This is a genomic window from Paraplanobispora takensis, from assembly GCF_016863195.1.
GTDB lineage: Bacteria > Actinomycetota > Actinomycetes > Streptosporangiales > Streptosporangiaceae > Planobispora > Planobispora takensis.
On sequence record NZ_BOOK01000017.1, the window covers coordinates 1 to 57,084 of the forward strand.

At 71.3% G+C, this 57,084-nt stretch carries 44 protein-coding genes and 3 tRNA genes; 25 read left to right on the forward strand and 22 right to left on the reverse strand.

All coding sequences use genetic code 11. The features are described 5' to 3' along the window. Positions 1 to 223 precede the first annotated feature (223 nt). From Pta02_RS12985 to Pta02_RS12995, 3 genes are all read right to left on the reverse strand, one after another. Positions 224 to 922 carry a hypothetical protein gene (locus Pta02_RS12985; protein WP_239130392.1) on the reverse strand — a complete coding sequence of 233 codons (699 nt, stop codon included), beginning with the start codon at positions 920 to 922 and terminating at the stop codon, positions 224 to 226. A gap of 96 nt (positions 923 to 1,018) precedes the next feature. After that, positions 1,019 to 1,657: a response regulator transcription factor gene (locus tag Pta02_RS12990; RefSeq protein ID WP_203875040.1), complete on the reverse strand. Its 639-nt coding sequence runs from the start codon at positions 1,655 to 1,657 to the stop codon at positions 1,019 to 1,021. A 31-nt stretch (positions 1,658 to 1,688) separates the two neighbouring features. Beyond that, complete coding sequence (locus Pta02_RS12995) at positions 1,689 to 2,723, reverse strand: sensor histidine kinase (protein ID WP_239130395.1); 1,035 nt, start codon at positions 2,721 to 2,723, stop codon at positions 1,689 to 1,691. Positions 2,724 to 3,202: 479 nt separating this feature from the next. On the opposite strand from Pta02_RS12995, the gene Pta02_RS13000 reads away from it, so the two are divergent. After that, entirely contained in the window at positions 3,203 to 3,847 is a 645-nt protein-coding gene (locus Pta02_RS13000; RefSeq protein WP_239130398.1) for an MOSC domain-containing protein, read from the forward strand. 22 nt (positions 3,848 to 3,869) lie between these two features. Here Pta02_RS13000 and Pta02_RS13005 read toward each other — a convergent pair whose 3' ends face one another. From Pta02_RS13005 to Pta02_RS13020, 4 genes are all read right to left on the reverse strand, one after another. Continuing rightward, positions 3,870 to 5,972, reverse strand: coding sequence for a sensor histidine kinase (locus Pta02_RS13005; RefSeq protein WP_203875043.1), 2,103 nt, complete (start codon positions 5,970 to 5,972; stop codon positions 3,870 to 3,872). Between the two features lie 85 nt (positions 5,973 to 6,057). Beyond that, the gene (locus Pta02_RS13010; RefSeq protein WP_203875044.1) at positions 6,058 to 7,557 is read right to left on the reverse strand and encodes a tripartite tricarboxylate transporter permease; all 1,500 of its coding nucleotides are present in this window, start codon (positions 7,555 to 7,557) and stop codon (positions 6,058 to 6,060) included. Beyond that, positions 7,558 to 8,160, reverse strand: a complete 603-nt coding sequence (locus Pta02_RS13015) for a tripartite tricarboxylate transporter TctB family protein (RefSeq protein WP_203875045.1) — start codon at positions 8,158 to 8,160, stop codon at positions 7,558 to 7,560. It lies immediately after the preceding gene. Continuing rightward, entirely contained in the window at positions 8,160 to 9,131 is a 972-nt protein-coding gene (locus Pta02_RS13020) for a tripartite tricarboxylate transporter substrate binding protein (RefSeq protein ID WP_203875046.1), read from the reverse strand. Before Pta02_RS13020 ends, Pta02_RS13015 begins: the two co-directional genes overlap by 1 nt. 184 nt (positions 9,132 to 9,315) lie before the next feature. On the opposite strand from Pta02_RS13020, the gene Pta02_RS13025 reads away from it, so the two are divergent. The 3 genes from Pta02_RS13025 (at position 9,316) to Pta02_RS13035 (ending at position 13,959) form a co-directional block, all read left to right on the forward strand. Further along, positions 9,316 to 10,938 (forward strand): ATP-binding protein, encoded by a 1,623-nt coding sequence (locus Pta02_RS13025; protein WP_203875047.1) that lies wholly within the window; start codon positions 9,316 to 9,318, stop codon positions 10,936 to 10,938. Continuing rightward, positions 10,931 to 11,725 (forward strand): response regulator, encoded by a 795-nt coding sequence (locus Pta02_RS13030; protein ID WP_203875048.1) that lies wholly within the window; start codon positions 10,931 to 10,933, stop codon positions 11,723 to 11,725. The genes Pta02_RS13025 and Pta02_RS13030 overlap by 8 nt, the downstream gene beginning before the upstream one ends. 86 nt (positions 11,726 to 11,811) lie before the next feature. Continuing rightward, positions 11,812 to 13,959, forward strand: coding sequence for a VanW family protein (locus Pta02_RS13035; protein WP_203875049.1), 2,148 nt, complete (start codon positions 11,812 to 11,814; stop codon positions 13,957 to 13,959). Positions 13,960 to 14,463: 504 nt separating this feature from the next. Here the strand turns inward: Pta02_RS13035 and Pta02_RS13040 are convergent. After that, entirely contained in the window at positions 14,464 to 15,099 is a 636-nt protein-coding gene (locus tag Pta02_RS13040) for a LysE family translocator (RefSeq protein WP_203875050.1), read from the reverse strand. Between the two features lie 820 nt (positions 15,100 to 15,919). After that, the gene (locus Pta02_RS13045) at positions 15,920 to 17,173 is read right to left on the reverse strand and encodes a PQQ-dependent sugar dehydrogenase (RefSeq protein WP_239130401.1); all 1,254 of its coding nucleotides are present in this window, start codon (positions 17,171 to 17,173) and stop codon (positions 15,920 to 15,922) included. 93 nt (positions 17,174 to 17,266) lie between these two features. Here Pta02_RS13045 and Pta02_RS13050 point away from each other — a divergent pair, with 93 nt between their 5' ends. The 5 genes from Pta02_RS13050 (at position 17,267) to ilvC (ending at position 24,652) form a co-directional block, all read left to right on the forward strand. Then, positions 17,267 to 18,175: a 2-hydroxyacid dehydrogenase gene (locus Pta02_RS13050; protein WP_203875051.1), complete on the forward strand. Its 909-nt coding sequence runs from the start codon at positions 17,267 to 17,269 to the stop codon at positions 18,173 to 18,175. 327 nt (positions 18,176 to 18,502) lie between these two features. Next, entirely contained in the window at positions 18,503 to 21,118 is a 2,616-nt protein-coding gene (locus Pta02_RS13055) for a putative bifunctional diguanylate cyclase/phosphodiesterase (protein ID WP_239130404.1), read from the forward strand. Positions 21,119 to 21,301: 183 nt separating this feature from the next. Next, positions 21,302 to 23,089, forward strand: a complete 1,788-nt coding sequence (locus Pta02_RS13060; RefSeq protein WP_203875053.1) for an acetolactate synthase large subunit — start codon at positions 21,302 to 21,304, stop codon at positions 23,087 to 23,089. Between the two features lie 5 nt (positions 23,090 to 23,094). Then, positions 23,095 to 23,619 carry an acetolactate synthase small subunit gene (gene ilvN / locus Pta02_RS13065; RefSeq protein WP_203875054.1) on the forward strand — a complete coding sequence of 175 codons (525 nt, stop codon included), beginning with the start codon at positions 23,095 to 23,097 and terminating at the stop codon, positions 23,617 to 23,619. Positions 23,620 to 23,662: 43 nt separating this feature from the next. Next, entirely contained in the window at positions 23,663 to 24,652 is a 990-nt protein-coding gene (gene ilvC / locus Pta02_RS13070; RefSeq protein WP_204064680.1) for a ketol-acid reductoisomerase, read from the forward strand. A gap of 200 nt (positions 24,653 to 24,852) precedes the next feature. Here ilvC and Pta02_RS13075 read toward each other — a convergent pair whose 3' ends face one another. From Pta02_RS13075 to dacB, 3 genes are all read right to left on the reverse strand, one after another. Beyond that, positions 24,853 to 27,477 carry a CAP domain-containing protein gene (locus Pta02_RS13075; protein ID WP_203875055.1) on the reverse strand — a complete coding sequence of 875 codons (2,625 nt, stop codon included), beginning with the start codon at positions 27,475 to 27,477 and terminating at the stop codon, positions 24,853 to 24,855. Positions 27,478 to 28,009: 532 nt separating this feature from the next. Further along, complete coding sequence (locus Pta02_RS13080; protein ID WP_203875056.1) at positions 28,010 to 28,852, reverse strand: CAP domain-containing protein; 843 nt, start codon at positions 28,850 to 28,852, stop codon at positions 28,010 to 28,012. A gap of 131 nt (positions 28,853 to 28,983) precedes the next feature. Continuing rightward, positions 28,984 to 30,480, reverse strand: coding sequence for a D-alanyl-D-alanine carboxypeptidase/D-alanyl-D-alanine endopeptidase (gene dacB / locus Pta02_RS13085; RefSeq protein WP_239130425.1), 1,497 nt, complete (start codon positions 30,478 to 30,480; stop codon positions 28,984 to 28,986). A 170-nt stretch (positions 30,481 to 30,650) separates the two neighbouring features. Here dacB and Pta02_RS13090 point away from each other — a divergent pair, with 170 nt between their 5' ends. Continuing rightward, a complete protein-coding gene (locus tag Pta02_RS13090) occupies positions 30,651 to 32,012 on the forward strand; it encodes an MFS transporter (RefSeq protein ID WP_239130429.1) in 1,362 nt (453 codons plus the stop codon). A 22-nt stretch (positions 32,013 to 32,034) separates the two neighbouring features. Here the strand turns inward: Pta02_RS13090 and Pta02_RS13095 are convergent, their stop codons facing one another. Further along, positions 32,035 to 32,580: a DUF1707 and FHA domain-containing protein gene (locus tag Pta02_RS13095; RefSeq protein WP_203875059.1), complete on the reverse strand. Its 546-nt coding sequence runs from the start codon at positions 32,578 to 32,580 to the stop codon at positions 32,035 to 32,037. A 98-nt stretch (positions 32,581 to 32,678) separates the two neighbouring features. On the opposite strand from Pta02_RS13095, the gene Pta02_RS13100 reads away from it, so the two are divergent. From Pta02_RS13100 to Pta02_RS13110, 3 genes are read left to right on the forward strand one after another with little or no spacing between them, the layout of a single operon-like run. Beyond that, a complete protein-coding gene (locus Pta02_RS13100) occupies positions 32,679 to 33,206 on the forward strand; it encodes a PadR family transcriptional regulator (protein ID WP_203875060.1) in 528 nt (175 codons plus the stop codon). Beyond that, positions 33,203 to 33,769, forward strand: coding sequence for an ABC transporter ATP-binding protein (locus Pta02_RS13105; protein WP_203875061.1), 567 nt, complete (start codon positions 33,203 to 33,205; stop codon positions 33,767 to 33,769). The genes Pta02_RS13100 and Pta02_RS13105 overlap by 4 nt, the downstream gene beginning before the upstream one ends. Before the next feature lie 8 nt (positions 33,770 to 33,777). Continuing rightward, positions 33,778 to 34,773 carry an ABC transporter permease family protein gene (locus Pta02_RS13110; protein WP_203875062.1) on the forward strand — a complete coding sequence of 332 codons (996 nt, stop codon included), beginning with the start codon at positions 33,778 to 33,780 and terminating at the stop codon, positions 34,771 to 34,773. Positions 34,774 to 34,830: 57 nt separating this feature from the next. Here the strand turns inward: Pta02_RS13110 and Pta02_RS13115 are convergent, their stop codons facing one another. Together Pta02_RS13115 and Pta02_RS13120 are read right to left on the reverse strand one after the other, a co-directional pair. After that, entirely contained in the window at positions 34,831 to 35,583 is a 753-nt protein-coding gene (locus Pta02_RS13115; RefSeq protein WP_203875063.1) for a class I SAM-dependent DNA methyltransferase, read from the reverse strand. Between the two features lie 255 nt (positions 35,584 to 35,838). After that, positions 35,839 to 36,729 carry a hypothetical protein gene (locus tag Pta02_RS13120; RefSeq protein ID WP_203875064.1) on the reverse strand — a complete coding sequence of 297 codons (891 nt, stop codon included), beginning with the start codon at positions 36,727 to 36,729 and terminating at the stop codon, positions 35,839 to 35,841. A 327-nt stretch (positions 36,730 to 37,056) separates the two neighbouring features. On the opposite strand from Pta02_RS13120, the gene serA reads away from it, so the two are divergent. From serA to Pta02_RS13135, 3 genes are all read left to right on the forward strand, one after another. Next, entirely contained in the window at positions 37,057 to 38,646 is a 1,590-nt protein-coding gene (gene serA / locus Pta02_RS13125) for a phosphoglycerate dehydrogenase (protein ID WP_203875065.1), read from the forward strand. A gap of 513 nt (positions 38,647 to 39,159) precedes the next feature. After that, entirely contained in the window at positions 39,160 to 40,206 is a 1,047-nt protein-coding gene (locus Pta02_RS13130; RefSeq protein ID WP_203875066.1) for a 3-isopropylmalate dehydrogenase, read from the forward strand. Positions 40,207 to 40,391: 185 nt separating this feature from the next. Continuing rightward, a complete protein-coding gene (locus tag Pta02_RS13135; protein ID WP_203875067.1) occupies positions 40,392 to 41,486 on the forward strand; it encodes a branched-chain amino acid aminotransferase in 1,095 nt (364 codons plus the stop codon). A 207-nt stretch (positions 41,487 to 41,693) separates the two neighbouring features. On the opposite strand, the gene Pta02_RS13140 is transcribed toward Pta02_RS13135, so the two are convergent. Then, the gene (locus Pta02_RS13140) at positions 41,694 to 42,347 is read right to left on the reverse strand and encodes an O-methyltransferase (RefSeq protein ID WP_203875068.1); all 654 of its coding nucleotides are present in this window, start codon (positions 42,345 to 42,347) and stop codon (positions 41,694 to 41,696) included. A 278-nt stretch (positions 42,348 to 42,625) separates the two neighbouring features. Here Pta02_RS13140 and cimA point away from each other — a divergent pair, with 278 nt between their 5' ends. After that, positions 42,626 to 44,203, forward strand: coding sequence for a citramalate synthase (gene cimA / locus Pta02_RS13145; RefSeq protein ID WP_203875069.1), 1,578 nt, complete (start codon positions 42,626 to 42,628; stop codon positions 44,201 to 44,203). Positions 44,204 to 44,274: 71 nt separating this feature from the next. Here cimA and Pta02_RS13150 read toward each other — a convergent pair whose 3' ends face one another. From Pta02_RS13150 to Pta02_RS13160, 3 genes are all read right to left on the reverse strand, one after another. After that, a complete protein-coding gene (locus Pta02_RS13150) occupies positions 44,275 to 45,891 on the reverse strand; it encodes a heparinase II/III domain-containing protein (protein ID WP_239130431.1) in 1,617 nt (538 codons plus the stop codon). Between the two features lie 196 nt (positions 45,892 to 46,087). After that, positions 46,088 to 46,708 (reverse strand): cysteine hydrolase family protein, encoded by a 621-nt coding sequence (locus tag Pta02_RS13155; RefSeq protein WP_203875071.1) that lies wholly within the window; start codon positions 46,706 to 46,708, stop codon positions 46,088 to 46,090. 45 nt (positions 46,709 to 46,753) lie between these two features. After that, positions 46,754 to 47,761: a helix-turn-helix domain-containing protein gene (locus Pta02_RS13160; protein ID WP_203875072.1), complete on the reverse strand. Its 1,008-nt coding sequence runs from the start codon at positions 47,759 to 47,761 to the stop codon at positions 46,754 to 46,756. A 181-nt stretch (positions 47,762 to 47,942) separates the two neighbouring features. Between Pta02_RS13160 and Pta02_RS13165 the strand changes: the two genes are divergently transcribed. Then, the gene (locus Pta02_RS13165) at positions 47,943 to 48,539 is read left to right on the forward strand and encodes an HD domain-containing protein (protein WP_203875073.1); all 597 of its coding nucleotides are present in this window, start codon (positions 47,943 to 47,945) and stop codon (positions 48,537 to 48,539) included. Between the two features lie 140 nt (positions 48,540 to 48,679). On the opposite strand, the gene Pta02_RS13170 is transcribed toward Pta02_RS13165, so the two are convergent. Continuing rightward, entirely contained in the window at positions 48,680 to 49,066 is a 387-nt protein-coding gene (locus Pta02_RS13170; protein ID WP_203875074.1) for an antibiotic biosynthesis monooxygenase family protein, read from the reverse strand. A gap of 155 nt (positions 49,067 to 49,221) precedes the next feature. Between Pta02_RS13170 and Pta02_RS13175 the strand changes: the two genes are divergently transcribed. Together Pta02_RS13175 and gltX are read left to right on the forward strand one after the other, a co-directional pair. Then, entirely contained in the window at positions 49,222 to 49,998 is a 777-nt protein-coding gene (locus Pta02_RS13175) for a fumarylacetoacetate hydrolase family protein (RefSeq protein WP_203875075.1), read from the forward strand. A gap of 28 nt (positions 49,999 to 50,026) precedes the next feature. Then, a complete protein-coding gene (gltX, locus tag Pta02_RS13180; RefSeq protein WP_239130452.1) occupies positions 50,027 to 51,358 on the forward strand; it encodes a glutamate--tRNA ligase in 1,332 nt (443 codons plus the stop codon). On the opposite strand, the gene Pta02_RS13185 is transcribed toward gltX, so the two are convergent. Continuing rightward, positions 51,252 to 52,718 (reverse strand): MATE family efflux transporter, encoded by a 1,467-nt coding sequence (locus Pta02_RS13185; RefSeq protein ID WP_203875077.1) that lies wholly within the window; start codon positions 52,716 to 52,718, stop codon positions 51,252 to 51,254. The genes gltX and Pta02_RS13185 overlap by 107 nt on opposite strands. 54 nt (positions 52,719 to 52,772) lie before the next feature. On the opposite strand from Pta02_RS13185, the gene Pta02_RS13190 reads away from it, so the two are divergent. Beyond that, positions 52,773 to 53,309, forward strand: a complete 537-nt coding sequence (locus Pta02_RS13190) for a PadR family transcriptional regulator (RefSeq protein ID WP_203875078.1) — start codon at positions 52,773 to 52,775, stop codon at positions 53,307 to 53,309. Between the two features lie 171 nt (positions 53,310 to 53,480). Here Pta02_RS13190 and Pta02_RS13195 read toward each other — a convergent pair whose 3' ends face one another. Further along, the gene (locus tag Pta02_RS13195; protein WP_203875079.1) at positions 53,481 to 55,463 is read right to left on the reverse strand and encodes a M3 family metallopeptidase; all 1,983 of its coding nucleotides are present in this window, start codon (positions 55,461 to 55,463) and stop codon (positions 53,481 to 53,483) included. A gap of 194 nt (positions 55,464 to 55,657) precedes the next feature. On the opposite strand from Pta02_RS13195, the gene Pta02_RS13200 reads away from it, so the two are divergent. The 4 genes from Pta02_RS13200 (at position 55,658) to Pta02_RS13215 (ending at position 57,084) form a co-directional block, all read left to right on the forward strand. Next, a tRNA-Gln gene (locus Pta02_RS13200) sits at positions 55,658 to 55,729 on the forward strand. A gap of 60 nt (positions 55,730 to 55,789) precedes the next feature. Then, a tRNA-Glu gene (locus Pta02_RS13205) sits at positions 55,790 to 55,865 on the forward strand. 15 nt (positions 55,866 to 55,880) lie between these two features. Beyond that, positions 55,881 to 55,953, forward strand: a tRNA-Glu gene (locus Pta02_RS13210). A 168-nt stretch (positions 55,954 to 56,121) separates the two neighbouring features. Continuing rightward, positions 56,122 to 57,084: a TlpA disulfide reductase family protein gene (locus tag Pta02_RS13215; RefSeq protein WP_203875080.1), complete on the forward strand. Its 963-nt coding sequence runs from the start codon at positions 56,122 to 56,124 to the stop codon at positions 57,082 to 57,084.

Consider the following 57,084-nt stretch of genomic DNA (forward strand, 5'->3'; position numbering starts at 1 on the left):
CCGGTTGTTGTCAGTGATCGGCGCCCGGTTGTTGTCAGTGGTTCAGGGTGAGCGCGGCTGTCCCAGCCCTCTCACCCTCATGTCCCTCGCATCTCGTCAGTCCTGGCGCGGGAGCGGATGATCGCCCTCGGTCACCGGTAAACGCCGCAGGCGGGGCCGTGCTGAAGATCGACAATCTTTATACCCGCATCTCGCACCGCCGCGGCCGAGGACTTACCCGTCTCTAGCCGACGAGGCTGACCAGGGTGCCGGCGGCGGCGATGGTGGCGGCCAGGGGATAGGTCCACCACCTGGGCGCCGGCCCCTGCGAGAGCACCTTGATGCCGAGCGGGACGAGGGCGAGGCACAATCCGCCCGCAGCGACGATCGACATCACGCCGGTGCCCTTGAGCACTCCGAGAGGCATGGCCGCCATCAACGCCAACCCCAGCGACTGCACCGGTCCGAGCACGCCCGAGCGCCACGCACCGACCGCGAGGACGATCCAGCCCGTCATCGTGGCCAGGTTGATCGTCTGGAAGACGTGAAAGGAGCCGTACTGCTCGCTGATCGCCTGCTGTGCCGTACTCAAGCCTTGTACGTCCACCAGTTGGAAGGCCAGGTGGCTGACGCCGGCGTGGAAGGTGCGGGCGAACAGGCCTGCCAGGGTGAGGCCCAAGCCCCATTGGGCCAGGCGCGGGTGTGTGGCGCCGATCCTTCTGGCCACACCCAGGACAGCGGGGGACAGCAGCACGATCCCGGCGACGAAGCAACTGTAGGCGGCCGTCATCTGTGCGGGGCCGCCGGCGAAGGCGGCGAGTTGTTCGGGGAAGAACGCGTCGTGGCCGAGCTTCAGCAGGACACCGATCATCACCAGCGTCGGCCCCAGGACCAGCCCGATGCCTTCGATCCACTTGCCGGGGAAACTCTCGTTCGTCTTCATGACCATGATTCAATCGGCGCAGGTCGGCGCGCACATTGGCGGACGGTCGAGGGTTGGGGGTAGACCTGGCACTACCTTTCGGCCGGATGCGGGATGTCAGGCGTCCAAGTAGGTCAGGACGGCCAGGACGCGGCGGTGGCCGTCGCTGGTGGGAGGAAGGTCGAGCTTGGCGAAGATGCTCGCGATGTGCTTGGCCACGGCGGCGTCGGTGACGACGAGCTCCCTGGCGATGGAAGCGTTGGAGCGCCCCTCGGCGATCAGCCCGAGAACCTCCAGCTCGCGTGGAGTGAGGCGCTGGAGGGCGCTCCGGCGGCGGCGTAGCAGCTGCCGTACCACCTCAGGGCCGACGACGGTGCCACCGGCAGCCACCCGAGTGAGCGCGTCGACGAACTCCGCCACCTCACCGACACGGTCCTTGAGCAGGTAACCGACCCCAGCCCCGTCGCCGGACTCCAGGAGTTCGGCGGCGTAGGTCTGCTCGACGTACTGGCTGAGCACGAGCACGGGCAGCGGCGACTGCGCGCGCAGGGCGATGGCGGCCCGAAGGCCCTCGTCGGTGAAGCCCGGAGGCATGCGCACGTCGGTCACGACGACGTCGGGGCGATGCTCGCGAACCACGTCGGGGAGGGCTGCGGCGTCGCCGACGGAGGCGACGACCTCGTGGCCGAAACGGGAGATCAGTCCGGCGAGTCCCTCCCGTAGCAGCACGTCGTCCTCGGCGATCACCACCCGCATGGGCGTCCTTCCTCGATTCGGGCAAGCCCGGTCACGTGACCGGGATGTCGACACGGACGACCGTGGGGCCGCCCAAGGGGCTTGATACGGCAATTGTCCCGTCTACTACGGCGAGGCGGTCCGACAGGCCGATGAGGCCGGTGCCATGGGCGGGGTCCGCGCCGCCTTTGCCGTCGTCCTCGATCTCCAGGGTCAAGGTCTCGGCGTGGATCCGGGCGCGGATCGACGCACGGTGGGCACCGCTGTGCTTGGCGATGTTGGCCAGGGACTCCGAGACGGCGTAGTAGGCCGCCACCTCCACCGCTGTGGCGGGGCGTTGCTCGATGACCACGTCCACGTCCACCGGAATCGCCGACAGGCCGGCCGCCTCCCGGACGGCGGCGGGCAGGCCCCGGTCGATCAGGACCGGCGTGTGAACGCCGCGGATCAGCTCGCGGAGTTCGTTGAGCGCATGCTTGGCCTCCTCGTGCGCCAGGGCGAGCTGTTCCTTGGCCGGGGATTCGTCCGGGAGGTCGAGTTTGGCCAGGCCGAGCCGCATCGACAGGGCCACCAGACGCTGCTGGGCGCCGTCGTGGAGGTCTCGTTCGATGCGGCGGCGTTCGACCTCGAAGGCGTCCACCAGGCGGGCGCGGGAGCGCAGGACCTCATCCAGCTCCGCGTCCCTGCCGCCCAGCAGCCCGCGGAGCATCGCCCCCCGCGCGCCCGCCCAGGCCGTGAAGGTGTAGACGGCCGCCGGGACCAGCAGCAGGCTCCCCACCGCCACCACCACCGCGGGGCCGGGCGCGATCGCCTCCGGCGGTTGCACCACGGGCGTGAGCACCAGCAGCACCGGTCCGCCGACGGTGAGCCCGAACATGATCACGTCGATCCAGCTCAGCACCAGCAGCGACGCCAGCCCAGCCCCCGCCACCCGCCATTCGAGCGCGCTTCGACCCCGGCTGGGACGATCGGGTCTGCTGTGGGCTTCGGTGGACGCGGGATGGGTCGGGGTGGGGGCCGAGGTGTTGTGGGTGACAGTACGGCTTGCCGTGGTGTCCACCCAGGTCAGGCGCCAACGCTCGAACAACCCTACGAAAGGTACGGCAAGGCCGAAAACCGCCAGACCGGCCGCGACTCTCAACCCGACATGCTCCAAACTGCCGATCCCCACGGCCACCAGCACCACGATCCCGCACAAAAGCGCACTGGACGCCAGGTAGCCCAGAGCCCGCCACGGCCATCTGGAGCCGAGGAATTCCACCGGCCGCAGTGCGATGGCTTCCAGCGCGGTGCGAACCCGTTCTTTCCTCCTACGCACGGACGCCAGTCTGCCGGGTGCCGTTTCCGGGATCGGCCTCGGGTGGTTGGGGGGCCTCGCGCCGGGCGCGGTGGAGGCGCGGGAGTAGACGATCGCACACCGGCAGTCGGTCCTGCTCGTGGGGGTTTCCCGTCTTTTCAACTACCGGGAATGCATGTTCCCGCAAGTGACGATCACCCCGCCGGAGGCGGCGGGACGGGCGGGAAATGAGTCGCTCCGGTGTGGGGCGGGGCCGTACGGTCGTGCGTGTGAAGCTGCTCTCGGTCAACATCGGCAAGCCCCGCCCCAACCCCTGGAAGAACCTCGGCGCGACGGGCATCGACAAGCGCCCCGCCGAGGGCCCGGTCGCCGTCCGCGAGCCCGGGCCCAAGGGCACCGGCGCGGTCGGCCTGGCGGGTGACCGCGTCTACGACGTCAAGCACCACGGCGGAACCGACCAGGCCGTCTACGCCTACGCCCGGGAGGACCTCGACATCTGGGAGGGCGAGCTGGGCAGGCCGCTGCCGAACGGCTCCTTCGGGGAGAACCTCACGACCGCCGGCCTCGACGTCAACGCCGCCCTGATCGGCGAGCGCTGGCGCATCGGGCCCGACGTGGTCCTGGAGGTGTCGTGCCCCCGCATCCCGTGCGGGACCTTCCAGGGCTGGCTGGAGGAAGAGGGCTGGATCAAGCGCTTCACGCGGGCCGTACGGCCGGGCCCGTACCTGCGCGTGATCGAACCGGGCGACGTCCGCGCCGGTGACCCGGTCGAGATCGTCCACCGTCCCGGACATGAGGTGACCGTCGCCTTCGCCTTCCGCGCGATGACTCTCGAACCGGAGCTGCTGCCGCGACTGCTGGTCGCCGACGCGCTGCCGGAGGAGGACCTGGAGCGGATCCGCAGGCGCGCGTGACCGGTTGAGGAGGCGGGACCGGTCAGGGCGTCGCGTCCGCCTCCGCGGGCGGCGCCGCGCCGGCGGCGGGCAGGGTGAAGTGGAACCGTGAGCCGCCGCCGGGGTTGTCCCGCACCCCGATGGTTCCGCCGTGCCGTTCGACGATGCGCTTGCAGATGGCCAGGCCGAGTCCGCTGCCGCTGTAGGAGCCGCCCTCGTGCGCCCGGCGGAAATTCTCGAAGATCGCCTCGTGCTGTCCCGGCGGGATGCCGATGCCGCGGTCGGCGACCTCGACCCGGATCCACCCGGGGCGTTCGGGCGCGGAGGTGACGGTTATCTCCGGCCGCGCCCCCGGGGCGGTGTACTTGACCGCATTGCCGATCAGGTTGTCCACCAGCTGGCGCACCAGTGCCCGGTCGGCCAGGACCGCGGCCAGCTCGCCGATGCGGAAGACCGGTGCCCGGGCACCGCCGGGACCCGCCGGGACGTCGCCGCGGGTGGCGGCGATCTCCCGCACCAGCGTCCCGAGGTCGACCGGGACGGGGGTGATCGGCGCGTCCCGCGCGGTGGCGTGCGCCAGTAGGTCCTGGATCAGTTCCTGCATCCGGCCCGACGCCCGCTGGATGTGGGCGATGCTGTCGTCCACCCCGCTCGGCGCGTCGTCGCCGGGGGGAGGCTTCACTGCGTCGGCCAGGATCTGCAGCCAGCCGTCGATGGTGGTCAGCGGGTTGAGCAGGTCGTGGGCCACGACCCCGGCGAAGGCGGCCAGCTCGTCGCGGTGCCGCCGCTCGGCGGTGACGTCGTGGAAGACCACGGCCGCCGCGCCGCCGTTCACCGGCAGGCGGGTGGCGCTGACGCTGAGCATGAGCTCGCCGGCCAGACCGGGGACCCGCACGAGCACGTCCATGTCACGGATCTCCTGCCCGGCCAGGGCCAGTCGGTGCGGCATCCGTTCCACCCCGATGGGCGTCCCGTCGGGGTGGAACAGCCGGTGCTCGGCGATGTCGCCGGTGACGCCGTCGACGCCGAGCAGACGCCGGGCGGCCGGGTTGCTCATGAGGAAGCGCCCGCCGGCGTCGAGGACGATCAGTCCGTCGTACATCGAGTCGACGATCGCGGCCAGCATCCCGGCCTGCGCGGCGGCCTCCTTCTCGGCGGCGATCCGCTGCTCGGTCAGCCTCTCGCGCTCGTCGCGGCCGAGCACCAGCGCCAGGCCGACCACCGCGACCATCCCGACGAAGACCTGCGCCACCAGCACCCGCGACGCGGGCGAGTCGATGATGGCGAACGGGCCGCTCCCGTACACGGTGAGGACGATGGCGACCATGCCGGTGACCAGGGTGTGCAGGGCCACGACGGTGGTGCTGAACCGTACGGCGGCCCAGACCGTCACCGCGATCAGCAGGAACGCCAGTGGCAGATCGCGGCTGACGCCGAACGCCACGAGGTAGGCCACCGCCGACGCCGCCAGCAGGGCGCAGAACTCGGCGATCCGCCAGCCGCCGGCCTGGTCCGAGGCTTCTCGCACCGCCCGCCACGCCGAGGTCCGCCGCGAGGCGGGGACCCGCCGGTCGGGCAGGCGCCCCAGGCACAGGCCCAGCGCGGGGATCACCGCCATGTTCACGGTGTTGCGCGCCCACCACGCCACGGCGCTCGGGGCCGACCACTGGCCGGTGAGCACTCCCAGAACGGTGGGGACGACCAGCGCGCCGACCGCCGCCGCGGCGGCCGCGGCGGCCAGCAGTCCCCACAGATGCCGCACCCGCTCGAAGGCTCCCCACGGGGGAGAATCCCACAGATCCGGGCAGGCCCGGGAGAGCACCCGCAGGAACACCAGGATCTGCGCCACGTTCACCGCGGTGAAGAAGAGGGCGGACGGCAAAGTGGAGTCGGTCAGCAGATTGACGACGACGAAGATCGTCACCATTGCCAGCATGTCCAGCCACCGGGACCGCTCGTGCCGTTGCACCAGCAGCCACAGCGCCCCCACCCCGGCCGCCGGCCACACCAGGCCGAACGTCTCCCCGCCGGCCAGTTCCATCCGCCCGGCGAGCGTGGCGGCCAGGTGCAGCGCGGCGAACATCGCGGTACGGCGCAGCGCCGTACCGCCGCCGGAGGCCGGCGGGCCGTCCGCGTGCTCGGGCACCGGTGATCCGCGTGAGACGGAGGCCATGGTGTCGACTGCCGGGTTCAACCTTGTCACAGCTGTTTCATCCCCCGCAGGCCGCGTGCTACCCGGCTGCCCGCCCAGGGCGTGTCAACGCTCTGACCAGCGGAATGAACAGCACCAAGAACGCCACCGCCAGGATGGCCGCCGCGATCGGGCTGCGCACCAGGACCGTGGCGTCGCCCGCGCCGATGGCCAGCGCCCGGCGCAGCTGGATCTCCGCCATCGGGCCCAGGATCATGCCGATCACCGCGGGCGCGATCGGCAGGCCGAAGCGGCGCATCGCGAAGCCGAGCAGGCCCAGGATGTACAGCACGACCAGGTCGATCCACGAGGCGTTCAGCGCGTAGACGCCCAGTGCGGCGAACAGCACGATCCCGGCGTAGAGATAGGGCCGGGGGACGTGCAGCACCTTCGCCCAGAGCGGGGCCAGCGGCAGGTTGAGCACCAGCAGCATGGCGTTGCCCAGGAACAGCGAGGCGATCATGCCCCAGACCAGGGCCGGGTTGTGGTCGAACAGCTGGGGGCCCGGCTGCAGGCCGTACTGCTGGAAGGCCGCCAGCAGGATCGCGGCCGTCGCCGAGGTGGGCAGGCCCAGGGTGAGCAGCGGGACGAGCGTGCCCGCGGCCGAGGCGTTGTTGGCCGCCTCGGGGCCCGCCACGCCCTCGATCGCGCCCCTGCCGTACTCCTCGCGGGCGGCTCCCCGGGCCAGGCGCTTCTCCACCGAGTAGGACAGGAACGTGGGGATCTCCGCCCCGCCGCCGGGCAGCGCGCCGAACGGGAAGCCCAGCGCGGTGCCGCGCAGCCACGGCCGCCAGGACCGCGACCAGTCGGAACGGCCCATGAAGGCCCGGCCCACCGGGATGATCTCGGGCTCGCCGTGCCGCAGCCGGGAGGCGACGTACAGCGCCTCGCCCAGCGCGAACAGCCCGACCGCGACGACCACCACCTCGATGCCGCCGAGCAGCTGGGGGATGCCCAGGGTCAGCCGGGCCTGCCCGGTCTGCTCGTCGATGCCGATCAGGCCGATGACCAGGCCGAAGCCCAGCGAGGCCAGGCCGCGCACCACCGAACGGGACAGCACCGACGAGACCGCGGTGAAGGCCAGCACGGCCAGCGCGAAGTAGTCCTCCGGGCCGAAGGAGATCGCGAAGTCCACGACCACGGGCGCCGCCACCACCAGCAGGCCGGTGGCGATCGTGCCCGCCACGAACGACCCGATCGCCGCGGTGGCCAGTGCCTGGGCGGCCCGGCCGCGCCGGGCCATCTTGTTGCCCTCCAGCGCCGTGATCATCGAGGAGCTCTCGCCCGGCGTGTTGAGCAGGATCGAGGTCGTGGACCCGCCGTACATGCCGCCGTAGTAGATCCCGGCGAACATGATGAACGCGCTGGCCGGCGGGACGTTGAAGGTGATCGGCAGCAGCAGGGCCACCGTCATCGCCGGGCCGATGCCGGGCAGCACGCCCACGAGCGTGCCGAGGGTGACCCCGGCCAGTGCGTAGAGCAGGTTGACCGGGGTGAGCGCGGTGGCGAACCCGTCGAGCAGCAGCTGCAGCGAATCCACCTAGATCACCCCCGACAGCAGCCCGGCCGGCAGCGTCACGCCCAGGCCCTTGACGAAGGCCAGGTAGGACGAGGTCGACAGGATGATCGCGACGGCGCCCGCGCGCAGCCGGTGCCCGGCCCCCAGTGCCACCGCCAGGCCGAAGAACAGCAGCGCGCCCGCGATGATCCAGCCGAGCAGGTCGACCAGTCCCGCGAAGGCGAGGAAGATCACGCTGACCAGCGCCACCGTCTTCCAGTCGGCCGGGGCGGAGGCGTCGACGTCCTCGGCCTCCTCCGGGTCGCCGTGACCGCCCCGCAGCACGTCGATCACGTAGAAGACGCCGATCAGCACCATCGCCGAACCGACGAGGAGCGGGAAGAAACGGGGACCGAGCCCGAGCGCGGAGCCGGCGGCGGTGACGTCTGCGGTGCCGACGATCACGAACACGCCCAGCCCCAGCACCGTCAGTGCCAGCACCAGCTCCGGCCGCCGCCACCCCCACCGGGCGGAGTCCGGCGCGGCCGGGCGCGGCGCCGTACCGGACGCATCCGGTACGGCGGACCCGCCCGCCGCGCCCTCCGGCTCCCGGGGGGATCGCGGTGCCTCGTGAGACGACGACATCAGGAGACGAGCCCCATCTCCGCGATGATGGCCTTGACCTTGGTCTGCTCGGCCGTCAGGAAGTCGGCGAACGGCTGGCCGGTCTGGAAGACGTCGGTCCAGCCGTTCTTGGCCACCGCGTCCTTCCACGCCTGCGAGTCGTGCATCTTGGTGACGGCGTCGGTCAGGTTCTTCTTCGCCTCGTCGTCCAGCCCGGCGGGGGCGACGAACCCGCGCCAGTTGGCCAGCTCCACGTCCAGGCCGCCCTCCTTCAGCGTGGGCGCGTCCACCGAGGCCAGCCTGGCGGGGGACGACACGCCCAGGGCGCGCAGCTTGCCGGACTTCACGTGCTCGGCGAACTCGCCGACGCCCGAGATGCCCATCGCGACCTTGTTGCCCAGCAGCGCGTTCAGCGCCTCACCGCCGCCGGAGTGCGCGACGTAGTTGACCTGCTTGGGGTCGATCCCGGCGGCCTTGGCCATCAGGCCCGCCACGATGTGGTCGGTGCCGCCGGCCGAGCCGCCCGCGATGGCGATCTTCGCCGGGTCGGCCTTCCACGCCGCCGTCAGGTCGGCCAGTGTCTTGTACGGCGACTCCGCCGGGACCACGACGATCTCGTACTCCTCGGTCAGCTTCGCGACGGGCGTGGTGTCGGCCAGGCTGACCTGCGACTTGTTCTGCTCGATCGCGCCCACCATGACCAGCCCCATGGTCATCAGCAGGTTGCCGTTGCCCTTCTCGCCCGCCAGCTGGGCCAGGCCGATGGTGCCGCCCGCGCCGGGAACGTTGTAGACCTCGACCTTGCGGGACGGGTCGACGGCCTTGAAGGCCTGCTCCGCCGTACGGGAGGTCTGGTCCCAGCCGCCGCCGGGGGAGGCCGGAGCCATGATCTTCAGCGCGCCGGCGGCGGTGCCGGACTCCGAGCCCGAGCCGCAGGCGGTGAGGGCGGCGAGTGACAGGACCGCCAGGGCGGCGAGTCTGCGGAGGTGCATGGGTAATCTCCCAACAGCGAGTGGAAAAGCGTGGTGAGGATGCTGGGTGCCACGGGCCGCGATGTCGATCCTTTGCGTGCTTGCCGTCGTATCGGTCGTATTGGTCACGCCCCCGGCCGGTCGCCGCGACTGCACCGTTACCTCCGTATGTTCTGATGGGCTCTCCGACCAGGGAGTTCCAGTCATGCGGCGCATCCTCAACGCCTCCCTCGGCACCCAGCTGTTCGTCCTGCAGCTGGTGGTCGTCTTCCTCTCGGCGGGCGGTACGGCGGGCGTCTGGGCCGAGCACACCCGCGACCGGCTCGACCTGCAGCACCAGCAGCGGGCCCTGGCCATCGCGGAGTCGGTGGCCGGGCTGCCCCAGGTGCGCGAGGCGTTCACGCATCCCCGGCCGGAGCTGGCCCTGCAGCCGATCGCGGCCGGCGTGCAGGCCGCCACCGGCGCCGACTACGTGGTGATCGCCAACCGGGACCAGATCCGCTACGCCCACCCCAACCGGGCGCTGATCGGCAAGCGGCTGTCCACCGACGGCTCGGAGGTCCTGTCCACCGGCCGCACCTGGACCGGCATCCAGACCGGCACGCTCGGCCGCTCGGTGCGCGGCAAGGCGCCGATCCTCGACTCCTCGGGCACCGTCATCGGCCTGGCCTCGGTCGGCGTCCTGGAGGAGAACGTCGCCGGTCAGCTCGGCGCCGCCCTGCCGCCGCTGATGTGGACCGTGCTGGCGGTGTTCCTCGCCGGATCCGCGGGCGCCGCGCTCATCGCCCAGCGGGTCCGGCGGCAGACCTTCGGCCTCGAACCCCGCGAGATCGCCGCCCTGCTCGAACAGCGCGAGGGCGTGCTGCACGGCGTGAAGGAGGGCGTGCTCGCCCTCGACCTGCAGGGCAGGGTGACGCTGGTCAACGACGCTGCCAGGGAGCTGCTGGGCCTGTCGGCCCACGACGTCGGCCGGGGCATCGCGGAGATGCCGCTGTCGGACCGGATGCGGGACGTGCTGACCGGCGACGACCCGGGCGACGACAAGGTCGTCCTGCACCGCGCCCGGGTCCTGGTGCTCAACCGCATGCCGGTGGCGGTCCGCGGCCGGCGCAGCGGCTGGGTGGTCACCCTGCGGGACCGGACCGAGCTGGTACGGCTGGCGCGCGAGCTCGACCAGGCCGGCAGCACGACCGACGCGCTGCGCGCCCAGGCGCACGAGTTCGCCAACCGCATGCACACCGTGGTCGGCCTGCTGGAACTCGGCGAGTACGACACGGCGGTCGGCTACATCACGCAGACCACCGAGGCCTACGGCCACCACTCGGCCGGCATCCGCGAGAAGGTCGCCGACCCGACCCTGGCCGCGCTGCTGCTGGCCAAGTCCGCCGAGGCGGCCGAGCGGGGCGTGTCCCTGGTGCTCACCGACGACTGCCGGGTGGAGGAGGACGGGCTCGGGGACCCGCACGACGCCGTGCTGGTCGTCGGCAACCTGGTGGCCAACGCCCTGGACGCGCTGGAGGGCGCCGGGGGCACGGTGGAGGTCTCCGTCCGGACCGAGAAGGACGGCCTGCGCATCCGGGTCGGCGACTCCGGGCCGGGGATCAGCCCGGCCCTGGCCGACGAGGTGTTCCGCGAGGGCTTCACCACCAAGGCCGCCCGTTCCGGCCCCCGCGGCCTCGGCCTGGCCCTGACCCGCCAGGCGTGCCTGCGCCGCGGCGGCTGGGTGCGCGTGCACAACGCGGGGGGCGCGGTGTTCACCGCACTGCTGCCGCGGCGTGAGGATGTCCGTGAGAGCGTTCCGGCGCTGAGAGGCGGAGCGGATGAGTGACGAGGCCGGAAACCGGCAGCCGGGCGACGCGATCGGAGGCCACCGGCCGGACGACGACGCCGGGCACCGGCAGCCCGCCGCGCCCGAGCCGCGGCGCACGTCGTCGTCGGCGGCGTCGATCAAGGTGCTCGTGGTGGACGACGACTTCATGGTGGCCAGGATCCACAGCGGCTACGTGGCGCGGGTGCCCGGCTTCACGGTGGTCGACGCGGTGCACACCGGGGCCGCGGCGGTGGCGGCGGTGGCGCAGCACCGGCCCGACCTGGTGCTGCTCGACATCTACCTGCCCGACATGTCCGGGCTCGACGTGCTCAGGACGCTGCGGGGGGTGTCCCACCCCGCCGACGTGCTGGTCATCACGGCCGCCCGCGACGTGACCACGGTACGGGCGGCCATGCGCGGCGGCGCGGTGAACTACCTGATCAAGCCGTTCACGGCCGGGGCGCTCACCGACCGCCTGGAGCAGTACGCCGGTGTCCGCAGGCAGCTGGCCGCCCTCGGACCCGAGGCCTGCCAGGACGAGGTGGACCGGCTGTTCGGCGTGCCCGGCGGGGGTCCGCCGCCGCTGCCCAAGGGGCTGTCCGCCACGACCTGCTCCCTGGTGGCGGACGCGCTCAGGGAGGCCGAGACCGACCTGTCGGCGGCCGAGGTCGCGATGCTCACCGGACTGTCTCGGGTCAGCGCCCGGCGTTACCTGGAGTACCTGTGCGCCACCGGCCAGACGGAGCTGCGGCCGAGGTACGGCACCGCCGGCCGCCCGGAGCACCGATACCGGTGGACAGGCTGATTTGTTACCGCATTCAGGGCGCCGGTTAGCTGTTGTGGTTTAGGGTTGCCGGGGAGGAATTCGTGCAACAGGAGGAGACGGGGGCTGTGCGGAACGCCGGAAGGTCCATCGACCCGCCGACGGACCCGTTCGCCGCGGTTCCCCTGCCCTCACGCCCGATCCGGCCCGGCGCCGCCGCGGGATCCCGCAACCCGCAGACCCCCGCCGCCGGCCCGCCGAACGGCGGCTCGGGACTGCCCCCGGGCGTCTCTCCCGACATCTTCGGCTCTCCCGCCTTCGACCGTCCCGCGGGCCCGCCTCCCGGCGGACCGGGTGCCCCCGGTGGACCGGGCGCTCCGGGAGTCCGGGGCGCTCCGGGCGGTCCGGGAGGTCCCGCCGGTCCTGCGGCGGGCGGGGGAGCGCCTCCCACCCCGCTCCAGCGCCAGCCCTGGCGCATGCCCGCGCCGCCTCCCGAGCCCCCCTTCCCGCCGCGGCCGTCGCGGGGCGGCGACCCCGGCCCGGCGTCCGACGGCAACGGCGCCGGCCCGCGGCCCGGGACCCCGGTCCCCCAGGAGCGGCCCCGCCGCCGGGGCCGCAAGATCACGCTCGCTCTCGTGCTCCTCCTGGTGCTGGCCGGCCTCGCCTACGGGGTGCCCGCGATCGCCATGTCCGGCAAGATCCTTCCCGGCACGCAGGTCCGGGGCGTCGACATCGGCGGCCTGACGGCGACCGAGGCGGCCGACCGGCTCAGGGAGCGGCTGGCCCAGGACGCGAGCGAGCCGATGACCCTGGAGGCCGTGGGCAAGCGCTACACCCTCGACCCCGCGCAGGCCGGTCTCGAACTCGACATCGTGGCCACCATCGACCAGGCCCCCAGCGACTTCCCCTCTCCCGGCGAGGTCTGGCGGGCCCTGACCGGCACCAACGCGTTGCCCCCGAAGGTCTCCGCCGATCCCGAGAAGCTCGGCCTGAGCGTCGAGGAGCTGGCCGGCAAGATCGACCAGAAGGTGGTCGAGGGCGCGGTCTCCTTCGAGGGCACCAAGCCGGTGAGCGTCAAGCCCCGTGACGGACGCGAGCTGGAGCGCGAGGCCGCGGCCGCCGCCATCCGGAAGGCCTACCTCGGCGCCGGCGGCACCGTCGAACTGCCCGTCACGGTCACCAAGCCGAAGGTCACCGCCGATGTGGTCACCCAGACCGCCGCCTCGGCGCGCAAGGCCCTGTCCGGCCCGATCACCTTGACCGCCGACGGCAAGCAGGCCCAGCTGACGGTCGACACGATCGCCGCCCACCTGTCCTTCAAGCCCGACGACTCCGGCGGCATGCGCCCGGTGTTCGACGCCAAGAGCGCCCTCGCCGGCGTCGAGAAGGACCTGGTCGACCCGGCCAAGGCCCCCCGCGAGCCGACCTTCGACATCGTGGGCAACAAGCCCAGGCTCGTCCCCGGCCGCCGCGGCCAGGGCGTCGACGACGACAAGCTCGCCGACGCCGTGGCCGGCCTGGTCACCGAGGGCGGCGACCGTACGATCCAGGTCTCCCTCACGACCGTGAAACCGCGGACCTCCCTGACCGAGATGCGCAAGCTCGGCATCAAGGAGAAGATCAGCGAGTTCACGACGATGTACCCCTGCTGCGTGCCCAGGGCGACCAACATCCAGACGATCGCCAAGCTCCTGGACGGCCACCTGGTCAAGCCCGGCGAGACCTTCTCGCTGAACGGCGTGGTCGGCCAGCGCGACAAGGCCCGCGGCTTCGTCGAGGCGCCCATGATCCAGGGCGGCCGGCTGATCCCCTCGGTCGGCGGCGGCATCTCCCAGTTCGTCACGACGATGTACAACGCCGTGTTCTTCGGCGGCCTCGAGGACGTCCAGCACATGGCGCACGAGTTCTACATCTCGCGCTACCCCGCCGGCCGGGAGTCCACGGTCTCCTGGCCGCAGCCGGACTTCCGCTGGAAGAACGACTCCAAGTACGGCGTGCTGGTGAAATCGTCCGCGACGAGCACGTCGGTCACGGTCGCGTTCTGGAGCACCAAGCGCTACGACATCGAGTCGGTCTCCTCCGAGCGCTACAACGTCACCCAGTTCGAGAGCAAGACCGACAGCGGCCCCGACTGCATCCCGATGACCGGCCAGCCCGGCTTCACGATCGACGTGACCCGGATCTTCAAGCAGGACGGCGAGGAGGTCAAGCGGGAGAAGGAGACGACCGTCTACAAGCCCGAACTCGACCTCAAGTGCGTGTCCGCCGACGAGTAAGGCCTGCGCCGGGTACGGCGGGTGGTTGGCGCCGGGTACGGTGCGGATTCGCAGCAGGGCTCGGCGCCGGTACGGCGGGACGGTGGGCGGCGGTTTTCGGCGCCTTCGTACGGCGGGCGGGCCGGGGTGGCGGGGACGGGTGTTGCACCATCGGGGCGGGGGTGGGTGGGGCGCTGTGCGGGCGGGTGTTCCGGCCGGCCGTCTCAGCGGGGCTCTGGTGCATTCAGGCCTCCGGCCTGCCCGGGCGCTCAGGGTGCGGTCCTTTCATACGCCGGCCTGCACACCCGCCCGCTCCGCGCCCGTCTCTGCTCCGCCGTACCCCTGACCCGCCGTAGTGGCGGAACCTTCCCGGACGCCCAGGGTGCGCTGGGTGGCTGAAGCAATCGGTGGCGGGGCCGTTCGGGGCGGGCCGCCGTAGCTGAAGCCCACGGTGCGGGAAGGAGCGCAGGGTCGGGGCACCGCAGGCGGTGCCCCGATGTCGGGGACGGCCTCTGCTCTGGTCGCTTATCGCTGTTGGGCGGCCAGTTGCACGCCGAATCCGATCACGATGACTCCGGTGACCCGGTCCAGGCCGCGCTTGACCGACGGCTTGTTCAACCAGCCGCGCATCAGAGCGGTGAAACCGATGAGCAGGGCACTCCACAGCAGTCCTTCGCAGACGTGGACCCCTGCCAGCAGGACTCCCATCACCGCGTGGGGCGCGCCGTCCGGAATGAACGGCGGGAGGATCGCGACATAGAAGGCACCCATCTTCGGGTTGAGCAGGTTGGTCAGCAGGCCGCGCCTGAACGCCGCTCCCCATCCGCCGATCTCCGGCCGTTCGGGTGTCGCCGTTTCCTGCGCTTTCCCCTTGCGGCTGTTCCAGACCATCTTGCCGCCCATCCACACCAGATAGGCGACACCCGCCCAGCGCAGCACCTCGTAGGCGACGTGGGAGGCGGTGAGGAGAGCGGACAGGCCGACGGCCGTGAGAAGTCCCCACAGGAGGGTTCCCGCCTGGATGCCGAGCACCACGGCCCATGCCGACCTCCTGTCGGCGAGCAGGGAGGTGCGCAGGATCAGGGCTGTGTCCAGACCCGGCGTGAGGGTCAACAGTCCCACGATGACGGCGAACGAGGCGATCGACCCATATATGTCCACGGATCGCCAGGATAGCCCAAGCCGGTACGGGTGCCGGAACACGAAGGGGCGCAGGCTTCGATGAGGCAGCGCCGTACGAGATCACCCCTTCAGTCAGGGGAGACGAGATCACCTCTTTATAGCGCGATAGGTGGATCCATCAGGTTCAAGGAAGGATCCACCGGCGGCCTTTCTGCCCGCCGCGGGAACTCTCTTGCCGTACGCGAGGAAATGCCATGTCGGATTCTCGCCGTGCGAAACCGAACTGGTTGCAGGCACGGAATCGCGGAACATCCGGATGCCGACCCTGCGCTCCTTCCCGCGCCGTGGGCTTCAGCTACGGCGAGCAACCCTGAACGGCCCCGCCACCGGTTGCTTCAGCCACCCAGCATGCTCTGGGCGTCCGGGAAGGTTCCGCCACTACGGCGGGTCAGGGGTACGGCGGAGCAGAGACGGGCGCGGAGCGGGCGGGTGTGCAGGCCGGCGTATGAAAGGACCGCACCCCGCGCGCCCGGGCAGGCCGGAGGCCTGAATGCACCAGAGCCCCGCTGAGACGGCCGGCCGGAACACCCGCCCGCACAGCGCCCCACCCACCCCCGCCCCGATGGTGCAACACCCGTCCCCGCCACCCCGGCCCGCCCGCCGTACGAAGGCGCCGAAAACCGCCGCCCACCGTCCCGCCGTACCGGCGCCGCGAGGGAGCATACGCAGCATCAGCGGAAGAGGGCGGTAGCGAGACCGGGGCGAGGTGGCGAAGTCCGGCGCCGACAGATCGAAGCCGTCCCGGCGCCACCCGCCGTACCCGGCGCCACCCGCCGTACCCGGCGTCGATCCGCCGTGCTTAGGGAGTGGGGGTGAGGGTGAGGATGCGGTCGTCGTCGGGGGCGGGGGAGCCGCGGCCGTCCTTGTTGCTGGTGCCGATCCACAGGGAGCCGTCGGGGGCGGTGGTGACCGCGCGGATTCGGCCGTACCGGTTCTCGAACAGGGGGACGGCCGCGCCGACCGTGCCGTCCTGGGCGACCGGGACACGCCAGAGTCTGCTGCCGCGCAGGGCGCCGACCCACAGGGAGCCGTCGGCGTAGGCCATGCCGGAGGGGGAGGCCTCGTCGGTGGTCCAGGTGACGACCGGGTCGATGAAACGGGAGTCGCCGCCGACGCCCTCGACCTCGGGCCAGCCGTAGTTGCCGCCCTTCTCGATCAGGTTGACCTCGTCGAACGAGCTGGAGCCGAACTCGCTGGCGTACAGGCGGCCGGACGGGTCCCAGGCCAGGCCCTGGACGTTGCGGTGGCCGTAGCTCCAGATCACGTTCTGGAAGGGGTTGCCGGGGGCGGGGGCGCCGTCGGCGGTCATGCGGAGGATCTTGCCCGCGAGGGAGTCGAGGGACTGGGAGAGCCGGCGGTCGCCGGTCTCGCCGGTCGCGGCGTACAGGTGCCCGTCGGGGCCGAAGGCCAGGCGGCCGCCGTTGTGGATCGCGCCCTTGGGGATGCCGTCGAGGATGACCTCGGCGTCGGTCAGGGTGCGGTCGTAGCGGTAGCGCACGATCCGGTTGTCGGAGGCGGCGGTGTAGTAGAGGAAGACGAAGCCGTCCTTGTCGAAGGCGGGCGAGACGGCCACGCCCATCAGGCCGCCCTCGCCGTCCGGGCGCGCCTCGTCGATCTTCGCGACCTCGGAGACCTCCCCGGACGCGGTGACGCGCAGCAACCTGGCGGTGTCCCGCTCGGTGACCAGCGCGTCGCCGCCGGGCAGGAACGCGATGCCCCACGGCACCGCCAGGTTCTCCGTCAGGACGCGCGGGTCGCCGGGAGGCGGCTGGGACACGGCGGTGGCGGCCGGGGCGGCGGGCGTCCTGGCCGTACCCACCCGCTCGGCGGCGGGGGCCGAGCAACCGGCCGCCAGGGTCAGGGCGACGGCGAGGATCGACCACCGGGTACGGCCCGTGCGGGGAAGCGCGGTGCCAGGCGTACGGCCTGTACCGGGGGACGCGGTGTCGGGCACACGGCCCATCCGGGGGAACGCCGCGCCCGCCGTACGGCCCGGGCGGGGGGACGCCGCGCCCGCGGGGCCGGTCGTGTCGCGTGGGGTGGTGCCCGTCATGGGGAAAGCCTCCGTCGCCTCGTCCGCTCTTCCCCATCCATACACGATGCACACCCCGTGGGTTCCGGGACGCTCGCCTGGATAATGCGGTTCATGAAGATCTGGGTGCCCTCCAAGGCCGCCGCCGACGTCCTGAGTGATCTGCCCGATGTGGAATGCGTCGTCTACGACGGGACCGGGCCGGTTCCCGAGGGGGTGGAGGAGGCGGAGGTCTGGGTTCCGCCGTTGATACCGGTGGCCGAGACCCCGGAGGTCCTCGCCCGGATGACGCGGCTGCGGCTGCTGCAGACCATCACGGCGGGGGTGGAGCCGTACCGGCCGCACCTGCGGCAGGGCGTCGTGCTGTGCAACGCGCGGGGCGTGCACGACGCGGGCACCGCCGAGTGGGCGGTGGGGGCGATGATCGCGATGCTGCGGGAGTTCCCGGGGTTCGTCAGGGCTCAGGACCGGGGGGAGTGGACCTACCACCGCACCGGCGTGCTGGCCGACGCGACCGTGCTGATCGTGGGGTACGGCTCGATCGGCGAGGCCCTGGAGCGGCGGCTGGCGGGCTTCGAGGTGGACGTGGTCCGGGTGGCCAGGAGCGCGCGGGGCAACGTGCACGGGCAGGACGAACTGCCTGAGCTGCTGCCGCGGGCGGACGTGGTGGTGCTGCTGGTGCCGGCCACGCCCTCCACCGCCGGGCTGGCCGACGCCGGCTTCCTGGCCGCGATGAAGGACGGAGCCCTGCTGGTGAACGCGGCCAGAGGAGGGGTGGTGGACACCGACGCCCTGGTCGCCGAGCTGCGCACGGGACGGATCATGGCGGCGCTCGACGTGACGGACCCGGAGCCGCTGCCCGCGGATCATCCGCTGTGGACGGCCCCCGGGGTGCTGATCACCCCGCACGTCGGGGGCAGCACCCCGGCCTCCGAACGGCGCGCGTTGCGGCTGCTGCGCTCCCAGCTCCTGCGTTATCTCGCAGGTGAGCCGCTCAAGAATGTCATTACTGGTTCATATTGACAGAGCAAGCCGACCGAGAAAGGAATCCGGACCGTGGCTGCGTCGTGACCTTCGGTGCGTATCGTTGTCTTCTGCGACTCTGATCGCTCGCATGGTTATCAGAACGGTGACGACTGCGACGTTGTCACTCCTCAAGCTGTACGGAGAGCCCACACTGGCCGTGTGCTCTCGAGGACGCGAAGGATCGACGACGCGTCCGACGGCAGCACCGTGGGCGCGGCGGAGCGAAGGAACGCCGCAGAAGCGACGGACCGAACACTGGATGGGCAGACAATGATCCGCTGGCGTGACCTCCGGGTACCGCTGACCGCCGCCGGAGCGACCGGTGTGGCAGGCCTCGTGGCCGCCCTCGTCAGCGGCGCCTCGGCCGTGGTCGTCGGCGCGGTGGCGGGTGCGGCGGCGGCCGCGACGGCGGCCGCGTCCCTGTTCGTCGCCGCCTCCCGGCTCGCCGACCGCCGCAGGGCGCTGGCCTGGCGCTGGCTGGCGGGCGGGTCGCTCGTCTGGACCGCCGGGGTCGGCGCCCGGCCGATCGCCGACGGCGCGCCGTTCGCGGTGAACTTCGCCGACCTGGTCCTGCTGGCCGGGACGGCGATGCTCGCCGTCGGCACCGGCCTGTGCGCCGACCGGCCCGCGCACGGGCGGGCGCTCCTGCGCGACCTCGCCGACGCCTACGTCTGCGCGGCCTCCCTGTTCGCGATCGCCTGGGTCCTCGCGCTGGGACCGGTCTACCGCGAGGCCGGCGGCCCGGGGGACTTCGCGGTCAACCTGGCCTCCCCCCTGCTCTGCCTGATCCTCACATGCGTGGTCGGTCCCTCGGTGGTGCCGATCCGGCGCTCGGCCTGGCCGGTGGGCCTGGCCGCCCTCGCCGTGCTGGCGGCCATCACGGTGGGCGAGACGGTCACCGCGGTGGCCAGGCTGGCCGGGGACGCCCCGCCGATGGCCGGGGTCTGGCCTGCCCCGATGGCCTTCCTGCTGCTCGCGGCCGTTCCGTGGAGCGGCCGTGCGGCCCGCGCGGTGGACGCCGAGGACGACGGGCGCGAGCCGTACGACCGCGTGCACGCCTCCTCTCCGATCGCCGCGGTGCCGCTGGTCTTCGTCGCCGCGGCCACCGTCGTCGTGCTCGTCCGGGTGCTCGGCGGCCGGGTGGAGGGACCCGCCTCCGTACCGGTCGTCGTCGCGGCCTCGGTCGTCGTGATCCTGCTGGTGCGCCTGTTCTCGGCGCTGGGCGAGACCGGCCGCATGCGGCGCCTGCTGGACCTCGGTGAGCGGCAGCTCCACGACCTGGCCGAGAGCACCGGCGACGTGGTGCTGCTGTGCGACCAGCACGGCGTGGTGCACCAGATCGGCGAGGGCGTCGAGATCACCTACGGCTACCGCCCCGACGAGCTGGTCGGCGGGTCGATCTTCGACTACATCCACCCGGAGGACCTGCCGGAGATCCAGATGGCGCTGCGCGCGATGGGCGCCGAGGAGGAGCACGAGGAGGGCCCGGGAGCCTGCATGATCGCGTGCCGGATCCGGGCGGCCGACGGCACCTGGCGGCCGACGGAGTCGGTGGCCACCCGGCACGTCCACGGCGAGGGGCTGCTGCTGGTCACCACCCGCGACGTCAGCGACGAGCAGGCCCTGCGCAACCAGGTCACCCACCTGACCTTCCACGACGGCGTCACCGGCCTGCCCAACCGGGCCTACTTCGAGGAGCGCACCCGGGAGGTCCTGGCCCGCCCCGGCGAGAGCCGGGTGGCCGTGATCTTCCTCGACCTCGACGGCTTCACCTCGGTCAACGACTCCGTCGGCCACGCCAGCGGCGACTACCTGCTCGGCCAGGCCGCCCGCAGGCTCCGCGCCGCCGTACGGGCCGACGACACCCTGGCGCGCTGGGGCGGCGACGAGTTCGCGGTGCTGCTGGAGAGCGGCGTGGACGCCGAGACGGCGGTGGACCTCGCCGAGTTGCTGATCCACACGGTCTCCTCCGAGCCGTTCCGGGTGGCCGACCGCGACATCGCGCTGACCGCGAGCGTCGGGGTCGCCTTCGCCGACGACGACGTGTCCTCGGCCGACCTGATCCGCAACGCCGACGTGGCGATGGCCAGGGCCAAGGAGCTCGGCGGACGCCGGGTCGAGGTGTTCGCCGCGCACATGCACGCCGACGTGGTCCGCCGCCTGGAGCTGGCCGCCGACCTGCAGCGGGCGCTGCTGGAGGGCCAGTTCGCGATCGAGTACCAGCCCGTGGTCGACCTGGCCACCTCCCGCGTCACCGCCGTGGAGGCGCTGGTGCGCTGGTGGCGGGGCGGCGAGTTCGTGCCCCCCGAGCAGTTCCTCGGCCCGGCCGAGGACACCGGCCTGATCGTGCCGCTGAGCGAGTGGATCCTGAGAGAGGCCTGCCAGGAGGTGGCCGCCTGGCGCGACTCCTCCTGGGACATCGGGCTCTCGCTCAACCTGTCGGCCCGGCAGATCACCGCGCCGCGGTTCGTGCAGACCATCGAGGCGGCGCTGGCCGAGAGCGGGCTGCCGCCCGGCGCGCTGACGCTTGAAGTGATCGAGGAGATGGTGGTCGAGGACGCCGAGGAGATCGTCACCCGGCTGTCCGAACTGCGCGCGCTCGGGGTACGGCTGGCCATCGACGACTTCGGCACCGGCTACGCCTCGCTGGCGTTCCTCCGGCAGCTCCCGGTGGACATGATCAAGATCGACCCGTCGTTCGTGTCCGGGCTCGGGCGCGACGAGACCCTGACGCTGCTGACCCGCACGATCGTGCGGCTCGGTCACGACCTGGGGCTGATCGTGGTGGCGGAGGGCATCGAGCGTCCCGAGCAGCTGGACCTGCTGCGCGAGATGGGCTGCACCCGCGGTCAGGGATACCTGGTGGGACGGCCGATGGCCCCCCGCGGGGTCGACTCCCTGAGGCCCGCCACCGCCTCCAGCCTGCAGGGAAGCGTCTGACATCTCGCCTTCTGAGACATGTGTCCCATGAATTTGACGCAGGGCCACTCCGTCGGTCATCGTGGACCCATGCATCACCGTGGGATCCGCGTAGTACTTCGCCGGCGCGCAGGCCGTTAGCGAAGCACTCCGACCTGCGCGCCGCCCCAGCCCCGCCAGTCCAGGTGGGATGGGGCCTTTTTTATGCCAGCGCAACGTTCAGCCACGTTCAGCCACGCAAGGAACGAGCCGATGACCGAACAGATGACAGGAGCCCAGGCCCTGGTGAGGGCACTGGAGCACGTCGGGGTCGACACCGTGTTCGGGATTCCGGGCGGCGCGATTCTCCCCGCCTACGATCCCCTCTACGACTCGACCAAGGTCCGGCACGTGCTCGTAAGGCACGAGCAGGGCGCCGGCCACGCGGCCCAGGGATACGCGCAGGCCACCGGCAGGGTCGGGGTGTGCATGGCCACCAGCGGTCCGGGCGCGACCAACCTGGTCACCCCGATCGCCGACGCCTACATGGACTCGGTCCCCCTCGTCGCGATCACCGGGCAGGTCGCCAGCGGCGCGATCGGCACGGACGCGTTCCAGGAGGCCGACATCTCCGGCATCACCATGCCGATCACCAAGCACAACTTCCTGATCACCAACCCCGACGACATCGCGCGGACGATCCTGGAGGCGTTCCACATCGCCTCGACCGGGCGTCCCGGGCCGGTCCTGGTGGACATCTCCAAGGACGCCCTGCAGGCCACGACGACCTTCCCGAGCTGGCCGCCGGCGATGCAGCTGCCCGGCTACCGGCCGGTGACCCGCCCGCACTCCAAGCAGATCCGCGAGGCGGCCAAGCTGATCGCCGAGTCCCGGCGGCCGGTGCTCTACGTCGGCGGCGGCGTGCACAAGGCGGGAGCCTCGCCCGAGCTGCTGGAGTTCGCCGAGCTCACCGGCATCCCGGTGATCACCACGCTGATGGCCCGCGGCACCTTCCCCGACAGCCACGCCCAGCACCTGGGCATGCCCGGCATGCACGGCTCGGTGGCGGCGGTCGGCGCGCTGCAGAAGTCCGATCTGATCATCGGTCTCGGCGTGCGCTTCGACGACCGCGTCACCGGGGATCTGTCCAGCTTCGCGCCGTACGCCAAGGTGGTCCACGCCGACATCGACCCGGCGGAGATCTCCAAGAACCGGCACGCGGACGTGCCCATCGTGGGCGACTGCAAGGAGGTCATCGCCGAGCTGATCGCGGCGGTGCGCAGCGACGGCCGCAAGGGCGACTACGCCGACTGGTGGACTCAGCTCGACTCCTACCGGGAGACCTACCCGCTGGGCTACGACCGGTTCGAGGACGGGTCCCTGGCGCCGCAGTACGTCATGGAGCGGCTGAGCGCCCTGGTCGGCCCCGACGCGATCTACACCGCGGGCGTCGGCCAGCACCAGATGTGGGCCGCGCAGTTCATCGGCTACGAGAAGCCCGGCACCTTCATCAACTCCGGCGGCGCCGGCACCATGGGGTTCGCGGTCCCGGCCGCGATGGGCGCCAAGATGGGACGTCCCGACGCCACGGTCTGGGCGGTCGACGGCGACGGCTGCTTCCAGATGACCAACCAGGAACTGGCCACCTGCGTCATCGAGGGCGTGCCGATCAAGATCGCGGTCATCAACAACGGCAACCTCGGCATGGTCCGCCAGTGGCAGACGCTCTTCTACAACGAGCGCTACTCCAACACCGACCTGCAGACGGTGCGCCGGATCCCGGACTTCGTGAAGCTCGCCGAGGCGTACGGTTGTGTGGGCCTGCGGTGTGAGCGGCCGGAGGACGTGGACGCGGCGATCCAGAAGGCGATGGAGATCAACGACGTGCCGGTCGTGATCGACTTCGTCGTTCACCAGGACGCGATGGTCTGGCCGATGGTCGCGGCCGGGACCAGCAACGACGACATCAAGTTCGCGCGCGACATGGCGCCGGTCTGGGACAGCGAGGACTAGAACGCATGAGCAGGCACACGCTCTCCGTGCTGGTGGAGAACAAGCCCGGCGTGCTCGCGCGCGTCGCGGCGCTGTTCAGCCGCCGCGGGTTCAACATCGACTCCCTGGCGGTCGGGCCGACCGAGCACGAGGACATCTCCCGGATGACCATCGTGGTCAACGTCGAGGAGCTCCCGCTGGAGCAGGTCACCAAGCAGCTCAACAAGCTGGTGAACGTGCTGAAGATCGTGGAGCTCGACCCGGCGCAGTCGGTCCAGCGCGAGCTCACGCTGATCAAGGTGCGGGCCGACGCCGACAACCGCTCCAGCGTGCTGGAGCTGGTCAACCTCTTCCGCGCCCGCTGTGTCGACGTCGCCTCCGACGCGGTGACCATCGAGGTCACCGGGACGCCGGACAAGCTGGAGGCCTTCATCAAGGTCCTGGAGCCGTTCGGCATCAAGGAACTCGTCCAGTCGGGCATGGTGGCCATCGGCCGCGGTGCCCGTTCCATCACCGACCGCTCCCTCCGGGCCCTGGACCGGACCGCGTGAACCGGATCGCGGAGCCGTACGAAACCCTGAAAGGTTCAAGCTAGTGACTGAGATCTTCTACGACGACCAGGCCGACCTGTCGATCATCCAGGGCCGTGTCGTGGCCGTCATCGGGTACGGCAGCCAGGGCCACGCCCACGCCCTGTCCCTCCGCGACTCCGGCGTGGACGTCCGCGTCGGCCTGCCCGAGGGCTCCAAGAGCCGGGAGAAGGCCGAGGCCGACGGCCTGCGGGTGCTCACCCCCGCCGAGGCGGCCGCGGAGGCCGACCTGATCATGATCCTCGCGCCGGACCACATCCAGCGTCACCTCTACACCCAGGACATCCTGCCGAACCTGCAGGAGGGCGACGCGCTGTTCTTCGGCCACGGCCTGAACATCCGCTACGGCCTCATCGAGGCCCCCGAGGGCGTCGACGTCGCGATGGTCGCCCCCAAGGGCCCGGGTCACCTCGTGCGCCGCCAGTACACCGCCGGCCGCGGCGTGCCGTGCCTGGTCGCGGTGGAGAAGGACGCCACCGGCGAGGCCTGGCCGCTGGTGCTGTCCTACGCCAAGGGCATCGGCGGCACCCGCGCCGGCGCGCTGAAGACCACCTTCACCGAGGAGACCGAGACCGACCTGTTCGGCGAGCAGGCCGTGCTCTGCGGCGGCGTCTCCGAGCTGATCAAGGCCGGGTTCGAGACCCTGATCGAGGCCGGCTACCAGCCCGAGGTGGCCTACTTCGAGTGCCTGCACGAGATGAAGCTGATCGTCGACCTCATGTACGAGGGCGGCATCCACAAGATGTACTGGTCGGTCTCCGACACCGCCGAGTACGGCGGCTACTCCCGCGGTCCGCGCGTCGTGACCGAGGAGACCAAGAAGGAGATGAAGCGCATCCTCGCCGAGATCCAGTCCGGCGAGTTCGCCAAGGAGCTCGTCGACGAGTTCGACGGCGGCCAGAAGAAGTTCACCGCCTACCGCGAGGAGCTGGCCGAGCACCCGATCGAGAAGACCGGCGCCAAGCTCCGCCCGATGATGAGCTGGCTGAAGTAGGCCGTCCGGCCGCCCGAGGCCGCCGCCGTACGGCTCCCTCATCCGAGGGGGCCGTACGCACGACAGGACGCCCCCGCGACGATCCGTCCGTCGCGGGGGCGTCCTGTTTCTCTCCCGGCAGCGTTCTCCCCGCGCCGGGATGTTCACCGGGGACGGCGTTCGGGCGGTGAGAGGGGGTGCTCACGCCGTCCCCGGGGGTTCTAGCGGGCGACGAAGACCTGAGTCCAGTACGGCGTGCCGCCGGCGCTCTTGACCATGCCCGCGCCGATGAGGTTGTACTTGCAGTTCATGATGTTGGCCCGGTGGCCGGAGCTGTTCATCCAGCCGGCGACCACGGAGGCCGGGTTCCCGTAGCCCGCGGCGACGTTCTCCGCGAACGCCGAGCCGCCGGTGAAGCCCGCCGCGCGGATGCGCTCCACGAAGGTGGGACCGCCCGGGAACTGGTGCGTCATCTGGTTGCGCTCGGCCTGGGTGGCCGAGTGGTCGTGCGCGGCCCTGTTGAGCTGCGGGTCGTGCTTGAGCGGACCGCAGCCGCCCTTCTGGCGCTCGATGTTCGTCAGGCGCACGACCTCGTTCTCCTCGGCCGAACCGACCGTGCCCGGGTCACCGGTGGGGTCGGTGGTGGGAGGCGTCGTCGGCTTGGTGGGAGTCGCCGTGGGCTTGGGCGTCGCGGTCGGCTTGGGCGTCGCGGTCGGCTTGGTAGTGGGGGTCGGCTTGGCCGTGGGCGTCACCGTCGGCTTGGTGGTGGGGGGCGTGGTCGGCTTGGTGGGAGTCGCCGTGGGCTTGGCCGTCGCGGTCGGCTTGCCGGTGGGGGTCGCGGTGCCGGTCGGCGTGGGGACGGGGGCGGCGGTCGCGGTGGTGGTGGAGGCGAACACCTCGGTCCAGTACGGCGTGCCGTAGGCGTTCCTGGCGTAGGCCACGGCGATGTGGGTGAGCTTGCAGTTCAGGATGTTGGCGCGGTGGCCGCTGCTCCTCATCCACGCCCTGTGGACGGAGTCCGCGCTGCGCTGACCCCGGGCGATGTTCTCGGCCCAGCTGCGGAGCGGGGAGAACCCGGCGTTCCGGATGCGGTCACCGGGGCTGCGGCCGTCCCGCGAGTAGTGGTGGAAGTAACGGTTCTGCGCCATGTCGGTCGAGTGGCCCAGGGCCGCGGCGTACAGCCTGGCGTCGAGGACGAGCGGGGCGCAGCCGTTGTCCGCGCGCGCCTGGTTGACCAGATCGACGACCCGCTTCTCGGCCGGACGCACTCCCGGTGCGGTGGGCGCGGGGGTGGGGACGGCAGTGCCGGTGGGGGCGGGGGTCGGAGCGGCGGTGCCGGTCGGGGTGGGAACGGGGACGGCCGTACCGGTCGGCGTGGCCGTGGGGACGGCCGTCGGCACCGGAGTGGCGGTACCGGTCGGGGCGGGGGTGGCCGTGGCGGTCGGGGTGGGCGCCGGGCCCGCGGGCAGGGAGCCGGTCAGGCTCAGCCGGGGCGTGGTGACGCTGCTGCCGCCGCTGGTGTAGGTGACGGCCTTGCCGCTGCTCCGGAGCTTCGTCAGGATCTCGGCCACGCTCGCGTCCGGCATGGCCTGCCGCATCAGCGCGAAGGCGCCGGCCACGTGCGGGGCGGCCATGGAGGTGCCGCTGTAGCGGGCCCAGGCGTTGTTCGGGACGCTGGACTGGATCTGCACGCCCGGGGCGAAGACGTCCAGCAGCGCGCCGCGGTTGGAGAAGGAGGCGACCGCGTCGCCGTTGTCGGTGGCGCCCACCGTCACGGCGCTGGAGATGCAGGCGGGCGAGCCGACGGCGGCGCCGTACCCGGAGTTGCCGGCGGCGATCACGGTGGCGACGCCGCGGCCCAGCAGCACGTCGATCTCGGACTTGATGCCGTTGCCCGAGGGGTTGGTGTCGCAGGAGGAGGCGAACTGGCCGCCGCCGAGGCTCATGTTGGCCGAGGCGATCCTGCGGGTCTTGCTCAGCTCCGCGACGTAGTTCAGCGCGCGCTTCTGGTCGGAGGTGTAGGACAGGACGCACGGCGCCCGTCCGCCACAGGCGTCCGCGCTGTCGAACCGGGTGAACACCTGGATGGCGATGATGCCCGAGTCGGGGGCGACGCCGTCGCTGCTGATGCCGGCGGCCTTCTTGCCCGAGGTGATGCCGGCCACGTGGCTGCCGTGCGTGCACAGGCTGCCGTTGTTGCACTTGGCCGTCTCGGCGTTGGCGGCGCCGGTGCCGATCTGCGAGTTCTCACCGCTGGGGCAGAGGGAGGACGACCCCTGCCTGCTGTCGGTGGTGGAGAAGCACGCCTCGGCGACGATGCGGCCGGCGAAGAACGGGTGGTCGCGGTCGATGCCGGTGTCCAGGATCGCGACGTCCCAGCCGGCTCCGGTGTAACCGGAGGTGTGGGCCTTGTCGGCGCCGATGACGTTGATGCTGGTCCCCAGGGCGGTGGGGCGGCTGAGCCGGTCCTCGTAGATCGCCTCGATGCGCTTGTCGTCGTCGAGCTTGGTCAGCGTGGCCTTGTCGACCTCCATGACGAAGAAGTCGCGTGCGGGCGGCTGCTCCGGTACGTCGGTGGTCTGCGACAGGGCCTCGGCGCTCTTGGCGACGGGCGCCACCTGCTGCCCGCGGTCCACCTCGACGACGGCGCGGACGGTCTCGCCCTTCTGCACCTCGGCCTTGAGGGCCGGGTCGACGACGGGGGCGCCGGTGGCGGGGGGCGCGCTGGCGGCGGGCGCGGTGGGGGACGCGCTGGGGGGCGCGGCGTAGGCCGCGGGGCCGGCGACCATGGTCGCGGCGGTGGCGGCGAGCACGGTGGCGCTGGCGAGCAGAGACCGCAGTCTCAATGTTCCTCCGGGGGTGAGAGGTCCGGCGAGGATGCCCGTGTGGTGTCGCTCGGCCGGCCGTACGGGGCGTGTCCTGCGGGGACACGCGGGGGAGGGGAATCGTGGGCGCCCCGGGCGGGAGCCGGGGCGCGTGAACCGATGGCGGTTCCCGGGCTCCCGACGGTCTTCTCCCTGCGGGAGATCATCGGGAAGCGGGGACCATGGTACATATGGGGCTGAAGCGGGGGAAGAGAAGATTTGTCGAATCTGTGGAGGAATTCCGCGAAATATTCTGTACTCGTCACGTTTTTGAGGAAGACCTGTTCCCATCGGTGATGAGGTGTGAAGCCGCAGCTGAGAGCACGCCTATGGTGGCGCCCCCGCGACGATCCGTCCGCCGCGGGGGCGTCCCCATCTCCCGGTGTGGTCCGGGAGCGACCCCGTCCCGCCCGCCGCGGCTGCCCGGACAGCGGCCACGGGAGGCGAGAGGTTCAGGGGGGAGCCGGTGGGGGGTCGCACCGCGCCGCGCGACACCCCACCGGTCCGGGGGGTGCTATCCGACGAAGACCTGGGTCCAGTACGGCGTGCCGTTGCCGCTCTTGGCCATGCCCGCACCGATGAGGGTGAACTCGCAGTTCAGGATGTTGGCCCGGTGGCCCTTGCTCCCCATCCAGCCGGTGACGGTCTCTGTAGGGGTTCGCCGACCGTAGGAGATGTTCTCGGCGAACGTCGAGCCGCCCTGGAAGCCCGCGTCACGAATGCGCTGCACGAAGCCGGGACCGTCCTTGAACTGGTGCGTCATCTCATTCCGGGAGGCCTGGGTGGCCGAGTGGTCATGGGCGGCCTTGTTGAGCTGCGGGTCGTGCTTGAGAGGCTTGCAGCCGGCCTTCGTCCGCTCCTGGTTCGTCAGGCGCACGACCTCGCTCTCCTCCGCCGTGCCCACGGTGCCCGGAGGCGTCGTCGGTGCGGCGCTGCCCGTCGGAGTGGGCGTGGGCGTGGGAGTCGGCGTGCCCGGAGGAGCGCACGACAGCCGGACCGCCCTCGACCTGTCCGCGTTGCCGCGGTAGTCGACGATCACGGCGTAGTAGGTCCGGGGGGCGGGACCGCACTTGAACTTCAGGGTGAACCGTCCGTTGACCCCGACCTTGGCGCCGCTCTTGAGCGTGCGGTCCGGGCCCCGCCTGGCCTGCTTGACGCGGATGCGGAGCAGCGCCCTGTCGTCACAGCCCATCCGGGCGCCGGTCACCTGGATCCTCCCCGCGGCGTTGACGGCCGGGGCGGACACCCGCACCCGGCAGGTGTCCCGAGGGGCCGCCGCGGCGTCGGCCGCGGCGACCGGGGTGCTCAGTGCCGCCAGACTCCCGATGCAGACGATCGCTCCCAGCGGTCTGCGCATATCGGTTCCTCCAGAGGTTTAGACGCTGGATGGAACCCGCATTCTGTCGGGGGTAGATCCCCCTTGTCACGATTTTTAAGGAAAAGATAAGGGACTCCGGTAAACCAGAGTGATCGTTGAGGCGTCTGCGATCAACACCTCACGGGCTTTGACCAGGAGCACTCCAGCTCTGGAACGTTCGATGCCTCCCGGAGGGTGCGGGCGTCGGAAATTTCGGCCGGAGCGGTCCGGCTGAACTCCGCGAGGCGGATGGCGATCTTGTCCTCGATGTCCTTGGGGGAGGCGGACAGGTACTGGTTGATCATGATCGAGAAGACCAGGAGTTCGTCGTCGGCGCTTCTGACGTAACCGGACAGGGACGTGACCCCGGTCAGCGAGCCGGTCTTGGCGTGGACGTTGCCGGCCGCCGGGGTGCCGCGCATCCGGCTGCGCAGGGTCCCGCCGTCCATCCGGTCCGGGTCGCCCGCGATCGGCAGCGCGCCGTACCAGGTGGGGAACCAGGGCTTGTCGCGCAGTGCGAGCAGCAGCCCGGCGACCCCGCCCGGCGTCAGGCCGTCGACGCGGGACAGACCGGAGCCGTCCCGCATCCGCAGCGTCGGCATGCCGTTGGCCCGCGCGAAGGAGGTGATCGCGGCCAGTCCCGCGCTCCAGGTTCCGGCCCCGGAGACCTCACGGCCCAGGGACTTGGTCAGGATCTCGGCGTGCATGTTGTTGCTGAGCTTCATGAACGGCACGAGCAGTTCGCTCAGCGGCATCGAGCGGCGCTCGGCCACGGTCGCGGCCCCGGAGGGGGTCGCCCCGCGCGCCGTACGGCCCGCCACCCGTACCCCGTGCTTGTCCAGGGCCGCGCGGAAGAGGGAGGCGGCGTAGCCGGTCGGGTCGTTCACGGTGACCCACTCGTCGTAGCCGTCCGCCACGGTCCCGGTGACCAGGACCGTGTTGGTGCCGTGCTGCCGCTCGACGAGCACGTCGGTCTCGGTCCCGGTCGTCGCCCGGTTCTCGATCTTCAGGTAGTCGGTCTCCGGGGTGGTGGAGACCTTCGCGGGCCTGCCGGGGGCGTCGCCGGGCGCGACCGAGACGATCACCGACCCGGCGTCGTAGTCGGTGTCGGGGGAGGCCGTCAGCGCCGAGATCTGCCCGGCGTAGTAGTACGGCTCGTCGTCCCACGCCCAGTCCGTGCCGAGCCGTACGCCGTCGAACCAGGTGTCGTCGGCGACGAGCCTGCCGGTGACCCTCCTGACCCCGGCCGCCGCCACCTTCGCGGCCAGGGCGTCGTAGTCGGCGGCGAGCATGGTCGGGTCGCCGGTGCCCTTCAGGTACAGGTCGCCGGTGAGGACGGACCCCGTGCGGCGGCCGGTGGACAGCACGCCCGTGGTGAAGCGGAAGTCCAGGCCGAGGCCGTCGACGGCGGCGGCCGAGGTCACCAGCTTGGCGTTGGAGGCGGGGGTGAGGATCTTGCCGTTGTCCTGGCCGTAGAGCTCCTCGCCGGAGGCGGCGCTGCGCACCACCACGCCGGCCCGCGCCGGGACCAGGCGCTCGTCGCTGAGGATCTGGCCGATGTCGGCGACCAGGTCGGCGACACCGGGATCGGGCCGGTGGGCGGACGCCGGGGCCGAGGCCCACGTCACGCTCGCCAGCAGAAGGAGGGAGAGGGTGATTCGTCGTGATGGCCGCATCGCTGCTCCAGGATCACTAGACGTCTGCGGTGATCGTGCGGAACGGCGGACCGGCTGACAATATGAAAAATCGTCTTGTTTCCGGTCTACCGAGCGGTCATTTGGTGCGATTCAATGTGCGAATGGTCACACCGGCGTCCGCTCCCGCCGTCGTCACCGTGCCGCGCAGCATGCGCATCGGCTACGGTGTCGGCTCAGTCTCCACCGCGACGTTCTCCACGGTCCCCGGATTGCTGTTGTTGTTCTACATGACGAACGTCCTGGCGGTCCCCGCCTGGATCGCGGGCCTGGTGGCCTTCCTGCCCAAGATCTGGGACGTCGTCGTCAACCCGTGGGTCGGTCAGCGCTCCGACCGCACGGTCTCCCGGTTCGGCGCCCGCCGCCCGTGGATGCTGGCCGGGGCGATCGCGCTGCCCGTGACCTTCGCCGCGACGTTCGCGGGCCCGCCGCTCACCGGCCTGCCCGCCGCCGCCTACGTCGCGCTCTGCTACTTCCTCACCGCCACGGCCTACGCCCTGTACGAGGTCCCCTACAAGGCGATGGCCGCGGAGATGACCGACGACTATCACGAGCGGTCGTCGATCCTGCAGTGGAAGATGGTCTTCGTCGGCCTGGCGATCCTGCTGTCCGGCGCCGTCGCGCCCGCCATCGCGGGCACCGACGTCTCGGGCTACCGGCTCATGGGCCTGGTCATCGGAGCGGTGCTGTTCGGCTCGATGATCGCCGCCTTCCTGCTCACCGCCCGGATCCCGGTGGTCACCAGGGCCGAGTCGGAGCCGTCGATCAAGGCGCAGTTCGCCGCGGCCCGCACCAGCCGGCCGTTCATGGTGCTGCTCGGCCTGAGCTGCGCGCAGATGTTCGCCGCCGGCACGCTGCTGGCCGGCGCGCCGTACTTCGCCACGTACACCCTGGACGACCCCGCGGCCACCACCACGCTCTTCCTGTGCGTCGTCGGCCCGCTGCTGGTCACGATGCCCGGGTGGGTACGGCTGTCGCGGCGCTACGACAAGCGCGGGGCGATGGTCCTGGGCTCGGCGCTGTTTTTGGCGGGCACGGTCGCGATGGCGTTCTCGGCGCAGTTCGGCGAGATCTACGCGCACGCGTGCGTGCTCGTGGTGGGCATCGGCTACGCCGGGCTCCAGCTGCTGCAGTTCTCCATGCTGTCCGACGTGATCGTCTATGACGCGGCGGTCACCGGCAAGCGCCGGGCGGGGGTGTTCACCGGCCTGTGGACGGCCGCCGAGACCGTCGTCTTCGCCTTCGGCGCGCTCGTGCTGGGCTGGATCCTGGGGGTGTCCGGCTTCGTGGAGTCGGACCCGAAGACGCCGGTCGAGCAGCCCGAGTCGGCCGTCCAGGCCGCGCTGTACGGCAGCACGCTGATCCCCGCGCTCTTCATGGGGGTCGCCATCGCGCTGACGCTGCGCTACAGCCTCACCGCGGCCAAGCTCAGGGAGGCCGGGAACCTCAAGCCGGCCGAGGCGTGAGGAGCGGGCCGGTCCGTGGCGCTCAGGCCAGCTGAGGTGTGATCACGACGAAGGCGCAGTCTCCGAAGGAGATCACGTCGCCCGGCCGGACCCTGGCCGGGCCGACGAGGCGCCAGTCGTTGAGCCGGGTGCCGTTGAGGGAGCCGAGGTCGACGAGGATCCAGTCGTCGGCGTCGCGGCGCAGCTCGGCGTGCACCCGCGAGACGGTCAGGTCGGCCAGGACCAGATCGCAGGCCGAGCCCCGGCCGACGACGTAGCGGGTGCGGGCGTCGCCGGGCAGCGCCAGCTTGGGCAGCCGGGGACGCCGCCAGGCCGACTCCACGCGCGTGGTGAAGTCGGAGACGGAGGCGACGACCTCGGTCACCAGGCGCCGCAGGCGGCCCCGCTGGGGGAGGTCGGCGACCAGATCGTCCAGCTCGCCGCGGTTGCGGGCGCGCAACGCCATGTCGACACGGCCCAGGAACGTGTCGTGGGAAAGCCGGCCTTCGACGGCGCGGTCGCGGAGCTCGTTGATCGCACGATCACGGTCCCCGTCGGATGCGCGTGCCGGAGGATGCGTCGAGCTCATCTCCCGAGTATCGGTCCCAACGGCGACGCCTGTCCAGAATATGCGGATCTCTCGTCTTCGCTTGCCGTGACCATACTGAGTATGCATACTCAGTATGCATGGCGATCCGACAGGGGCTGCTCGCTCTGCTGAGCCGAGGGCCCCGCTACGGCTATCAGCTGCGCACCGAGTTCGAGGCGTCGACGGGGGCGACCTGGCCGCTCAACATCGGCCAGGTCTACACGACGCTCTCGCGCCTGGAGCGCGACGGCCTGGTGGCCTCCGGCGACCAGGACGACCAGGGCCGGGTCGTCTATTCGATCACCGAGGCCGGTCGGGCGGAGATGGAGCGATGGTTCGGCACCCCCGTCGCCCAGTCCGACCGGCCCCGGGACGAGCTGGTCATCAAGCTGGCGATGGCGGTCGCCGCCGGTGCGGAGGTGCGGCCGGTGATCCGGGCCCAGCGCGCCGCGACGATGCGCACGCTCCAGAAGCTCACCCGGGCCAAGCAGACGAGCACCGACGGGCCGGCCCAGCTGCTGGTGCTCGAATCGATGATCTTCCAGGCCGAGGCCGAGCAGCGCTGGCTCGACCACTGCGAGGCCGTGCTGACGGCCTCCCCCCAGACGCAGGAGAAGCACGCATGAGTTTCGATCCGGTCGTACGGCTGGCGGACGCGACCCGCGTCCACGGCGACGGCCCGCAGGCCGTACACGCCCTGAAGGGGGTGAGCCTGGAGGTCGCCGCGGGAGAGCTGGTCGCGGTCATGGGGCCCTCCGGGTCCGGCAAGTCCACCCTGCTCAACCTCGCCGGCGGTCTCGACACGCCCACCTCGGGCGCGGTGACCGTGGAGGGCACGCCGCTGACGAGCCTGACGGACGGGGAGCGCGCGGCCCTGCGCCGCAGGCGCGTCGGCTACGTCTTCCAGGACCTCAACCTGATCCCCTCGCTGACCGCCGCCGAGAACGTGATGCTCCCGCGCGAGCTGGACGGGGTGCGGGCGAGGCAGGCCCGGCGCGAGGCCCTGGAGGCCCTGGCGGAGGTGGGGCTGGAGGAGCCCGACCGCTTCCCCGACGAACTGTCCGGCGGCCAGCGCCAGCGGGTGGCGATCGCCCGCCCGCAGCCGGGCGCTCCCCGTTCGCCGCGCTCCTGGCGGCCCTGCGGATCTCCCGCCGGGACATCCTGCGGGCCAAGGGGCGCAGCGCCCTGATCATGGTCATGATCGGCCTGCCGGTCATGCTCTTCTCCGGGGTCGCGACCTGGTTCGCCACCGAGGACATCGCCCCGCACGAGTCCCTGGCCTGGGACATGGGCGCGGCCGACGCGCGGCTGGACGGACCGACGTTCGGTGAACCGGTACGGCAGAGCGTCGAGGGCGGGGTCCGGTTCGACGAGGACGGGGTCCAGCCGAACCGGAACGAGGGCAGGGGCCTGTCCCGGCAGGAGATCGTCTCGCTGTTCGGCCCCGGCAGCCGGGCGGTGCCCTCCCGCGGTTCCTGGACGGGGTACGAGGGTCCCCGGGGATACCGGGAGAGCGACGTCCGGGAGATCGACTTGAACGACCCGGTCACCGCGGGCATGTACCGCCTGCTGTCGGGGCGCGTTCCCCGGGCGGCGGGGGAGATCGCGGTGAGCCCGAGCCTGGGCCTGCGCCCCGGGACGGAGATCACCCTGTCCAGGACGTCCTCCGCCGCCACGGTCGTCGGCGTGGTCGAGCCGCAGCGTCACCCCGGCCACAGGCAGATCGTCGCACCGCCCGGCACCGTGCTGGCCGACGGCAAGGGCGTCACCACCGAGTGGCTCGTGGACACGCCCGCGCCGGTCCCCTGGCGGAAGGTGCGGGAGCTCAACCGCTCGGGCCTCGTCGTGGTCTCCCGAGCCGTGATCATGGATCCGCCGCCGCCCGGCGGCATGGAGGACCCGGCTCCCGGCGGCCGGTGGAACCTCGACGGTGTGGTGATGGCCGCCACCGGCGTCGGCCTGGTCGTGCTGGAGGTCGCGTTGCTGGCCGGTCCGGCCTTCGCCGTCGGGATCCGGCGCCGCCGCCGGGAACTGGCGCTGATCGCGGCGCAGGGCGGGAGCGCCCGCCACCTGCGCTGGATCGTGCTCGCCGACGGGCTCACCCTCGGTCTGGCCGCCTCGGTGCCGGCGGCGGCGCTCCTGGCGGGACTGTGCACCCGCACGCGCCTGTCCCTCACCCGGCGGCTGACCTGATCACCACTGTCCCGGAACCGGGTGGACGGGCTCTCCGTCCACCCGGCCGGGGGAGACCTATGGCAGGGTGATGCGGATCTTGGACTGCTTGTGCGGGAGCCTCTCCCAGTCCTCCATGAACCTGCCCGCCAGGCCGTGCTCGGCGGCCAGGTCCAGCAGCGTCTCGGTGCGGTAGTAGAAGTCCTCGCGCAGGACCTGGTGCTCGCGGCCCTCGGTCCGGTCGAAGGTGAAGTCGAACCAGCCGCCGGGGCGCATGATGCGGCCCACGTGGGCGAAGCACTCCTCGATCACGTGCAGCGGGGAGTGGGAGAACACGCTGTGCGCGTGGACCACGTCGAAGGACGCGTCGGGCAGGAACTCGAAGCGCAGGTCCCTGACCGGGGTCAGGTGGGGGAGCTTGTCACGCAGGCCGTACTCGGTCAGGGTCCGCTGCGCGGCGATCAAGATGTCGGGGGAGATGTCCAGCCCGTAGTAGCCGCCCCCGTCCAGATAGTCGATGAACAACCGGCCGGCGCGCAGGTTGCCGCAGCCGATCTCCAGCATCCGGTGGCCGGGGCGCAGGCCGTGCCCGACCAGATAGTCGAACTGCATCTTGCCCAGGGCCAGCCAGCGGTCGTGCGACTTGCTGCCGACGGCCGCCTCGGGGTTGCGCGCGGTGTCGGACTTCATCACGGCCCGGTAGTAGCTGACGTGGTCGGTGGTGCGCAGCCGCAGCCAGGCGTCCCTGGCCAGCCTCCGGACGTGGGGGACGATCCGGTCGGGATGCCGTACGGCATAGCGGATCTGATGGATGGGGTCCGTACGGGTCATCTCAGGTCACCTGGTCCTCCGTGAGCGGGTACGTGGAAGCCGCCGGCCCCGCGGAGAAGACGACCACCGCGCGACGGCCGGGCCATGGATCCCATGCTTACCTGAACCGAGCCGATCAAAAGGGGGAACGGCCCGGTCCTGGTTCCCCGATTACCCGGAGCGTACGTTGACCGGGCCTCCCGCCTCCGGGATGTCCGCAGATGGATCCGGGACGTCCGGGGTGACCGGTACGACCGGCCCCCGGCGTCCCGTGGATCAGTCCCTGACGTCGGCGCAGACGACGTGGGCGCCCAGCTCGACCATGCGCTGCTCGCTGCGGGCGTCGGCCACCCGCGCCATCAGGATCGGCGCCTCGCTCGCCGCGAGCTGCGGCAGCCGGGCGCGCACCCCGCGGTGCAGGTCCCGCACCACGTCCTCGGCCGCGGACATGTGCACCTTGACGTGCAGCATGATGCCGGTGGCGCCGGAGGCCGTGCGCGCCTCGGAGATCCACACGTGGTGGATGAGCGGGAAGTCCGCCAGGAGCTGGGCGATCGCCACGCGCAGAGCGGGCAGGATCGGGTGGGTGCAGCGCTTGTAGCCGGGGTCGACCATCTGCATCGGCCCCGACAGGTGCGGACGCGGAGCGGGGATCCAGGGCTGGTCGGCCGGGGAGGACGCGGGCATCCTGGGCGGGCTCGGCTGCGAGGCCGGGCCGACCTGTGTCATCGGGCGCATCGTGGAGGTCCGCGACACCGTGGCCATCGCCCCGGTGGCGTACGCGGTCGGCGTGGCACCGGACAGGGCCGGCGTCGGGCCGCTGCGGGTGGAGCGCAGGTACCGGTGGAGGTCCTCGATCGGGACCGCCGCCGCGGTGGGCCCGGCCGCGTCGATCACGATCTCCCGCACGCCGGTGACGCGCTGGATGTCGAGGATGGTGTCCGCGTCGCACTCCGACAGGGAGTGCGAGCCGTGGTGCCGCGCGTAGGTCTCGGCCGAGGTGTATCCGAGCAGAACTCGTTCACCGGCCTGGGTCGTGCCGAGGACGACGGAGCGGTCCGGCCGTACGGCGACCAGAAGTCCCCATTCGGCCAACGCCGCCAGCAGCCGATGCGGACCGCCGTGCTGCGCGAGCACGTCGCCGAGAGCGGGGTTCCCGATGCTCATATGACGAACGATAGGTAGAGGACCACGGCTTATGAGGGTAATCGGGAAGATTTATGGCAAGCAATACCAACTTCAAGGTTCGGTGAATGAGATTCGGCGGGAAGGGTACCGGGCGAGGCCAGAGCGCCGGAGAGCGGTTCCCCGCACGACGCGGGCGAGCCGTGGGAACGAGGGTGCGTCAGGGGTGCCCCGCGGGGCTCTCGTCTCGGATCGCAGGACGGCGCGGGCGTTCGGCGTCTCGGATCCCGGGACACTCGTGAACGCGTTCACAAGCGCCGATAGACTGCGTGAGGTCCGTGCAGCCTTCCCGTCCCTAAGGAACCACCAGTGAACAAGCCCGTCGTACTGGTCGCAGAGGAACTCTCCGAGGCCGGTCTTGCGGTCCTGGGCGCGGACTTCGAAGTCCGCCACACCGATGGCGCCGACCGCGCCCAGTTCCTGCCCGCCCTCGCCGAGGTGGACGCGCTGATCGTGCGCAGCGCCACCCAGGTGGACGCCGAGGCCGTCGCCCACGCGCCCAGGCTCCGCGTCGTCGCCCGCGCGGGCGTCGGCCTGGACAACGTGGACGTGGAGGCCGCGACGAAGGCCGGCGTGATGGTCGTCAACGCCCCCACCTCCAACATCACCAGCGCCGCCGAGCACACCGTCGCGCTGATCCTCGCCTCGGCCCGCAACGTCGCCCAGGCGCACGCCGCCCTCAAGGGCGGGGAGTGGAAGCGGTCGAAGTACACCGGCGTCGAGCTCGACGAGAAGGTCGTCGCGATCCTCGGCCTCGGCAAGATCGGCCAGCTGGTCGCCCAGCGCCTGCAGCCGTTCGGCGTCGAGCTGATCGCCTACGACCCCTACCTGCAGCCGGCCCGCGCCGCGCAGATGGGCGTGCGCCTGGTGTCGCTGGAGGAGGCCCTGCGCGAGGCCGACTTCATCACGGTGCACCTGCCCAAGTCGAAGGAGACCCTCGGGCTCATCGGCGAGAAGGAGATGCAGATCGTCAAGCCGTCGGTCCGCCTGATCAACGTCGCGCGCGGCGGCATCATCGACGAGAACGCCCTCTACGCCGCGATCAAGGAGGGCCGCGTCGCCGGCGCCGGCATCGACGTGTTCCCCAAGGAGCCCGTCACCGACAGCCCGCTGTTCGAGCTGGACCAGGTCGTCGTCACCCCGCACCTGGGCGCCTCCACCCACGAGGCCCAGGAGAAGGCCGGCACCCAGGTCGCCCGCAGCGTGAAGCTCGCCCTGGCCGGCGAGTTCGTGCCGGACGCGGTCAACGTCCAGGGCGGCGCCGTCGCCGAGGACGTCAAGCCGGGCCTGCCGCTGGCCGAGAAGCTCGGCCGGCTGTTCACCGCCCTGGCCGGGGAGGTCGCCACCAAGCTCGACGTCGAGGTCCGCGGCGAGATCGCCTCCCAGGACGTCCGGGTGCTGGAGCTGGCCGCCCTCAAGGGCGTCTTCACCGACGTCGTCGAGGACTCCGTCACCTACGTCAACGCCCCGCTCCTGGCCAAGGACCGCGGCGTGACCGTGGAGCTGGTCACCAGCTCCGAGAGCCCCGACTGGCGCAACGTGGTGACCGTGCGCGGCGTCCTGGCCGACGGCCGCACCGTCTCGGTCTCGGGCACGCTGTCCGGCCCGCGCCAGATCACGAAGATCGTCGAGGTCAACGGCTACGAGATGGAGATCGAGCCGACCGACCACCTGTCGTTCTTCACCTACTCCGACCGCCCCGGCGTCGTCGGCATCGTCGGCCGCATCCTCGGCGACCACGGCATCAACATCGCCTCGATGCAGGTCTCCCGGGACACCAAGGGCGGCAAGGCGCTCATCGCCCTGACCGTCGACACCGCCATCCCGGCGGAGGTCGTCGACCAGATCGCCTCCGAGATCGGCGCCGACAGCGGCCGCTCGGCGGACCTGGCCGAGTAGCCCGCAGGCCCCTCGTCCCGCACGGCCGCCGTCCCCCGCGGGGGGGACGGCGGCCGTCTCAGCATGTGGGAAGTCGGTACGGCGGGCGAGACGCTGTCTCGATGACCAGGTAGCCTGGAATCAAATGCGCCAGGTTCTCGTACTCATTACCTGCCGCGGCGGGGCCTGACGGACAGGCCGGCGACCCGCCGCGGTGTGGTGGCGTTCGCTGGCTGACAGTCCCGTCGCCGGCCCGTGACCCGGGCCCGCGACCTCAGGTCCGGTCCGGCTCCGCCGATCGGAAGTCCGGACCATCTCCCCCCTCTGCTTCCGTGCGAGACGAGACGAGACTCATCATGTACGACATGTATCCCTGGAACCGCCCCGAGGACGCCGAGGACGAGGCGGCCAACGCCGTCCAGACGGCGCTGGACCGTCGTGACAACGGCGGCGCACCCACTCGCTGAGGCGCCCGATCTGTCCGCTATCTGAGATCAGTATCCGATAATCGAGACGGAGCGGTAGGGTTCCCGCATGGACTCGCGCAACATTCGTCTGGCAGTGATCCCCGGCGACGGGATCGGGGTCGAGGTCGTCACCGAGGGCCTGAAGGTCCTGGACGCCGTGGGCGGCAAGGTGGAGACCACCACCTACGACCTCGGTGCCAAGCGCTACAACAGCACCGGTGAGATCCTTCCCGACGCCGTCCTGGACGAGCTGCGCGGATACGACGCCATCCTGCTCGGCGCGATCGGCGACCCCAGCGTGCCCCCGGGCGTGCTGGAGCGCGACCTGCTGCTCAAGCTCCGCTTCGAGCTCGACCACTACGTGAACCTGCGCCCGGTCAAGCTCTTCCCGGGCGTGGAGACCCCGCTGGCCGAGTCCCGGCCGGAGGACATCGACATGATCGTCGTCCGCGAGGGCACCGAGAGCCTCTACGCCGGGGCCGGCGGCGTACTGCGCCGCGGCACGCCGCACGAGGTCGCCACCCAGGAGTCGCTGAACACCGCCTTCGGCGTCGAGCGCGTCGTGCGCTACGCCTTCGAGCAGGCGCAGGCCCGTCCCCGCAGGAAGCTGACGCTGGTCCACAAGACCAACGTGCTGACCTACGCGGGCGACCTGTGGGCCCGCACGCTCGACCGGGTCGGCCTGGAGTACCCCGGCGTGCAGACCGACTACTGCCACGTCGACGCGGCCTCGATGTTCTTCGTCAGCCAGCCGGAGCGGTTCGACGTGATCGTCACCGACAACCTCTTCGGCGACATCATCACCGACATCGGCGCCGCCGTGGCCGGTGGCATCGGCCTGGCCGCCAGCGGCAACATCAACCCCGACGGGACCGCGCCGAGCATGTTCGAGCCGGTCCACGGCAGCGCCCCCGACATCGCCGGCCAGGGCAAGGCCGACCCCACCGCCACGATCCTGTCGGTCGCCATGCTCCTGAACCACCTGGGCCTGACCCGGCAGGCCGCCCGGGTCGAGCAGGCCGTCGCCGACGACCTGCTGGAGCGCCAGACCAACTGGACGGCCCGGACCACCCACGAGATCGGCGACGACATCACCGCCCGAGTAGCCGGCTGAGAGCCGCCCACTCGACATTTCGGACGCGCCCGGCGGCTCTCTGAGAGAGCCGCCGGGCGCGTCTTTGTGCATTGGGGCGCCCCGGCCCTGCCGATGAGCTCTCCGGATGCAGTAGTTTCCCGTTACCCGGTCCATCGCAGAATGGACTAAAGGGTAGACCCGCCACGAAGAGAAGGATCTCCGTCATGACCACTGCTCAGAAGCTCAGCTTCGACGTGCAGGCCTCCGATCACGCTCGCACCGCGGCCGAGCGCGAGCAGGTACTGGCGAGCCCCGGTTTCGGGCAGGTCTTCACCGACCACATGATCTCGATCGACTACACCGAGGGCCGCGGCTGGCACGACGCGCGGCTCATGCCGTACGGCCCGCTGCTGCTGGACCCCTCGACCTCGGTCTTCCACTACGCGCAGGAGCTGTTCGAGGGGCTCAAGGCCTACCGTCAGCAGGGCGGTTCGATCGTGTCCTTCCGGCCGCAGGCCAACGCGGCGCGCTTCAACACCTCCGCGCGGCGCATGGCCATGCCCGAGCTGCCCGAGGAGACGTTCGTCGAGTCGCTGGAGCTGCTGGTGCAGACCGACCGCGACTGGGTGCCCACGACCCCGGGCCACAGCCTCTATCTGCGCCCCTTCATGATCGCCACGCAGTCGGCGCTCGGCGTCAACTACCCCTCGCAGACCTACAAGTACATGGTGATCGCCTCCCCGGCCGCCGCCTACTTCGGCGCGAGCCAGGCGGTCTCGGTGTGGCTGTCGACGGAGTACACCCGGGCGGCCCCCGGCGGCACCGGCTTCGCCAAGTGCGGCGGCAACTACGCCGCGGCCTTCGTGGCCCAGCGCCAGGCCGTCGAGCAGGGCTGTGACCAGGTGGTCTGGCTGGACGCCTACGAGCACCGCTACGTCGAGGAGATGGGGGGCATGAACCTGTTCTTCGTCTACGGCGACCGCCTGCTCACCCCGGCCCTGACCGGCACCCTGCTGCCGGGCATCACCCGCGACTCGATCCTCACCCTCGCCGGCGACCTCGGCCTCAAGGCCGAGGAGGGCCGCCTGTCGATCGAGGAGTGGCAGGAGGGCTGCGAGTCCGGCGAGCTCACCGAGGTCTTCGCCTGCGGCACCGCCGCGGTCGTGACCCCGGTCGGCTCGGTCAAGGGCGCCGACCGTGCCTGGACCGTCGGCGACGGCACCCCCGGCGAGGTCACCATGCGCATCCGCGAGGAGCTGACCGGCATCCAGTACGGCACCCGCCCCGACCCGCACGGCTGGGTGCACAAGATCTGCTGACCCGCTCCGGATCTTCGAAGAGGATGATCCGCTCCGCGTCTTCCGGGGCGGTCGTCCTCGTCCTGCGGCATGGAGAGAGCCCGCCCACCCGGGCCCTCTCCGGCCGTGGCCTATTCCTCTCCGTGCGGGTGGGCGCAACGTGTTTGGCGTGCGACTTAAAGTGATCGGAAAGATTTCCGCCCCGCGGGGAGTCCGGCGAACTTCTCGTCAGTGTTTTCGGATCATGGTCAGGCCGTCGGCGATGGGGAGCATGATCGAGGTGACCCGGGGGTCGGCGGCGACCATGTCGTTGAACGCGCGCATCGCCACGGTGGTCTCGTCGTGCTCGTGGGGATGGGCGACCTTGCCGTGCCACAGGGTGTTGTCGGCCAGGATCAGGCCGCCCGGGGTCAGATAGGACATGATGATCTCGTAGTAGACGCCGTAGTTCTCCTTGTCGGCGTCGATGAAGGCCAGGTCGACGGCCGGGAAGGTCGGCAGGTCGTGCAGCCGTTCGGCGGCGTCGCCGATCCGCAGCTCGATGCGGCCGGCGACGCCGGTCTTCTCCCAGTAGCGCCGGGCCACCGACGTCCACTCCTCGCTGATGTCGAAGCAGTTGAGCTTGCCCCTGGCGGTCAGGCCGCGGGCGATGCAGATGGCGGAGTAGCCGGTGAAGGTGCCCACCTCGACGGCGTTCCTGGCCCGGATGAGCTGGGCGATCATTGTGAGGAAGCGGCCCTGGTCGGGGGCGATCTGCATGTTCGCCCGCTCGCCCATGAGCTCGCGCGTCTCCATGGCCAGCGCCTCGAGCACGTCGTCGGGCCCGGTGGTGTGGGCCAGGAGATACTGGCCGACGGCCGCTTCGAGATAAGTCGCCTTCATAATCCCTATTCTGGCCGGTGAATCGGACTGCGAACACACGGGGTGCGCAGTCGGTCGCTCAAAGTGCGTCTCGTATCCTGAGATCGATGTGTCAGATGGTGTCAGCGTGTGGCAGACTCCGAAGCATCATGTCCTATGGTCTGCTCATTATCGGCAGGCGCGCTGGCTGACAAGGGACACCGCCAGCGCGCAGACCTCTCACGTCCGTGAGGGGTCTTTCTTGTTTCTGAGGCCGGAGCGAGCGCGCGGCGAGGCATCGGACCGCGAAGGAGAGACCAATGACCGACGACCGCTTCCACGTGTACGACACGACACTCCGTGACGGCGCCCAACAGGAGGGGCTCAACCTCACGGTGGTCGACAAGCTGGCCATCGCGCGGCACCTGGACGGCCTGGGCGTCGGTTTCATCGAAGGAGGCTGGCCCGGGGCCAACCCCAAGGACACCGAGTTCTTCCGGCGGGCTCGAACAGAGCTCGACCTGAAGCACGCGCAGCTCGCCGCGTTCGGCGCGACCCGCCGGGCCGGTGTGAAGGCAGCAGACGACCCTCTGGTGGCCGCACTGCGCGAATCCGGCGCGCCGGTCGTGACCCTTGTCGCCAAGAGTCACGACCGGCACGTGGAGCTGGCCCTCCGCACGACTCTCCAGGAGAACCTCGCGATGATCCGCGACACGGTTTCTCACCTTCGTGCGGAGGGACAGCGGGTCTTCCTCGACGCCGAGCACTTCTTCGACGGCTACAAGTCCAACCCAGCGTACGCGCTGGAGGTGCTGCGCACCGCCGCGGAGGCGGGCGCCTCGGTGATCGCGCTGTGCGACACCAACGGCGGCATGCTCCCCGACGAACTGGCCGACGTCGTACACGAGGCGGCCGGCACCGGGGCCCGCATCGGCATCCACTGTCACGACGACACCGGCTGCGCGGTGGCCAACACCCTGGCCGCGGTCAAGGCGGGCGCCACCCACGTGCAGGGCTGCGCCAACGGGTACGGCGAGCGCTCCGGCAACGCCAACCTGTTCACGGTCGTGGCCAACCTCCAGCTCAAGCGGGGCTTCGACCTGGTCCCGCGGGAGGCGCTGGCCGACATGACCCGGATCGCGCACGCGATCACCGAGGTCACCAACGTCACCCCGAACTCCCACGCCCCCTACGTCGGGGTCTCCGCCTTCGCGCACAAGGCCGGGCTGCACGCCAGCGCGATCAAGGTCGACCCCAACCTCTACCAGCACATCGACCCGGCCCAGGTCGGCAACGACATGCGGATGCTGGTCTCCGACATGGCCGGGCGCGCCTCGGTCGAGCTCAAGGGACGCGAGCTGGGCTACGAGCTGTCCGCGGAGACCTCCCGCGAGCTGGTGGACCGGGTCAAGGAGCTGGAGTCGCGCGGCTACACCTTCGAGGCCGCCGACGCCTCCTTCGAGCTGCTGCTGCGCGACACCGTGGCGGGCGAGCGCAGGCGGCACTTCGAGGTCGAGTCCTGGCGGGTGATCGTCGAGCGGAACCGGGGCGGCGAGCTGATCAGCGAGGCCACCGTCAAGCTGCACGCCAAGGGCGAGCGGATCGTCGCCACCGGCGAGGGCAACGGCCCGGTCAACGCCCTGGACAAGGCCGTCCGGGCGGCGCTGGAGCGGCTCTACCCGGAGCTGGCCGGGGTCGAGCTGATCGACTTCAAGGTGCGGATCCTGGAGGGCGCCCACGGCACCGACGCGATCACGCGCGTGCTGATCACCTCCAGCGACGCGACCGGCGAGTGGGCCACCGTGGGCGTCGACGAGAACATCATCGACGCCTCCTGGCAGGCCCTGGAGCAGGCCGTGACCTACGGGCTGCTGCGGGCGGGGCACCACGCGGACTGACCGCGGGCCCCTGTGGACGGGAGAGGGGGTACGGCGGCCGCCGTACCCCCTCTCCCGTCAGTGGGCGCCGGTCACGAGAGCTTCGAGCCGCTGACCCGGAAGCTGACCGCGCCGTCGGAGGTCTGCAGGCTGACCTTGCCGCCGGAGCACGAGACCGACGGGTCGCCGGTGCCGGGCACCACCACGGTGAGCAGCGACCCGGTGGAGGCGGCGGAGACGACCGCGGGGGCGGCCTGCTTCTTCAGGTAGGCGGGGGAGACCCAGCCCTGGTAGGGGCCGGACGCGCCGCGGACGACCTTCGAGGTGACCGGCGTGCAGGACGGCATCGCCACCTGGACGAGCGTCGCCTTCCAGCCGGACTTGTCCTTGACCACGACCCGCCCGCCGCCGCTCGAGACCTTCGACAGGTCCGCCGCCAGGTGCCAGACGGTGCGGACCTTCGAGCCCTCGGGGACGGTGTCCAGCACGGCCATCACGTCCTGCCCGTGGTTGACCAGGACCGAGCGGGTGCGCGGCACGCCGTAGGCCCGGTCGGTGAGCCGGAAGCTCTGCCGGTCCTCGCCGACGGAGGAGCCGGTCAGGGCCGTGGCGGTCCGGGGCCGGAACCGGGCCCCGGCCACGATCGGCACGTTGTGCGCCTCGGGGGACATCGTCCAGCGGCGGTAGCCGGTGTTCTCGTAGGAGTGGAACCCCACGTCGACCAGGACGTCGCGGCCCTGGGCGTAGTAGGTCACGCCGAGGTGGTCCTCGTGGCCGTGGTACTTGGCCCCGGGACCGAAGCGGATGGAGTAGAACGCCGACTCCGGCTTGTCCCACGCGGTGCGGCCGTAGACGTAGCCGTTGCCGAACACCTTGACGGTCTTCTTCGGGTGCTCGTACCCGACCGGGCGCACGTCCGCGCCGCCGTCGCCGATCGGCACCATGAAACCGTTGGGCTGCGTGGAGTGGGAGATGAAGCCCTCCAGCGACTTCCACCGCTCCGCGATCGAGGCCGGCACCTTCCTGCCGCACGCCTCGATGTTGCTCATCGCCACCTTGAGCCGGTCGTAGACGTAGATGGCGTAGCGGGGGGCCTGCTCGCGCAGCGCGCCCTGGGAGTCGACGTCGAGCTCGACCGTCTCGGTCAGGCGGCGGATCGCCAGCCCGGACCACTCGTCGCGGCCGTAGCGGCAGCCGATGCCCAGCAGCGCGATGTCCTGGTCGATGCCGTGGTTGTGGCCCTTCTCGTACAGGGCCGGGTTGGAGAGCATCTTGGCGTGCTCGGCCAGGCTCCTGGTCAGCCAGGACTCGCTGACGTGCCTGCTCAGGCAGACCAGGGCGGGCGCGCGCAGCGCGATCGGGTGCTCCTGCCAGGCGTACGGGCTGCCGCCGCCGCGCAGCGGGTTGTCCTTCACCCAGTCCTGGGCGATCTCGGTGGCGCGCGACAGGTAGGAACGTTCCCCGGTGTTCTCGTAGTCGGCGACCAGCCGGCCCATCCAGCGCAACGAGTGGAAGACCATGCTCCAGGAGCGGTTGCGGTAGGGGTCGGTCCGCCAGTCGACGTCCTTGCCGACCTTGACCGCGGGCAGGTCGAGGAAGCTCAGCTGCCCGTCCATGACGTCCGGCGACGTCGGGGTCGCCGGCAACCAGTCGCCCTGGCACTCGGCCGTGCGTTTGACCTTGTCCGTCGCCTCCGAGGTCCCTGTCATCCCGCCGCTGGTCAGGAGGAGAGCGATGGAGAGTGCGATTGCTTGTGTGCGGCGGCGCACGCCTGTTCCTTCCGGGACTGGTGGGAGAGCTGATTATGCTGTCCGAATCCCACCAAACCGGTCAAGCCAAGAGACGACCTTCGCGTACATCGTTAGCAACTAGATGCGGGGAACAGGTTTACGGGGTGGTGAGCCCTCAGCCGGAGACCTCGGCGGGCTCCTGGCGGGTGCTCGCCCAGATGTCCGGGCGCGGCAGCGGCCGGCCGGCCCCGACCGCGGCCGTCCACTCGGCGGTGGCGGCCACCGCGGCGAAGTTGGAGGCCATCACCACCAGCACGTGGCTGTGCGCCTCCTCGGCGGTCAGCCGCCCCGCGGGGGTGGACAGCGCGACGGTCCCGGTCGCGTCCGACAGGAACTCCACCGCCATGCCCCGGTGGTAGGCGTCGCGGGCGGTGGACTCGTCGCAGTTCTGCGTCATGTATCCCGCGATGGTCACCGTGTCGACCTCCCGGGCCTCCAGCCAGGCGCCGAGGCCGGTCCGGGCGAAGGCGGAGGCCATCGTCTTGTCCATCAGCAGGTCGTACGGCCTGCCGGACACCTCCTCGCGCAGCTCCCACCCGTGCCCGCCGGAGGCGAAGATCGGGGACTCGGCCGGGGCCGTGTGCCGGACCACGACCACCGGGACGCCGTGCGCGCGGGCGGTGTCCATCGCGGACATGATGTTCGCCAGGCTCTCCTCGCGCGGCGGGTGGGCGATCGGCAGGTCACCGGTGAAGTACTCGTTCTGGACGTCGATGACGACGAGGGCTCGCTTCATGCGTTCAAGCCTGGATCAGCCGGCGGCGCCCGCGTGAGGGCGGCCTCAGCCACCCACCGAGAGATTCACGCCATCGGCGGCGCCCGCGCCGTCCCCCGCACCCATGCCGAAGGTCTCCCGGTAGGCCGTGGGGGAGACGCCCACGTGGCGGCGGAAGTGCGGGCGCAACGCGACCGCCGAGGCGAAGCCCGCCCGGCGGGCCACCCGCTCGACCGGCTCGGCCGTCGTCTCCAGCAGCCGCTGGGCGTGCAGGACCCGCTGGTGCAGCAGCCACTGCGCGGGGGTGGTCCCGGTGACCTGGCGGAAGCGCCGGTCGAAGGTGCGCCTGCTCATCAGCGCCCGGGCGGCCATGCCGTCCACGCTCAGCTCGCGGTCCAGATGACGCAGGGCCCAGTCGAGGGTGTCGCCGAACGGGTCGCCGGTGGCGGGGGCGGGGACGGGGTGGTCGATGTACTGCGCCTGCCCTCCGGACCGGTGGGGCGGCGTGACCAGGCCGCGGGCGATGCTGTTGGCCGCCTGCGTGCCGTGCGAGCGGCGCACGAGGTGCAGGCAGAGGTCGATGCCGCCGGTGCTGCCCGCGGAGGTGAGGATGTCGCCCTCGTCCACGTAGAGCACGTCGGGCCGGACCTCGACGCGCGGGTGCAAGGAGGCCAGCAGCCCGGCGTAGCGCCAGTGGGTGGTGGCCGGGCGCCCGTCCAGCAGGCCGGTGGCGGCCAGCACGAACGTGCCCAGGCACAGCGAGACCACCGTCGCGCCCGCGCTGTGGGCCCGGCGCAGCGCCTCCAGCGCCTCCTCCGGGGGCGGTTCGCCGGCCGACGGCCGCCGCCAGGTCGGCACGATGACCAGGTCGGCGCCCTCCACGGCGTCCAGGTCGTACGGCGCGGCGAGGGTGACGCCCGCGTCCGTGCGGACCGGGCCGCCCTCGGCGGCGATCACCCGCACGTCGAACTCCGGCCGGTCGTCCCGCCGCTCGCCGAACACCGCGATCGGCACCGAGGCCTCGAACAGGGGGATCCGGTCGAACATCAGCACCGCGACCGTGGAGAACCCCATGGCGCGATCCTATCGGCCGACGGCGTTCCAGCCAGTCGCCCCCGAAGCCGTATGTGGCGGGATCCCATCGGCCGGTGATATCCCGGCCACTCGTCCCATGGGGTTGTACGTGGCGGGATCCTATCGATCGATGACTTCCCGGCCACTCGTCCGGCGGGCCGTACCCGGTGATCCTGGTCCCATGAGACTCGCCGACATCGTGATCCCCGAGACGCCCGCCGCCCGCGCCGCGCTGGAGGCGGCCACCGCCTACTGCTCGCCCGCGCTGCTCAACCACTCGATCCGGGCCTATCTGTGGGCCGCGGCCTACGCCGGCCGGAGGGGCATCGCCTTCGACGCCGAGCTGCTCTACGTCTCCTCGATGTTCCACGACATCGGGCTGGTGGCGGAGTTCGACAGCCACACGGTGCCCTTCGAGGAGGCGGGGGGTCACGTGGCGTGGATCTTCTGCGCGGGCGCCGGCTGGCCGGTCGAGCGCCGCGTGCGCGCCTCCGAGGTGATCGTCCGCCACATGTGGGACAAGGTCGACGTCACCCAGGACCCCGAGGGCCACCTGCTGGAGCTGTCCACCGGCCTCGACATCTCCGGCCGCAACCCCCAGGACTGGTCCGAGGACCTCCGCGCCGAGATCCTGGAGAGCTACCCCCGCCTCGGACTCGCCGAGGAGTTCACCGCCTGCATCACCGCCCAGGGAACACGCAAGCCCGACAGCCTCGCCGGCGGCTTCGTCCGCAACGGCGTGGCCGCCCGCATCGCCGCCAACGCCCTGGACAGGTAGGTCCTGGAGCGGCAGGGGGCGGGTCTCCGGTGGAGCGGGTGCCGCCCACCCGTGCGCCGCCGTACCCGCTTGCAGCCTCAGGACCTACCCGCCCGGACCGCTGCCCGTCGCCGTACCTCCACCCGCGCGACGGGCAGAGGTCAGGCCTTGGGGCCGGTGCTCTGGACGACTTCGAAGGACCAGATCTCGGATCCCGAGGCGGCCGGGCCCTGGCCGTGACCATGCCCGTGTCCGTGGCCCTGCGCCTGCCCGTGGCCGTGTCCATGGCCCTGGGCGCCGGCCTCGGCGGCGGCCTGGGCGTGGCCGCGCTGGAAGGACTGGCTCTCGGTCCAGCGGGTGAAGTCCTCCTCGGACCGCCAGCGGGTGTAGACCATGTACCGGTCGGTGCCCTCCATCGGGCGCAGCAGCTCGAACCACTCGAACCCGTCGGCCGACTCCACCATCCCGGCCCGGTTCGAGAACCTGCGCTCCAGTTCCTCGCGCATCTCCTCGGGCACGGTCAGTACGTTGATCTTCACGACGGACATGTGGGCTCCTCCCGGAAGGTCTCCCGCCCAACCCTACGATCTCCGTCCTCCGGCCCCCGAGCCGCTCCCCGGAAGACACGGAGCCGAGTCCCGCGACGCGCCCGTACGGCGGGCGACCCGGCCAACGCCCCTGGCCGCTCCACTAGCCTTGTCGTGTGCGCATCGCGAGATTCTCCACAGGTGAAGGTGTCGGATTCGGCGTGGTCGAAGGCGGTCCGGGCGAGGAGTTCATCTCCGCGATCTCGGGGCACCCGTTCGGCCCGATCCAGTTCACCGGCGAGCGCCACTCGCTCTCCCAGGTCAGGCTGCTCGCGCCCATGCTGCCCAGCAAGGTCGTGGCCATCGGCAAGAACTACGCCGACCACGCCCGCGAGATGGGCGGCGAGGTCCCCGACGAGCCGCTGATGTTCATCAAGCCGTCCACCTCGGTGATCGGCCCGGCGGAGGCCGTGGCCTACCCGACCGGGCTGTCGGAGCGGGTCGACTACGAGGGCGAGCTGGCCGTGGTCATCGGCCGGCTCTGCCGGGAGGTCCCCGTCGAGCGGGCCCACGAGGTCGTCTTCGGCTACACCTGCGCCAACGACGTCACGGCCAGGGACCTGCAGAAGAAGGACGTGCAGTTCACCCGGGCCAAGGGCTTCGACACCTTCTGCCCGCTCGGCCCGTGGATCCAGACCGAGCTCGACCCGGCCGACCTGGGCATCAGCACGACGGTGAACGGCGAGGTGCGGCAGAGCTCGCGCACCTCCAAGCTCATGTACGACATCCCGGCGCTGATCGCCCACGTGAGCGCGGTCATGACCCTCATCCCCGGCGACGTCATCCTGACCGGGACGCCCGAGGGGGTCGGCCCGCTGCAGGTCGGGGACGAGGTCAGCGTCGCCATCGAAGGTATCGGCACTCTCACCAACCGGGTGGTCTCCCGTGATTAGGGTTCGTTTCGCTCCCTCGCCCACCGGCATGTTCCACGTCGGCGGCGCCCGCACCGCGCTGTTCAACTGGGCGCTGGCCCAGCAGGCCGGCGGCCGGTTCGTCCTGCGCGTCGAGGACACCGACGCCACCCGCAACCGCCCGGAGTGGACCGAGGGCATCCTCTCGGCGCTGGCCTGGATCGGGATCAGCGACGAGAGCCCGGTCTTCGAGGGGCCGTTCTTCCAGTCGGCCTTCGAGCCGCAGCACCGCGAGGCCGTCGCCAAGCTGCTGGCCGACGGCAAGGCGTACTACTGCGACTGCACCCGCGATCAGCTCCAGGAGCGCACCGGCTCCGAGCACAAGGGCTACGACGGCTTCTGCCGCGACCGCGGCCTGACCGAGGGCGCCGTGCGCTTCCGCACCCCCGACGAGGGCGTCACCGTCGTGGACGACCTGATCCGCGGCCGGGTGGAGTTCCCCAACGACGCCCAGGAGGACTTCGTCATCGCGCGCAGCGACGGCTCCCCGCTGTACGTGCTGGCCAACGCCGTCGACGACATCACCCAGGGCGTCACCCACGTGGTCCGCGGCGAGGAGCACCTGGGCAACGCCCAGCGCCAGGAGCTGCTGTGGCCCGCGCTGGGCGCCAACCCGCCGGTCTGGGCGCACCTGCCGGTCATCGTCAACGAGCAGCGCAAGAAGCTCTCCAAACGCCGCGACAAGGTCGCCCTGGAGTCCTACCGCGAGGAGGGCTACCTGGCGGAGGCCATGGTCAACTATCTGATGCTGCTCGGCTGGGGCCCCGGCGAGGACCGGGAGATCATGCCCTGGTCGGAGATGATGCCGCTGTTCAAGCTGGAGAACGTCAACTCCGCCAGCGCCTTCTTCGACGAGAAGAAGCTGCGCGCCTTCAACGGCGAGTACATCCGGGCGCTGCCGCCGGAGGAGTTCGTCAAGCGGGTCGAGCCCTGGCTCGACCCCGACTGGGACCGCGCGACCTTCGCCAAGGTGGCCGAGCTGGCCCAGACCCGCGTCGCCGTACTGTCCGAGATCAGCGCGAACGTCGACTTCCTCTTCCTGGACGAGCCCTTCTTCGACCAGGCCTCGTGGGACAAGGCGATGAAGGGCCCGGCCGCGGAGATCCTCGGCGGTTACCTCGCCCGCCTGGAGAAGGCGGACATGGACCCCGAGTCCCTGAAGACCGCTCTGGAGGAGGTCGGCGCCGAGCACGGCCTCAAGCTCGGCAAGGCGCAGGCGCCGGTCCGGGTGGCGATCACCGGCCGGACCGTCGGCCTGCCGCTGTTCGAGTCGATCGAGGCCCTCGGCCGCGAGCGCTCCGTGGCCCGCCTGCGGGCGGCTCTGGAGCGTCTGCAGGGCTGAGGACGGTCCTCACCGCACCGGGCACGGCCCCCGCCGCGTCCGGTGCGCTCCTCAGCACGTCCGGTACGGCTCTCGCCGCGCGGAGCACGGCCTCCGCGGGACCGGGTACGGCCCCCGCGAGGCCGAGGGCGGCTCCGGCGGCCATGGCGAGCCAGACGCCGGTGACGCCGAGCGCGGAGCCGAGCCCGTAGGCCAGCGGCAGCTGGACCGCGAACCCCGCCAGAGTGGCGGCGAGCAGCCGGCCACCCCTGCCACCGGCCTGGAGCACCCCGCCGAGGGCGATCAGGCCGCCGAACGGGACGAGGTACAGCGTCGCCCAGCGCAGGAAGCCCACGGCCTGGGCGGCCACCACCGGGTCACCGGTGAACAGCCCGGCCGCGGGCACCGCGACCACGTTGAGCACGGCGGCCACGGCCACCCCGGTGGCCAGGCCGTACCGCAGCACCGGCCCGGCTCCATCGTTCCCCGAGACAGGCGAGGCCGCCGGTGCGCCGGAGCGGGCGGTCCGGATCAGTGCGGCCTGGCGCAGTGCGTAGAACGCCATCACCCCGGCGAGCATGATCTTCATGCCGATGCCGTACCCGGCCAGTGCCGCGACCCCGAATCCGGCGACCAGGTCGACCAGGAGCATGCCCACCAGGGACCTGGCGAGGAAGTCGCCCGACATGGGCAGGCCGGTGCGGACGACGGCCGTCGCGTCGGCGAGGTTCGCGCGGGCCCGCCGTACCCGAAGGCGTGTCCGCCGGGTACGGGGCGCCCGCCGGGACAGCAGGGCCAGGGAGACGGCGAGGGCGAGCAGCCGGGCCAGGACGGTGGCCAGGGCCGCGCCCGGCACGCCCAGGCCGAGGCCGTAGATGAACAGCGGGTCGAGGGCGACCACCAGCGCGTTGCAGAGCAGCGCGGTGCGCATCGGCGTCCCGGTCTCGCCGTGCCCCTTGAAGATCCCGTCCACCAGGTTCTGGGCGAACAGGACCGGGATCCCGGCCATGGAGACCAGATAGAAGTCCGCCGTCAGCCCGGCCGTCACGGCGTCACCGGTGAACAGCCGGGCCAGCGGCTCGCGGAGCAGCACCCCGGCGACCGCCACGGCCAGGCCGGCGGCCCCGCACAGCAGCCACGCCGTACGGATCACCGGGGCGGTCGGCCCGCGACCGTCCCGCCTGCCGACGAGCACGGTCGTGCCCGTCGTGACGGTCAGGATCATCCCCAGGGCGAGGTGCTCGGTGGTGGTCGCGATCGTCACCGCGCCCACGGCGGCGCTGCCCAGGCCGGACACCCACAGCAGGTCGATCAGGCCGACCGCCACCACTGCGCTCAGCAGTTCCACGTAGACGGGCAGAGCGAGCCGGATCAGTGCCATGGCATACCTCGATTCGATTTAGCTCGATTAGAGGTATAGCGATACGATGCGCCCATGGCAAGCGGAGACCTGACCCTGTCGATCCTCGGGCTCCTCGGTGAGGGGCCGATGCACGGCTACGAGCTCAAGGCCCGCATCCACCGGCTCAGCGGCCATCTCCGCCCGGTCAGCGACGGCGCCCTCTACCCGGCCATCACCCGGCTGGAGAAGAGCGGGCTCGTGGAGCGGCACGAGGAGGAGGGGGCCGGGGCCGCCCGCCGCCAGGTGCTGACCCTGACCGACGCCGGGCGGGCCGAGCTGCTGCGGCGGCTGCGTGAGCCGGCCGATCTCGACATCAGCGACCAGACCCGCTTCTTCGGGCTGCTGACCTTCCTGTCGCAGCTGCCCAGGCGCGCCGACCGGGCCGAAGTGCTCCGCCGCCGCCTGGCCTTCCTGGAGACCCCCGCGAGCTTCTTCTACGAGGAGGACAGGCCGCTGCGGGCCGAGGAGGTCCCCGACCCGTTCCACCGCGGCATGCTGCTGATCGCCCGGGCCACCGGGGACGCCGAGAAGCGGTGGCTGAGGGAGACCCTCGCCGAGCTGGAGTCCTGACGACCCGGGCCGCGCTCCCGGCCGCCGAGACCGCCGAGACCGTCGGGACCACCAGGGCCCGCCGGGGAGTCCGGCGGGCCCGGAGGGGCATGGCGAGTCCCGGAGGGCCGGAGAGCCGCGCCGGGTCCGGGAGCGTCCCGATGCGCCGGCCGCTCGGCGGGCCCCGGTGCGTCAGCCGCCCAGCAGGCCCCGGCGCTCCAGCAGCGGCTCGATGCGCGGGTCACGGCCGCGGAAGTCGCGGAAGGCGTCCATCACGTCCTTGGAGCCGCCGACCGACAGCAGCGTGGACCGGAAGTGGTCGCCGTTCTCGCGGGTCAGGCCGCCGTTCTCCTTGAACCACTCGACGCTCTCGGCGTCCAGCACCTCGCTCCAGATGTAGGAGTAGTAGCCGGCGCTGTAGCCGCCCACGCCGCCGGAGAAGATGTGCGCGAAGTAGTTGGTCCTGTAGCGGGTGCGGACCTGCTCGAAGGCGATCCCGGCGCGCTCCAGGGCCGCGTTCTCGAAGGCCTCGGCGTCGGTGACGGTCTCGCCGGGGGCCAGCCGGTGCCAGGCCCAGTCCAGCAGGGCGGCGGCGAGATACTCCACCGTCGTGAAGCCCTGGTTGAACTTCTCGGCGGCCTTCATCTTCTCCAGCAGCTCCGCGGGCACCGGCTCGCCGGTCTCGTGGTGCTTGGCGAAGTTGGCCAGGACGGACGGCCAGGTCGCCCACATCTCGTTGACCTGCGAGGGATACTCCACGAAGTCGCGGGGGACCTCGGTGCCGGAGACCCGGGGGAAGCGCACGTCGGAGAACAGGCCGTGCAGGGCGTGGCCGAACTCGTGGAAGGCGGTGTTGACCTCGTCGAAGGTCAGCAGGGTCGGGCCCTCGGCGGGCTTGGTGATGTTGAGGTTGTTCATCACCACGGGCCGCTCGCCGAACAGGTGGGACTGGTCGACGAGGTTGTTCATCCACGCGCCGCCGCGCTTGGTGGGCCGCGCGTAGGGGTCCAGCAGGAACAGGCCCAGCGGCGAGCCGTCGGCGTTGGACACCTCGTAGACCCGCACGTCGGGGTGATAGCCGGCCAGGTCGGGCCGGTCGGCGAAGGTGATGCCGTACAGCTCGGTGGCGGCGTGGAAGATGCCGTCCTTCACCACCCGGTCCAGCTCGAAGTAGGGGCGCAGCTCGGAGCTGTCGAAGTCGTAGCGGGCCTTGCGCACCTTCTCGGCGTAGAACGACCAGTCCCACGGCTCGATGGGGAAGCCGGCCTGCTCGCTCAGCGCCTCGGCCTCCCGGCGGGCGTTGGCCACCGCCGGGCCGGTCAGCTTGCCGAGCATCTCCTCGACGGCCCCGGTGGTCTTGGCCGTCTGGTCGGCGACGGTGTAGGCGGCGTGGTCCGGGTAACCGAGCAGGGCGGCGCGCTCGGCGCGCAGGGTCGCCATCCTGATCGCCAGCTCGAAGTTCTCCGGGGCGCGATTGACCGACAGCTCGTACAGCCTGCGCCGGGTCTCCCTGCTGGTCAGCTCGGCCAGGGCGGGCTGGTTGGTGAAGTTCAGCAGCGGCAGGACGTACTTGCCGTCCTTCTCGATCGCCTTGATGGCGCTCTCCGAGAGCCCGTCCAGCTCCGCGGGGTCCTCGACGACGAGCGCCGAGGCGGTGCTGGCCTTCAGCAGGTTCTGCGAGAAGGTCGTGCCGAGCGTGGACAGCTCCTCGTTGAGCTGCTTGAGCCGCTCCTGCTCGGACTCCGACAGGTCGGCGCCGGCCCGGATGAAGTCCACCCGGTACTTCTCCAGCAGCCAGGCCTCCTGCGGGTCCTCGGCGGAGACCTGCTTGATCCGCGCGTAGAGGGCGCGGTCGAGGTGGATGGCGTCGTTGTGCTTGGTGAGGCGGGGGGAGATCTCGGTCTCGATCTCCCTGATGCCGTCGGTCGCGTCCGAGGAGGCGATGCTGAAGAACACGGTCGCCACCCGCTTGAGGACCCGGCCCGAGCGCTCCAGGGCCTCGATGGTGTTGGCGAAGGTCGCCGGCTCGGGGTTGCCCGCGATCTCCGCCACCTCCCGCAGCTGCTCGGCCATGCCGTGCTCGAAGGCGGGCAGGTAGTGCTCCTCGCGGATCTGCGCGAAGGGGGGCAGGCTGTAGGGCAGCGTGCTGGCTGCGAAGAAGGGATTGTCGGCCACGGTGCGGGCTCCTCTTATGCGAAGAATCTTCTGGATTGCCTTCTGGAGCAGCGTTACATAACGGGCCTCCGATAAGCACTCGGAAGGCTCCCGGTTCGCTTCGAGCCGACTGGCCGCCCCCGTTTTGGCCTTGGCCCTCAAGGTGGGCTATTCTTTCGGAGTCGCCAGGGAGGCCGCAGGGCAGCCCGGAGCGGTGGGGTATGGTGTAATTGGCAGCACGACTGATTCTGGTTCAGTTAGTCTAGGTTCGAGTCCTGGTACCCCAGCGGTAACTCCTCCCGGAGTTGTCAGGATTCGGCTATGCCGAATCCGCCCCCAGTGTGCAGGGTCCCGTCGTCTAGTGGCCTAGGACGCCGCCCTCTCAAGGCGGTAACGCCGGTTCGAATCCGGTCGGGACTACCAATCGCACACACGCAAGGCTCCGTCGTCTAGTGGCCTAGGACGCCGCCCTCTCAAGGCGGTAGCGCCGGTTCGAATCCGGTCGGGGCTACCTTGCGGAACCCCCGGAAGCGCTCGCTTCCGGGGGTTTCCTGCGTTTCCGGACCCCATCCCTCCGTCTCGGGCTCACTCCCTCGGCTGATTCCCGGGCTCCACCCCTTGACTGGATAGCTCTGCTGTCCAACTATTGGATAGCAACACTATCCAAGGAGGGGTCAAGATGATCACTTTGCTGGCGGACGGCCGGGAGAGCACGGTCGAGGGCATGGTCGTCCCGCACGGCGTGACCGTCCTGGGCTGGGAGCGCAAGCCGCACGGCTGGTGCCGGGGCGACGCCTGCCTGCCCTCGTTCCGCGCCGCGGCGGCCGAGACCGGGCAGGGCGTGGATCTGGCGGCCTTCGCCGGGCTGCTCGGCCGGCCGGTGGTGGCCGACGAGGAGGAGGGGGTCGTCGCGGTCGGCGAGCCCGCCGGGACCGCCATGGACGTGGCGCCGGAGTTCGAGGAACTGACGCGGCTGCGCGGCCGCAAGGTGGCCCTGGTCTTCTGGGCCTCCTGGTGCGGCTGCCGCTACGACCTGCCCGCCTGGGACGAGCTCCACCGCGAGCTGTCCGGCCACGGTTTCAGCGTGCTCAGCGTCTCCCTGGACCGCGAGCCCGCCGACGCCCGCGAGTGGCTGGCCGGCACCGACCATCCGGCGGTGGTCGACGCCGACGGCCGCATCGCGGAGCTGTACAACGTGATCAACGTGCCGACCGTGGTCTGGGTCGACGAGGCCGGCCGCGTCGCCCGGCCGCAGGACACCATGACGGCCACCGACACCTTCCGCTCGATGAACGGCCTGTCCTCCGAGCGGGCCGTGGCGGCCCTGCGCCGGTGGGTGGTCGACGGCGAGGCCGGCACGACCCTGCGCGAGCTGCGGGCCCCCACCGAGGACGAATGCCTGGCCCGCCTGCACGCGCGGATCGCGGCCTGGCTGCTGCGCTCGGGCCGTACGGCCGCCGCCGAGCGGCACCTGAGGACGGCCGCCGGCCTCGCCCCGCACGACCTGGCCATCCGCCGCGGGCTCCTGCCGCTGCGGGGCGTCGACCCGTTCGGCGAGGAGTACTTCGCCCTGCGCGAGGAGCTGGAGACCGCGGGCATCGCGATCTACCGTCCGCTCCCGGACTGGCAGGAGACCGCCTGA

What these genes read in the sequence shown, in the direction of transcription:
- Pta02_RS12985 (WP_239130392.1), bottom strand. Translation starts at nt 922, where the DNA reads ATGAAGACGAACGAGAGTTTCCCCGGCAAGTGGATCGAAGGCATCGGG.
- Pta02_RS12990 (WP_203875040.1), bottom strand. Translation starts at nt 1,657, where the DNA reads ATGCGGGTGGTGATCGCCGAGGACGACGTGCTGCTACGGGAGGGACTC.
- Pta02_RS13015 (WP_203875045.1), bottom strand. Translation starts at nt 8,160, where the DNA reads ATGTCGTCGTCTCACGAGGCACCGCGATCCCCCCGGGAGCCGGAGGGC.
- Pta02_RS13020 (WP_203875046.1), bottom strand. Translation starts at nt 9,131, where the DNA reads ATGCACCTCCGCAGACTCGCCGCCCTGGCGGTCCTGTCACTCGCCGCC.
- Pta02_RS13025 (WP_203875047.1), top strand. Translation starts at nt 9,316, where the DNA reads ATGCGGCGCATCCTCAACGCCTCCCTCGGCACCCAGCTGTTCGTCCTG.
- Pta02_RS13030 (WP_203875048.1), top strand. Translation starts at nt 10,931, where the DNA reads ATGAGTGACGAGGCCGGAAACCGGCAGCCGGGCGACGCGATCGGAGGC.
- Pta02_RS13045 (WP_239130401.1), bottom strand. Translation starts at nt 17,173, where the DNA reads ATGACGGGCACCACCCCACGCGACACGACCGGCCCCGCGGGCGCGGCG.
- Pta02_RS13050 (WP_203875051.1), top strand. Translation starts at nt 17,267, where the DNA reads ATGAAGATCTGGGTGCCCTCCAAGGCCGCCGCCGACGTCCTGAGTGAT.
- Pta02_RS13060 (WP_203875053.1), top strand. Translation starts at nt 21,302, where the DNA reads ATGCCAGCGCAACGTTCAGCCACGTTCAGCCACGCAAGGAACGAGCCG.
- ilvN (WP_203875054.1), top strand. Translation starts at nt 23,095, where the DNA reads ATGAGCAGGCACACGCTCTCCGTGCTGGTGGAGAACAAGCCCGGCGTG.
- Pta02_RS13080 (WP_203875056.1), bottom strand. Translation starts at nt 28,852, where the DNA reads ATGCGCAGACCGCTGGGAGCGATCGTCTGCATCGGGAGTCTGGCGGCA.
- Pta02_RS13090 (WP_239130429.1), top strand. Translation starts at nt 30,651, where the DNA reads ATGGTCACACCGGCGTCCGCTCCCGCCGTCGTCACCGTGCCGCGCAGC.
- Pta02_RS13095 (WP_203875059.1), bottom strand. Translation starts at nt 32,580, where the DNA reads ATGAGCTCGACGCATCCTCCGGCACGCGCATCCGACGGGGACCGTGAT.
- Pta02_RS13100 (WP_203875060.1), top strand. Translation starts at nt 32,679, where the DNA reads ATGGCGATCCGACAGGGGCTGCTCGCTCTGCTGAGCCGAGGGCCCCGC.
- Pta02_RS13105 (WP_203875061.1), top strand. Translation starts at nt 33,203, where the DNA reads ATGAGTTTCGATCCGGTCGTACGGCTGGCGGACGCGACCCGCGTCCAC.
- Pta02_RS13110 (WP_203875062.1), top strand. Translation starts at nt 33,778, where the DNA reads ATGATCGGCCTGCCGGTCATGCTCTTCTCCGGGGTCGCGACCTGGTTC.
- Pta02_RS13115 (WP_203875063.1), bottom strand. Translation starts at nt 35,583, where the DNA reads ATGACCCGTACGGACCCCATCCATCAGATCCGCTATGCCGTACGGCAT.
- Pta02_RS13120 (WP_203875064.1), bottom strand. Translation starts at nt 36,729, where the DNA reads ATGAGCATCGGGAACCCCGCTCTCGGCGACGTGCTCGCGCAGCACGGC.
- Pta02_RS13130 (WP_203875066.1), top strand. Translation starts at nt 39,160, where the DNA reads ATGGACTCGCGCAACATTCGTCTGGCAGTGATCCCCGGCGACGGGATC.
- Pta02_RS13135 (WP_203875067.1), top strand. Translation starts at nt 40,392, where the DNA reads ATGACCACTGCTCAGAAGCTCAGCTTCGACGTGCAGGCCTCCGATCAC.
- Pta02_RS13140 (WP_203875068.1), bottom strand. Translation starts at nt 42,347, where the DNA reads ATGAAGGCGACTTATCTCGAAGCGGCCGTCGGCCAGTATCTCCTGGCC.
- cimA (WP_203875069.1), top strand. Translation starts at nt 42,626, where the DNA reads ATGACCGACGACCGCTTCCACGTGTACGACACGACACTCCGTGACGGC.
- Pta02_RS13150 (WP_239130431.1), bottom strand. Translation starts at nt 45,891, where the DNA reads ATGACAGGGACCTCGGAGGCGACGGACAAGGTCAAACGCACGGCCGAG.
- Pta02_RS13155 (WP_203875071.1), bottom strand. Translation starts at nt 46,708, where the DNA reads ATGAAGCGAGCCCTCGTCGTCATCGACGTCCAGAACGAGTACTTCACC.
- Pta02_RS13160 (WP_203875072.1), bottom strand. Translation starts at nt 47,761, where the DNA reads ATGGGGTTCTCCACGGTCGCGGTGCTGATGTTCGACCGGATCCCCCTG.
- Pta02_RS13165 (WP_203875073.1), top strand. Translation starts at nt 47,943, where the DNA reads ATGAGACTCGCCGACATCGTGATCCCCGAGACGCCCGCCGCCCGCGCC.
- Pta02_RS13170 (WP_203875074.1), bottom strand. Translation starts at nt 49,066, where the DNA reads ATGTCCGTCGTGAAGATCAACGTACTGACCGTGCCCGAGGAGATGCGC.
- gltX (WP_239130452.1), top strand. Translation starts at nt 50,027, where the DNA reads ATGTTCCACGTCGGCGGCGCCCGCACCGCGCTGTTCAACTGGGCGCTG.
- Pta02_RS13185 (WP_203875077.1), bottom strand. Translation starts at nt 52,718, where the DNA reads ATGGCACTGATCCGGCTCGCTCTGCCCGTCTACGTGGAACTGCTGAGC.
- Pta02_RS13190 (WP_203875078.1), top strand. Translation starts at nt 52,773, where the DNA reads ATGGCAAGCGGAGACCTGACCCTGTCGATCCTCGGGCTCCTCGGTGAG.
- Pta02_RS13215 (WP_203875080.1), top strand. Translation starts at nt 56,122, where the DNA reads ATGATCACTTTGCTGGCGGACGGCCGGGAGAGCACGGTCGAGGGCATG.